This window comes from Prevotella sp. P5-126 (assembly GCF_002251185.1).
Classification (GTDB): domain Bacteria; phylum Bacteroidota; class Bacteroidia; order Bacteroidales; family Bacteroidaceae; genus Prevotella.
In genome coordinates this window covers 1-41,185 of sequence record NZ_NPIZ01000087.1, presented here as the reverse complement: position 1 = coordinate 41,185, position 41,185 = coordinate 1, and the positions used below count along the sequence as shown (strand labels likewise).

Below are 41,185 nucleotides of genomic sequence, written 5' to 3'. Positions count from 1 at the left end.
ACTTTGTCCTCGGTGATCATAGCGATTATTGTTTGTAAACTTTTGATTTTTTAGCACCTTAAAGTTACAACAATTTTCGCTAATCACCAAATTTTTAGACACTTATATTTCGTCGAACTCACGTTAAATATAGATTTCTGGCCATAGGCCATAGATTTTTTCAAAGATTTCCTCCAAGATTTACCTATGGTTTGTTTTGGCGTGACTCAACAGAGTGAACCGAGCTTCCCTCTGTCTTCGCTACTCCAAAACATCTTGCCGTAGGCAACTAACCCCCAATAAAATCTTTAATAGCGACATTATTCCGCCAACTAAGGAAACAAAATACAGCCAACTGAGGAAATAAAATACGGCCAACTGAGGAAACAAAATACGGCCAACCGAGGAAATATCAATAAAAAGTTGTATCTTTGCACACAAAATATCAAATATATGAAACTATGGAATACAAACATAGAATCGCAGATCAAATGCTAACCAAGAAACTGGCAAGCAAGGGAGCTATCTTGATAGAAGGCCCAAAATGGTGTGGAAAGACAACCACTGCAGAACAACAAGCAAACAGTATCTTGTATATGGATAATCCTGCCTCATTGGAAACTAATCTACAAATGGCAGAGATTGACGCTTCTGTTTTGCTGGATGGTGATACACCAAGACTTATTGACGAATGGCAACTGGCACCAAAACTATGGGATGCCATCAGATTTGAGGTTGACCATCGCCATGACGTGGGACAGTTTGTATTGACTGGGTCCGCAGTTCCTGCAGATGAAAAAGACATGCAACATTCTGGAACAGGGCGATTCTGTTGGCTGACTATGCGCCCAATGAGTCTCTATGAGTCTGGCGAATCAAATGGAAAAGTAAGTTTGGCACATTTATTTGAAACACCAGAAAAAATTGTTGCAGTTAACAAACTGAAGATAGACGATCTGGCATATCTGATTTGTCGTGGTGGCTGGCCATTTGCTTGTGGATTACAAGCAGAAGCTGCGTTGGAACAAGCCTTCGACTATGTGGATGCAGTCATCAAAAAAGATATTTCGCGAGTGGATGGAGTAAATCGCAACGCTACAACAACCAGATTGCTATTACGTTCATACGCCAGAAACCAAGGATCACAAGCTACCATCGGAACGATTGTGGCTGATATGATGACAAATGACGAAAATGAAATTAGTGTAAAAACAGCAGGTAACTATCTGGAAACGTTACGTAAGATTTTTGTAATAGAGGACTCTGAAGCCTGGAATCCTAACCTACGCTCCAAGACAGCTATCCGTACAGCGAATACCCGTTACTTCATAGACCCATCTATTGGAACGGCTGTTTTGGGACTTGGCCCTAAAGATCTTATTAATGACCTCAACACGATGGGACTCTTTTTTGAGACTCTATGTGTTCGTGATTTACGAGTTTTTGCTGATGCGCTGGATGGAGAGGTGTATCATTATCGCGACAAAAACGGATTAGAATGTGATGCCGTAGTACATCTGCGCAATGGAAAATATGGACTTATAGAAATTAAGTTAGGGGGTGATAAACTCATCAACGAGGGTGCTGAAAATCTATTAACTCTTGCGGGTAAAATAAATACAGAAAAAATGAATGAACCATCTTTCATGATGGTACTTACAGGAACAGGCGATTTCGCTTATCGAAGAAAAGATGGGGTTTATGTGGTTCCTATCGGATGCCTGAAAGATTAAAACCAAATGAATAAGCAGGAGTAAGATGTTAATTTTTTGGGGGTAGCCTACGGCAAGATGTTTTGGAGTAGCGAAGACATAGTAAGAGCGCGCTTTTACTATGCTGAGTCACGACAAAACAAGCCAACTGAGGAAACAAAATACGGCCAACTGAGGAAACAAAATACGGCCAATCGAGGAAATATCAATAAAAAGTTGTATCTTATTTTTGACTTTTCTGTATATATAGATACAGATCATTCATAAAGACTGCATGCAAAATGATACTTTCTTACCAAGAGAGCCTAATACCGAAAAGTCAGTCAATATAAATGGACGTTCTGTCCAAGTATTCTTGACTTCGCTTCCATTCGGAATGTACCTATTCAGCGTTGGCTCAACAAACAATGTCAACTTTGGTGCAAATTGATATTGTATTCCGATGTTAGTGTTTACAGCCCACTGCATAGGTGTATTATCTTACACTTAGCTTGAATGTCTTGCTCTGTCCATCCTTAGTTTCAGCCTTTACAATATACAAGCCACAACCAATATTCTTGGTCCAAGATGCTTGATTAATGCCTAAAGCCGATGTTACGAGCAAGCCTTCGAAATTGTATATACGCACATTAGCAATAGCTATATTAGGTGAACTCACCGTTATAGTACCGCTATTAGGCGAGAAACACTTGATATTAGCCTCATCATTATGTTGCTTCAAGTTGTAAGTCGATGTGGTGATGTAGTATCTACCATGCTCATTCGCCATAATAGATATTGGAGCATCGGCAGGAGTGAAAGTTCCCATCTTGGCATCAAACACAAACAGCTTATCAGTAACATAGCGGTTTGCTGATATTTCAACATTAACAGTTGCGCCATTACTCATCACATTTCCATCCACCTTAGCAATGATGCCCAACGGCAGGAAGTTGATGTTTGAGAGTTTGTTAAGAGCAACAGCCTGATTGCCCGCGACAGTATACACTTGCGGAACATCTTCAATATCAGAGTTGTTAAGCAACTCAACATCCTCATCATCAACAAATTCGTCGTCGGCATCATTGCAAACCACAACCTTAGCTGTAGAACACAGATTATCATCATTAACTACATTGATATATACTGCAGCAGGTTCCTGTACAGCAGTACCACCAGATATCCAGCGGTCTGTAGTCATCATCAAAGTAAAGTTAGCTTGACTAACCGTCTCGCCCTCCTTAACCTTAACAAAGAAGCCTTGCATTGGCTCAATGATATAATCTTGACTGCGGTTGTATGTACCCTCTGGCACGCTATGCGCATTCAGCACTCCATTATCCAGCGTCCACACCTTGCGCTCAAAACTTGGATTTCCGTTCAAGAATCGATACATACTAAGCGAAGCAGTATAAGGGTTGCCCACTATGTAGTAGCGATTATTGCTATGAGTGTTGTCTGTGAGCGGCTGAGAGATTTCGCCCAGCAAACTTGGCTCATTAGAGTATGGCACATTTAGCATATACTTTTCAGGCTTTTGCACAGGAACATTCAAGTCAGAATACCCTCCATCTGGTTTGAAGTATTTATATTCCTCATCCTCCTTAGGCAGACGGAATAGCCATTTTGCCGACAACTGTTTATATTGGTCGCCAGCCTTTAGAGCAAAGCCCTTGCCTTCAGAATAATTCTGGTCCAGCTTATTGTATACATGGCTCCAATATAGCGACTCAACATTCATCGAAGCATCTGAAATAGTATCAATGCTGATATTTGTGCCATTATAGTCATGAGCTTTATAATTAGTAACTCTATCTACTACCTGGGTGGCATTACTATCCCAATTGCGCTGATACACTGGGGCTGCCACACGATTATCAGAAGTCCCATCGAAGTTCATTGCCGAGAAAGCAGTCTTCGATTCTTCCCTGCCTGTTGTTTTTGGCACAAAGAAGTCGCCAGCATAAATATTCTTCATTGGGGTCGATACGAGATTCCATTTGTTGCTCTCCACTTCCTTCTCCACGAAAGCCTTATTATATATAAGGTATGGCTGATTGAGCAGCTCAGCTTGTGCCTTGAAGAATATCTGGTCGCAGAGGTTACCATGGAAAGTCTCACACTTAAACGTTCCGTTGCCGTCTGTAGAATGGTCGTCAGGGTCGGCAGTATTGTCGTTCCATGTCACCACAAAGTCGTATGCAATACCCGATGTAGCCTCCTCGCCCTTAAAGTTTGTCAACTTCGTAGCGATATCGTTACTCACACGATAAACGATATTGCCAAGTCCTGGATATACCAACTTGTTTTCAGGTATAACAACCTTCGAGAATTTCATTGGCGTATAAGCCTGTTGTCTTGTCAATTTTGCATTAACCGGATTGCCATAAGTAGCCTCACCATAGTCTTCATATTTTTTATCGTATAGCTCTGCTGCCGTAGATCTCTTCCAGTTCAGGTCGTTGTTCCAGTTGGCATTAAGCTTGTTTGCAACTGAAGGAAACCATGTAAGATACTCTGGCACCACCTTTAACGTTATGAACAAATCGCCAGGACATGCAGCTATCGAACTACTATTATGCAGTTCATACGAGAAGTTCAGCTCATACCAATATCCTTCATGCAGAATATCCAAGACATTATCACCAAACACCAGTCCCAATGTCTTTGTTCCTGTTGCCAAAGTTTTTTCTTTCAACATACCAACAATCTGTTTTGTCGTAGATGCAGTATTGAAAGTAGGGTCGTTGGTGTCGGAGATAAATACATTTTGATCACGGAACTCAATCTCAACATTCTTGTCATTTCCATTATTAAGATCAGCCACCGGCAATATCAGCATGCCATTATCCGGCTTCTTCAGCATCTCCTTTATTTGTGGCAAACCGATGCGCATGGCACGGTCGTCGGTAGGATAAGCTACATTGTCGAAACCAAGAATAAGTTTCGGACCATTCTCCACAATACGAATAGTGAAGTACATAGGCTGTGGACATATTTCGTAAGTCACGGTTCCCTGCTTTATTGAAGTTTTAATAGGAACAGCCGCAATCTTATAGGTTCCCACCTGCTTAAACTTATACCCCGTAAGACTGTTGCTTACCGCAAGCACCAATGTTCCTTCGCCATCTACGCCCTTGATATATTTATCAAGTATGTCGTAGTCGGCAGGATTAGATGTTTGGAATGCTGCATTAAGAGAAGTCGCATCAGGAAACTTCAGGCGATATTTTCCTAATGCCTCCTGCAACCCCGAGATAGAAGAAAACTTATTGTCTGCGCCATCTGGAGTTCCCACAAACCAGTCAAACTTCACGTTATTAAGCAAGATAGAGCCACCGCCCACTTTGTCGGCAGTCTCAAGCTTTGCATTAATATCCACATCAGGTGTACTATTGCCGTCGCACGACACTCTCACCGTAGTAACCAAACTTCCGTTGGCATCAGATATAACCACCTTCTGCTGCACAATGCTGAACGCATCGCTATATGATGAGCATTCATCAGTAAACTTTCCCCATTCATCGGGATTGCCATCAGCATCAGGATAAGCCACCGAAACATAGAACTTCTTTCCCAAAGGCAAATCGAAGTGCCTGTTGTCAATCACCAATATTACATGTCCCTCAGGGTCTATCTCAAACGCCGAAGAAGAAGCATCATAGTTGGCAGGAATAGTTACCTCGCCATATTCGTCGGCAGTACCGTCGCCATTATAGTCGATGCCCGCAAACGGCTTGCCATCCATATCGGATATACGATAAAACAACTTCGACTCCTTGCCCACACCTGTTATAGCCTGCACATTTTCGTAGTGCGAAGTTATTTTAAGTGTAATCTCGTGGTTTGCTATGCTTCCGCTCTTAGCATCAGGACAAGCAGGCTGATTCTGCAGCACGTCCACCTTTGCATGCTGAATATATAGTCGAATATCGTCAATGGCATAGTCGGCACCTTGAGTACTCGCACACATATTGTCGAGCACAATGCGGAAGTCGGAATAGTTTTCCACTCCCATATTCTTTCTCATCACTATTCGGCTATACACCTGAAACCAAGTACCTAACTGTCGTCCACCCTTTGTGTTAGAGGCAAAGTCGCCTGATGTGAATGATGTCAGCAGTCGCTGATGAGTCACCTTGTCGTTCTCATCCTTTATGATGCCATAGATTTTGAACAGCACCTGAGGTCGTACTGGAGCATTAGGACCTGTAAAGTCAGTAACCGCAGCCGAGAATATAAGACGTGCTCCCGAGCATAAGTCAGCCTTAAAGTCGATAGAAGCTATCTGTCGGCTTTCGTCTGATGCATCCACATAGAGGAAATATCCATACTGCTTACCGTTAGTAATTGCATGTGTACGGTCATGGAGAACTGCAGAATTCCACCACTGGTACAACTTCTTTCCTGTAGTTGAAGTTACTGAATTGTCAGAAATACCAGCCAAGTTAGCACTCTTAAACAGTCCATATTCGCCATGTATTAAAGCCTTCCCATTAGGACAAGCATAGTCGCGCAGCTCTGGATATACAAAGCTATATGCACGTCTGTCCCATCTTGAGGCATAATGTGCCATATTGTTCTCTACTGTAGGAGCCACCATGGTAAGCTTGTCGTTATCGTCGTCAAACGATATAGGCTTTGTGACTTGCTTATAATGCGATTCAAAATAGGCAAGTGTACGCTCATTATCGCCATCATCTGTCAGCTGCTTCATCGTCTTGGGATAAGTATTCTGATATAGAATCTCAAAACTGGCTATTGGAGCTTTGATAGAGTTATTATTATAGTAGGCGTAAGCCACAAGATACACTATACTACCGAATGTAATATTTGGTTTCGTAGTAGGAGTACCATCTAAGTTTTTCCAACCATTTCCGTTATTCATTAATACGTTCATGGAAGTGAAATTGTGCAATTGTACAGTACCACTTGATATCAACACAGTATACTTTGTCTTTGTCTCGTCATAGGCAAGCCATACAAATCCATTGGCATTATATAGGGTGCTCTTGTCGTAGTCGGCTTGTTTTATGCTATGCGCTTCGTCCGAAGAGAGAAGATGCCTTTGTTTACCATCTTGTGGTTTTAGAGGATAAAAGAAATAATTGCTCGGCTTATAGTTTACACGTACCGACATTTTTGCATTAGCATCCTTTGCACCAAACACAATACGGCGGTTGTCCTCTATCGTCAAGTCAGAGTCTGCGGTGCGAAGGTCGGTAGCTGTTGTTTTTATAATATTCTCTGCCATAGCCTTTGCAGGGCGAATATGGAAGATATAGCGTATCTGCAATGTAGGCTCGTGGGTGAAGTATTGGTCTTTGCCACTTACCATAGGTTCAAAGTCGGTATATTTGCTCACATCACATGCAACATCCTCACCTTTCCATGTAGCGTCATCGGCATCGGTAGGCGCTTTATACTTCACACCAACTCTATTACGGCTTGGACCGAAAGGTTCACTATTTGTCTTATTTTTCCATGCAAACAATCCACGTGCTTTGTCGTTATTGTCATTGACCTCTTTCAAGTTTGTAGTGTTATATACAGAGAGTCGTGGATTAGCCATGTCTGTATTATAGTCGTACCATCTGATGTAGCCTTTAGGCTCGATGTCTGTATTTTGTTCTTTAGTATAATTTTCAAACGGCAATGGTAAGTCTATCTCACTACCTCCCGTTACGTAGTAAGTATACTCATACTCATGCACCTGCTGCATCTCTATACCATATGGATTTCTGATATACGGCATGTCATTCACGCCTTTATAATGCGCAAACACACTCTGGGCACTAACACTTGTGCTGACACAACATGCCAACACCGCTATCAAGCATACATATATATATCTAAACTTCTTTATCATATTATATCAAGCAGATTTATTCTTTTATTATTTCCACTCTGTACGGAATGGCATACTCCAAATCCTTTATGCCTATCAGTATCTGGTGAATGGCATAGCCATTGCGATTGCCCACCACGCCCTCTATGGTCTTTCGTGATGGCACAGCCACAGGCATGCGGTCGTAAATACATACTCCCTCATCACCATCTGGCACCATCTTCTGCGTTTGCCATCTATCAAACCTCCATCCGTTTTCGCTATCGGTACCCGGAGTTAGCTCTACGCCATCGCTTAAGCGCACAACATAAGGGATAAGATGAAATTCGCCATAGCTCTTAAATCTTATGGTCAGCTTCTCGTCGTTTTGCTCCACTTTGGGCAATACGCCAATAGCTGTAAATTGCTCCACCTTAAATCTCACTCTATAGTTGTTTAGCTTTATAGGTATCTCCAAATAGTCATTGCGTGATATGGTATTCCATTTTGATAGTGCTGCACGTAGGTTCATCGTGGCATGGTCGGTCTTTACGCCCACTACAAAATAGTTTGGATTCTCTGCTACCGACTCGTTCACATAGAATGATATTATCTTCGGAGTCGTAGTCTTTGCCTCCACCACCACCTCAGGGTTGAAATTTATCACGTAGTCCTCCTTCGATGCCGATGGATTTAGATTTGGCTCCACGGCTGTGCCATTATCCCTGCCAGGCAGCAGATACAGATTGTTTGCCTCGTTCTTGGTAATATCTGTTAGCGACACACTCCTCAACTTTATTTCGTTTGGCGTGTCGTTTGTTATCTTCAGCTTCACCTTAGCCACCATTCTTATCACTTCGAGATTCAGGTCGGCAGTAGTCTTCTTTATCTCTATGGTCTGCTTATTGCTCATAGGTATTCCCTTCGGAAAGTCGGCTGCCGTAAGCACATTGCCTTTCACGCTATATAGCTTGCTGTCAAAACCTGTAGGTAGAGGAGTGTTGGTGGTGGAATAGTCTATTTTCGAGTCTATTCCCACATCCTCCGGCTTTATATTGGCAAACGAATAAAAAGTAGTCTCGCCTGGATTTATTTTTGCCGTAAGCGTTCCAACCCAGCTTTTCTCCTCAGTATAGTCTTCGCTAACAAGCAGATTCTTGATAATGCCGTCCTGCACGATAATGACGAAGCAATTTTTCATCATCTCTCCCTTGTCGCTATTGTCGTCGGTCCATTCCAGCTCTCCGCTGCCTCGTGACAAAGCTCCGCCTGCAGATGCAAAAATATTTATGCGCACGCTCACAGGCTTGCTCTCCTCTGCCCACTCTTCATTAGTGTCAGCCGAGCAGCCACAAAACATCAAAGTTGCTATGAGTGTCAATATCGAAAGCAAAATATTCTTCATATTCTTTACATTATTATATCTTCGTCGTATACGCGCTTATTCCATTTCCTTACATGCAGGCTAACAATGATTTTTCCGTCCTCTTTGTATATCAAGAATGTATAGTAGTGGTTGCGCTGAATATCGTATGGTGTGCCTGTAGGCTTGCCGTCGGTATCATAATTGCGAAACTCCAGGGTGTAAGTGCCTTCGTGCTTACCATTTCTGTTCAGGTCAACGGTTATTGTCGATGGCGTAGCCCCTGTGCTGGTATTGTCGTATTCTGGTATGTATGTTGCTTTTCCATCCGTCAATCCTATGTTTGTCGCTCGGCTGTCAAGTACGTTTAGCGAATTGTCGAAGCGTATCTCCTGAGTCTTATTTGCCGAGTTATAGTTCTTTGGCAAACAATATCCTTGAGTGTTATAGTTGTTGATGTGCATGCTACCTATGGAATATCCATACGATGCCATATCCGAGCGCATCTCCACTTTCACCTTCGCCATCGCTCTGAGCAAATATATCTGCTCTGTCATGTCTGTTTGTGTGCCTAATGTAAGTGCTGGCAGCGATGCCACACCCCACATAGGTATATATTTCCTTGTCTCAGTATCTATGTTGTATTTCAAGTCGGGTAGGTCGATTGTGCTTAGTTTCGTAGCATTGCAGTTAGCCACAATCATTATCTTCTTAGCCCTTGCAATATCGTCTTTAGCGTTCTTCCATACTCCTGTTATTGCATATTTAGTACCCGAAGGGTCGCTCATTGGCGTCACCGTTATAGTCTCCACATCTCCAATGATGTTGCCCATACCGTCGCAAATGGCTATACGTAAGTCGTCGGTGTTAATCATATTCTCATCTTCTATGCCTGGTTGCTTAGGGTCGTAGTTGTCCCACCCCTCGTTTGCGGCACGTGTAGATGTAGCGTCGGCAACCATCATTGTGAAGGCGACGCGCACATCGTTCTTGGCGATAGCGCCTACGCCATCGTCGTCCGAACATGCCGTCAGTGCCACACACAGCAATGGCACAATAACTGTTCTAATTATAATATTTTTAATATGATAAAACATCAAGTGTCGATATCTTTTTCTATGATAATAAGTATCGTGTTTCTTACATTCCTACATGTCTACATTCTGCAACACCACTCTCCATGAGTTAACGAATATCGAGGCGCTAAGCCAGTTCATGCCGTCGTCTACAAAGAATACGAAGCTATATTCGTCTTGGCGGTCCAAATAGTCTTGGTCGGTCATATCCTTGTTGTAGTTGCCCTTAACGAGCAGCGCATAGTCTACGAGCGGAATGTTGAACACCAGTTTTCCATTTTCGTTGTTATAAACCTTTAGTCGTGGGTTTTTGTTTGCAAACAGTCTGTTCACAGTCATCTCAGCCACCACTGCCGACACCTGTGTTTCGCTCTCTTCTGCGCCCACAATGCCGTCGTATTGCGACCATGGGCGATAAGTTATCGAGTCTTCTTTTATATTGTCGTTATAGCAATCAAGCCATGAGTTGTCGTCGTCAATCTCGAAGCTGAAGTCGCTTGCTTTCAACTTTTTGCCCGAGGCATTCTGTATCACCACTTTTATGTTGTTGGTATTCTTAGTCAGCGGCATGGTGAACGTCTTCACCCCGTAGTCGTCCATTCTCAGGTCTACGTTTCCCATCATACCGTGATACAGAGCGTTAAGGTCGTGGTCCACCTTTCTTCCGTCTCTGTTTATCTTGCAGTCCAGGTTTTCAATGCCCTCTTCTGCCTTTCCTTTAGTTGAATATTTGTATGAACCGTCATACACGTTTTCGCCCTCTGCCCATACTTGTAGCGAGTATACGCATGGCCTTATGTCGAGAGTAATGTATCCTCCTGCAGCCTCAATGTCGCTTACAGCTTCCGTTTTGTCGAAAACCATTTCTCCGTTTTTGTTGTAAGCATGCAGCGATAGTGTCTTCACCTGTGAGCTGAAGGCATCGGCAAATTTCATATTCTTGTCGTATTTGAACTTCAGCTTTAGTTCTTGCTTACATTCGCCCATGTCTTCGTGCATCATCGAGCACGAGCATGCGATGATGGGCAATAGCATAGCCATAGATGCTACTTTCATTTTGTTCAATATATACGTCAAGTTTATCATAATTCGTTGTTTTGTGGGAGAATTATATAGGAGGTACGGCTCTCCTCCATGTGTGAGAGCCATACCGCCTAAAAAAAGTGTTGTTAGTATTTACTATTCGCCAAGGCTTACATTCTGGTTTACTACGCGCCATTGCAGTACCTGAACGCGGGCAGCAAGGTAGGTGTTATCGTATGTAGGTACAGTTGGGTCAATAACAAGTTCTGGGTTGTATACTGGTGTACCAAAGCCTTTGATACCTGTCAATGTAATCTTGTAGAAGTGGTTGCGCACAACACCATATTCGCCAAGTTCGCCTGCTTTTCCAAGGTGCTTGATTGGAACAAAGTAGTAAGCTTTACCATCCTTTCTTACTTCAGCCTTAGATGCTTCAATAGCAGCCAATACTGTAGATTTATTAACTTCTGTGAAATCAGATGTGGTACCTGGATTCTTTGTGTAATACTTCTTAGTAACACCTTCTGGGTCGGCTGCCAATGTTGGAGTTACACGATATTGAACCATAGTGGCATCAGGATCTTTAAAGTCGATATCACTTCCTGAAAGCTGAGTATAATGTGTATTATCAGTACTTGTGTAATACTGCGAGAATGTCGATGCCACATGCTTCTTCAAGTTATCAATACCAAGAAAATTCATACCATTATATCTGCAAATTTCAGCATTATGCCAGTTGTTCTCAGCGTCCTTGTATCTTAGTGTGGCTGCAACTAGCAACTTTGTCAGATTATTGGTATTCAAATTAGTAACTTTATCTATAGGAGTGTTAGGCAATGTGTACAATTCGTCTTTCATCTTTGCCTTAAATTCCTCGTACTTATGATTAACAGGTCGGTTTCCATCAACACCAGTATTAAATGCTACAGATCTTTCCCAGAAACTGCGGTGATAGTCGTATGTATTCCAAGTGCCAATACCTAAAGTTCCGTCTGTCCAACTTTTGTCTACCTGCTTTTCCACCTCAGCCTTGCCGTTCTCTTCAGCCAAGCCCCAGCCTTCGATAACAGCATAAACATCATAATCACCATATTTTCCAACAGGAGTTGTTGTACCATATTTGGTAGTTTCCCAGTTAGAACCATCGCCAACCTTAAAGGCATCTTTATCCACATCGGCAGTAACCTTAGCCACAACACGCTCTACATATAGGTCAACTGGATTTTCCATAGCTGTTTTTTCCGAAGTTGTTAAATGACCTGCAACAAGCGATGAACAAACATCTTCACCTGCATTAATATATACAGAGTTGCTCATTACAAAATCGGATACTTTACCTGTAGACACATCCTTATTGTAAAATTTGCTACCTACTGCAGTGCTACGAAGTTCGCTCAATCTCATAGTTGCGCCATCCTTGAGAGTTGCAGGCTCAACAGTCTCTGGATTAACAACAGCCATAATAGCAGCAGGAGCAGCATTCTGCACACCATTGATTATGAGTACGGTTTGCGTAATCTTCTCTACACTTGTTGAGGTGCCAGGAGTAGTGGTATCGTCACCAGGGGTAGCCTCAAGATAGTTTACGTTTCCACCACCTGTTACTCCTGTAACATTAGGATTCTTGATAAGATAAGGCGAACCATCACCATTGAAGAAGTAGAAACGCACCTTTTTGATTTTGCTTTCCTCCTCAGTTCCATTCTCATACTCTCCGGCACGGGTAGGAGTTGTTCCCACATTCACAATGTTCACAGCGAGATACTGCGGATCACTACCAGGTTTTGTTGCTCCACCTTCGATGTCGTTGTCCGAACTACATGCACTCATCATCAATGCAGCGCATGCAAAAGGGAAAAATTTAAATATCTTCATAATACTTTGAGTTTAATTATCAATGTTAATTATGTTATTTAATCTCTTCGTATACTTTTCTTGCAGCCTTAGCCTCCTCGCTGTCTCCAGCCTTGTCAAGATAAGGCTTTGCACCCTCGGCATCGCCTGCGTTAAGACGTGTGCAAGCTGCATTAAGGTTGGCTGTTGGATCGTCAGGATACATACGTACCGCTATCTCCATTATCTCGCCAAACTCCTTTGAGCCAGGCTCGTAGGTTTGTGCCACCATATACATCTCGTTTTGCGAGAGCAATTGTGGTCGGGTCTTTACCAAAGCCTTGGCCTCCTCAACATTGAATGGGCGCACCTTATATTTAATATGGTAGTCGGAGTGGCGCAGGGCTGGATAGCATACAGCCAGAAGGAATTTGTACTCGTCTGCAAATGCAGCCATAATCTTAGCCTCGCGCTCGTCTTCCTTTAGCGATGTGTCGTTGGCAAGGTCAAGTATCTGCTGCTTGTGCTCGATGTTGCTCTCGGCTACAAACTTGCGCAGACCGTCCCAGTCTTCTGCCGTGTGCGACACCGTGAAGATGCCTTCGTCGAGCTGCACCATACGCTGCACATACTGTGTAAGGGTGTGCGCACGCTCCTTGGCAAGGCGGTCGTTGTTGTCGAAGCGTCCCTCTGGCGATGCAAATCCGTGGATATTCACTGCCAACACCGTTAGGTTGTTGTCTTCCTTTAGCGTGTTGATAGTTCGTATTATACTGTCGAGCTGTTCGGGATTGCGACGGTACAGAGGGTTAAGCTCGGCGCGGTTTACTGGGAAGTCGATGTAGGCACGCTTGTCCAGCTCGCGTATCTTCTCTGCCACCACCTCTGGTCTTACAAACTTGGCAGTTGGTCGGCGATATTCCATCAGTTCGTATTGTTTGTTGGCAAGGTTGTCGCCACATCCGCAAAGGTCCTCGTTAATACGCACCTTATAGTCAACAAACTTCTTGTCGTAGGCAACAGAGCGCAGATAGGCTATCTGCTGCGGTTTGCCGTTGGTGCGTTTCACGATGTAGGCATCAGCACCATAATTGTTGTGGCGGTTGCGCTGCTGCATAATGTGCTGTCGGTTGCCGGTAACCACAATCTTAGGCATAGCCACATCGCCATCGGCAGTTGTTATGGATGGAGAAAGAACAAACTGGTTGTTGGTGGGCATCTGCAGCTGGTCGAGGTTGAGGGTCATCGACAACGTAAGCTGCTTGTCGATATGGCTCACCCTTACATTCTCCACCTTTATGCTGCTGTTGGCTATGGATACACCCTTGCACTCTTGCCCTCGGCATGGACTGACGGCAAGTGTTAGAAACGTCAATATGTAAAGATAGTTCTGTTTCATATCGTTTTTCAGCTTTGTTCTATAATACATATATCAACGATAGTGCTGCCTTGGTAGGTCCAAAGTAGTTGGTGTGGCTGCTCTTAAGTTTTCTGCCACATGTGCCACATTTATATTTGTCGTACTTTATAAAGTCGTAGCCTATACCAAGTGATGTCTCAAGATTCCAATGTCTTGACAATGGCCATTGGTATCCGCCGCTTACGCCTCCGCCAATGAACCATCCCTCATAGCGGTGATTCTTCTGTGTGGACAGCAATCCAAAGGGAAAGTCTACCCCACTAACGTTAAACTCACCTCCCATGAGATGAGCTCCAACAAACCAACCGTTGAAACTCTGGCAGAACCAGTATCTATACTCGGGCGTAAACGACCAATGACGCAATGTAGAATGGTCGCCTCCCGACTGTTTCCAAGGGTTTAGTCCGAAAAACATTTGTGCTGTATGATTCTTGTCTATCGAAACCTCGGCTCCGATATTAGGTGTGGTAGTAGCCCAGTAAAGGAAGTTTGTCTTTACGGCTAAATTCTGAGCGGACAGTTGCGAGCTTGTCATTGACAATATGACAACAATGAATAATGCCAACTTTTTCATAAATATACATATTCAGGATATGAGTGTCTATGCCTCTATTTTTGTGTTTGTTGGGGTATACTTCAATCCTTAGTTGTTTTGTTTTATCTGTTGTTGTGTTTGGGGTGGTTATTTGTATTTTGTTATTTTATGTCTGAAGCGTGTTGTTCATTTATGTTTTGTTGTTAAATAAGTTATTATTATAACTTGTGGCAAAGTTACAAATAATTGTGCAAACAGAAAAGAGTTAGGTCTGTAATTTTATGTTATTTTTCATCTGCCATCTGCCGCCTTTGGGCAAATATCGCTGTAACACGATGAATGTCTGTGGGTTATAGGGTGGAAGATAGGGTGGCAGATAAAACGAAAAACTTTGTTGTCGTGTAATGAGCTACGAGGAGCGTCGCCGCCTCGGCGACGAATTAGAAAAGGTTCATCCAGAATATGGAGTGACAGAAGTGTAAATTGCAGTTTATCGGGGAGGTTGGCATGCTAATGTTCGTGTAATGAACGTATAATATATGGTTCGTATAATGGACGTATAATTTTACTTGTAGATATTTGCTTGGAGTTCCCTTGCTTATAGTTCCGTGGATAAAAAAATTTCGTGTGCGACATAAAAATCACGACATTCATATATCTCAACACCACAAACGGTATATAAGGTAAGATATACATACATTTGACCGCAAATTTCATCCAACACCCAGCCATTTTTCGTTCGCTTCTCGATCACTTCTCGTTCGTCCCTCGTTCGTCTCTCGTTGTGCTTTCGTTCGTTATTCGTTAGCCGATCGAGGACATAACGAATAACGAACGAGAAAACAGCGAAAAAACAACGAAATGACGACGAGAAGACGACGAGAGCCAATCGAAACGGCGACGAGAGGCAAACAAAGCAATCTGCCAACTACAACCTCCAACCATTATGCCTGTTTTCAGCCATTTACAAGGCGCGTGCTGCAAATCAACCCACTGGATGGTACACCGACAAACAAAGACAAAGCAAATGGCTGTAATGACCTCTTTTTACCAATACAAAGTCTGAAACTGCTCGCGCGCGAACCTATTAATATCCGACAAAACCTTTCAAACCCCATCACATGTTGTCACCCCCTGAACAGGAACACGAGCTGACCATTTTCCCATGCCACAACATCCACTGAAAGCCATCTGACGCACATTATAACCAATTACTGTTCAAGCATATACAATAACTAACCATATTTAACCAACAAAAAGGCGGCACAAGACCACTGTATTAAAATTGATTTACAGATAAAACAAAACAATATAACACAAACATTTACAGATATTTTCATTCAATCAACCTATCGTAAAAGCACACAACCTTTTTTTCTGCGAGTTTGAAACAGATATAATCAATAATCAAAAGGCTGAACTCATTTGTGAGAGTCCAGCCCTTTGATACGATTGGGAATCATGAAGTCTTGTGGTCAGAAACCTATCAACGCTTCACCTTGAGTTGTTTCTTAATGCCTTTGTCGCCCACGACAAACAATTTATCGTCGGTCATCAACACAGCACGACCACGCCGGTGCTCGTAGTTTTCCTGATTATCTACATTGACCGCAATGACACGTCCATTGTAGAAACGCTTGATGTCCTTGAAAATGGTATGCCCCACGAAAATGCGGTCAACATCATAGCGACGGAGCACCATATCGAGCGAATCGCTGGGCAGATGTGACCACTTTTTATCGTTCAACACCAAACCACGATACCAGATGGGACCACGGTTTCCATAGAGGAACTTACAGAATTCGGAGTGCGCCTTGCGCTCCTTACTCTTCATGAAGAGCACACTACTAATAGTATCGTTGACCATCGGGATGGAGAGATTGCGGTCGTAGAACTCCTTGCTGATGCCAGCATGAACAAAGAGGTTGCGACCTATCACCTGTATGGCATTGCATACTCCCAGCCATCTGCCCAGTTCGGTATCGGGACCGAAGAGGTGGCGATACTCCATGCCGAGTCTGTCGGCAAGCATCTTATACTTAGGTTTGGCATAACGCATGTCGCCTGCCAATTCCATAGGTTCATGATTGCCCAACATCATGGTGACACGACCGCCACAGGCAGCAGCCTCAGCTTCGAGTTTATAGAAGAGCCAGAAGATTTGCGGCACATCATATCCTCGGTCGAAGACATCGCCGATAATCACCAATTGATTGTTGCCATACGCCCAACGCAGTTGACTGTCGATAACACCATTGGCTTGCAACAGGCTAACCACCAGATTGAGGCGTCCGTGGGGATCAGACATGATAAAGGTCTTTGGTGCCTGTGGCTGCTTCCATGGTTGACGCACAACGGGATGGAGCTTCACATCGAAGGCATAGTTGCCCTTATGGTCTGCCACATGGAGCGTGAAGTCATCGGGGAGAGCGGCATAGACGGTATCTTTCACCACACCAGTTTCCGTAACATTGATCACCCGCACACCACCGTTGGGCTGATAGATGACATAAGGTCCATCACACGACAAGTGATGGTTGTCATGATCATGGTCCTTAGCCGTAATGGTGATGCTGCACATGGACAGCAACACCATTATAGCCGGTAGTACCATGACAAAAATAGAATGTCTATTGGTTTTCTTCATTTTGTCTGTGTTTCATAGGTTTCCCTATTACTCACCATAGCCGGGATTGTTGGGGAGATGACTCACATTGCGCTCTGCCAACGGAATGGGGAGCACAATCTTATAATTGTCGAGTCCGATGGTCATAAACTCATCAGAGCAGGTGTGTTTGGTCTTGCTCAGCGCTTTGTTGGAAGCTTTGACACGCTCCACAGCCTTGCCATTTCTCAACAAGTCGAACATGCGATGACCCTCGCCCACAAGTTCCTTGCGGCGCTCGTCCAACACCTTATCCACCGATACGGTAGTAGCAGCATCAACAGATTTTGCAGGATTGGCACGATTGACGATGGCATGGAGATACTCGGCAGCTTCGGCATTATGGTCATTGCCTGCCGCAGTTAACTTAGCAGCAGCCTCAGCAGCATTGAGGTAAGCCTCAGAAAGACGAATGAGCGGAATATTGGCATCCATAACATTCTCACCCTGTTGTGGCTGATACTTATTGACAAAGGCTCTGCCATAAACAGAAGAAGAGGAATACTTATCCTTGGTAGCCACATTGATAATCTTCAGGCGCACATCGTCCTTGTCCTTGCTGAGATAGTTGTAGAAGGAAACGGTGACGCAACCGTCGGCATATCCACCCGGATTGTAGAGATAGCCCAGACTCTCCTTACCTGGAGAATCGGTAGTGAGGTTGATAATCTCGAAGAGCACCTCGCCAGGTTTCTGCTTGCTGGCGTCGTTAGCCCAAGCGGTAGGATATTCCTCATTGGTCCAAAGAGCATAGCCGTTGTCCTCAGCACCTTCGATGGCTTGCTTGGCAGCATCGAGCGCTTTGTCGTTATCACCATGATAGAGGTAGGCACGACTCAGCAGGGTGAGTGCAGCCCAACGGTTGAGTTTACCCTTATTGAACTTCTTGCCGAGCAAGGTCGTACTCTCTTTCAAGTCTTTCAGAATCTGATCGTAACATTGTGCTACGGTGCTACGCTGTGGCATAGCATCCTTTTCCAATACGTCGGTCACGATACATGCACCCATAGAAGCTCCATTGTCTTTGGTATAGGGATAACCATAGAGTTTGGTGAGATCGAAGAGTGTCATGCCACGGAGGGCGAGTGCCTGTCCCTTATAGTCGTTGAGTTTGTCTTTCTCATCGTCGCCAACAGGGATATTGTCGATATTTTTGAGAATGACATTACAGTTTTGTATAATCTCATAAGGTATGCGCCAGTAAGAGGCAGGTGCATTACTCTTGGTAAATCCATAGAGATAGGCATTGGCTGTGCGCTTGGTAGAACTTACCGCCTGCATATCGTCACCCGTCACATCACCATAATAGACAAGGCGACCAGAATAGGCATCCGAACTCTGCATGGTGCTGTAGATACCATTGAGCGTAAACTCTACGTCGGAGAGTGTTTTCACATTAGTGATCACTGAGTCAGAGGGCTCTAAGTCAAGCCAATCATTGTCGCAGGAAGATAAACCTACGGCAACGGCTCCAATCATGATATATTGATAAATCTTGTTCATAGTGTTATCTTTTTAGAAGTTAATATTAAGACCAAAAGTCACAGTCTTGAGCGGAGGAGTGGTCTGTGTGGCGTTGCCATTGACCACTGATTCGGGATCGTAGTAGTCCCAAGCAGCCCAAGTCCAGAGATTGTTAGCCGACATATAGATGCGCGCATTGCTCAATCCTGCAGGGAGAATCCACTGCTTAGGCAAGGTGAAGCCCAAGGTGATGGTCTTCAAACGGATATAGTCGGTGCTGTGGAGGCGACGGCTATTGGTAATCTTGTGCATAGCCACTATGGAACTCTTCTCATAGAACTGCTCATACTTGGTGATGTCACCGGGTTTCTTCCAGCTGTCAGCATAGTAAGTTGGGATATTTGCCTCCATATCGTAACCGCCATGTTCGGTCTTCTGTGCCCATGTGTCGTAGGCGTATGCACCAAACTGATAGTTGAACAGGAAGCTAAGGTCGAACCACTTATAGCGGATGCTATTGTAGAGACCGCCGGTAACATTGGGTTCTGCATGTTTCTTGAGCATGATGGCACGTGCCTTGGTAGCATCTTCGGTGATTTCCTTGCTATAGGTACCATCGTCAAGGAGTTCGTTGGTATAGAACTGCGGATTACCGTTTTCAGGATTGATGCCCGCAAACTCTATCATATAGAAGGTGCGATAGGAGTGACCGATCTTGCGAATCTGCGTTCCGCTGACGATTTGGGTCTGGTCGCCATCGAGTTTGATCACCTTATTCTTATTATGTGAAAGGTTGAAAGTGGTTTTCCACTCCAAGTCTTTGGTCTTGATATTGGTAGAGTTGATTTCGAGTTCGATACCCTGATTTCTCAACTGTCCAACATTCATGAGATAAGAACTGAATCCGGTAGTCATAGACACAGGACTATCCATCAAGAGGTTCTTGGTGTTGCGCAGATAATACTCCAGGGTGACGTTCACACGATTGAAGAGTGAGAAGTCGAGACCTAAGTTGAGGTTATAGTTGGTTTCCCACTTCAACCGGTCGTTGGCAAGCTGAGAAATAATAATGGCAGGCTGCTCATTATAGCCAGCACCCAGACTACTCAAGGCGAGATAACCATAATAATCTGAAGGCAAAGTTCCGTTAACGCCATAGGATGCACGAATCTTCATGTCGGTAAGCCATCCGGCGGTGGGCTTCATGAAGTCTTCCTCGATGATGCGCCAAGCACCCGATACCGACCAGAAGTTACCCCAGCGGTGTGAGCGTTGCAGGCGTGAACTGCCATCGACACGATAGCTGGCACCAAGGAAGTATTTATTGTCGAAGTCGTAGTTGACACGTCCTATATATGACACCATGCGTGTGCGTGTGTCGCTTCCACCTACCGACTCCGTCTTCTTACCATTAGAGATGTCGTTTTTGTCGGGTGTTGCAAAATTGGTGGCGTAGCCAGAGAGATAGTCACGATACTGGTCATCAATCTCGTAACCCAACAATCCATCGAGGTGGTGAACCTCAGCGAACGTCTTGTTATAAGTCAGTTGGTTGCCCCATACCATCTTTCTGCGCTCATAGAACTTCTTGCTCATGCCGCCATTGATATCATCACCATTGGAAGTGCGTGGGTCTGCCCAGTCCTTACCCTTGGTAGTGATATAGTCATAACTGAACGTAGTCTTGAATTTCAGGTCTTTAATAAATTCAAACTGTCCATAAACGGTATTGAATGTACGGGTGACATACTCACGCTGGCTGTCATACTCATTAGCGAGTGCAGGGTTGCGGTCACCGATACGGATGAATGCGCGATTCCATGTGCCATCCTCATTATAGACAGGGTCGGATGGTGTCACAGCACTTCTCGACGAATAGAAGGGAGCAGTATAGGTAAAACCTTCACTATACACATCCTGATTAACACTGGAGAAGAAGATATTGGCACCGAGCGTCAACCTGTTGGTCGCCTTATAATCCACATTGAGACGACCAGTCAGACGTTCCAAACCAGAACGGTGGGTGATACCGTCTTGCTTCAGATAGGCGATAGAAGAGTAATACTTAAACTTGTCGGCACCACCAGAAATAGACGCTTCATACTGCTGATGACTGCCTTTTTTGAAAAGTACATCGTCCCAATCGATAAAGCCACACCAAGGAATAGGCGCATAGTCATCGATATTGTCATCAGCATAGGCAGTGGCTTCCTGCTCGGTCTTTCCCTTGCGAATCTGACCGGCATAGAGACCATTATAAATATAGTCGCGACGCTGCTGACCGTTCATCACGGGACGATAGTCCATGGCAAAGTCTGAATATCCCCAGTCTGCTTGCAACGAAACCTTAGGTTTTCCCTGCTGTCCCTGTTTGGTGGTGATGATGATCACACCATTGGCAGCACGCGAACCATAGAGCGATGCAGCGGCGGCATCCTTAATAACGGTGATGCTCGCAATATCGTTGGTATTGATGGTGGACATGATATCGAGACCGGAATCAGAGCTCATCGAGTTGATAGATCCGCTGATGACAGGTACACCGTCTATAACATAAAGTGGGGTATTGCCGGCATTGATAGAACCCATACCACGGATGTTGATATTGGAAGAAGCACCCGGCTGACCAGAAGATGCCGAGAACTGTACACCGGTGGCATTACCCTGCAACATATCTTGGAAAGATACGGTAGGCACATCAGCCATCTTGTCAGACTTGACATTAGAAGCCGAACCAGCATACGCCGACTTCTTAAAGGTACCGTAACCCGTCACGATGACCTCGTCCATGAGTTGGGTATCTTCTGCGAGTGTGATATGGATGGCACCTTTAGAAGTGATTTTCACCTCTTTCTTCTGATAACCGATATAAGAAACGACCACTGTCACAGGAAGGGCATCGACCGACAAGGTGAACTTACCATCGATATCGGTAATAGCCCCTTGGGTGCTTCCTTTCACCATGACACTGGCGCCAACGATTGTTTCCTGAGTGTTGGCATCGGTAATAACTCCAGAGATTGTTTCTTTTTGTTGAACAGGGGCGATAGCGCTATTCTACAAGACCACATGAGTATGGTCATCAATAGCAAAGGGCTGGACTCATTTGTGAGAGTCCAGCCCTTTTGCTATGGCTTGGAATGTTGTCCTAGGCGGATTCGAACCACCACAAACAGAACCAAAACCTGTTGTGCTACCATTACACCATAGGACATACATACCCGTTAGCGGCTGCAAAGGTACGCAAAATTTGGCGTTCCACCAAATTTTTCCTTCAAAAAATATTATTTTACTACCAACAGATAGTAGTTCTTCTTACCTTTCTGTGCCAGAAGATACTTTCCATCGATGAGATCTTCGGCTGTAATAGGACGATTCTGGTCGGTCAGCTTCTCCTTGTTGAGACTTACACCGCCTCCCTGAACCATTTTGCGCATCTCGCCCTTTGAAGGGAATACAGGTGCTGCAACGGTAAAGAGTTCGATGGCAGACTGCCCCAACTGGTCTTTGCCAATCTCAAACTGAGGAACTCCGTCGAATACATCGAGGAAGGTTTGTTCGTCGAGACGCTCCAGGCTCTCCTTGGTAGATTTACCGAAAAGGATAGACGAAGCCTCGATAGCGGTGTCAAGCGCCTCCTGCGAGTGAACCATGACAGTAACTTCCTCTGCCAAACGCTTCTGAAGAATACGGCGACCGGGGTCCTGTTTGTGTTCTTCGACCAGTGCATCGATCACCTCCTTCTCCAGTGAAGTGAAGATTTTGATATAGCGTTCCGCATCATCATCGCTCACATTGAGCCAGAACTGATAGAACTTATAAGGTGTGGTGCGCTTAGGATCGAGCCAGATGTTACCACTCTCGGTCTTACCAAACTTCTTACCGTCGCTCTTGGTGATGAGTGGGCAAGTGAGTGCAAAGGTCTCCACATCGTTGCCAAGGGTACGGCGGATGAGTTCTGTACCTGTGGTCATGTTGCCCCATTGGTCGTTACCACCCAACTGAAGTTTCACACCTTTGTGCTGATAGAGGTAGAGGAAGTCGTAGCCCTGAAGCAACTGATAGGTGAATTCGGTGAATGACAGTCCGTCGCGTGCAGTTCCATTGAGACGTTGCTGCACACTTTCCTTAGCCATCATATAGTTAACGGTAATGTGCTTTCCCACCTCTCTTGCGAAATCGAGGAAGGTGAAGTCCTTCATCCAATCGTAGTTGTTGACCATCTCGGCGGCATTTGCTTCTTTAGAATCGAAGTCGAGAAACTTAGCCACCTGTGCTTTGATGCACTCCTGATTGTGATAGAGTGTCTCATTGTTCAGCAGATTGCGCTCCTGACTCTTACCTGAAGGGTCGCCAATCATACCGGTAGCTCCACCCACCAGGATGAATGGTTTGTGGCCGCAACGCTGCAAATGGCGCAACATCATGATACCACAGAGGTGACCGATGTGTAACGAATCGGCAGTAGGGTCAGTACCCAAGTATGCCGAAACCATTTCTTTCTGGAGCAGTTCTTCTGTGCCAGGCATCATCTGTGCCAGCATTCCGCGCCAGCGAAGTTCTTCTACAAAGTTCTTCATATACTATATTGTTTTTAGATTTCCTGTATGTTGTTTCAAGTTGTGGGCATGGTTCACGGCACGGGGTCATAACCCGAACCGCCCCATGGATTGCATCTGAGGATGCGCCAAATGGCAAGTGCAAGTCCTTTGACAGGGCCATGCTTGATGAGTGCCTGACGTGCATATTCGCTGCAAGTGGGTGTGAATCGGCATGACGGCGGTGTATATGGTGTGATAGCCACCTGATAGAAACGGATGGGTAGCAGCAACAACCACACCAAGATGCGCGATATAATCTTTATCAGACGACGTACCCACTGCATCATCATAATTTCTCTGCTATGCGGTTCAACAGTTTGTTTATCTTCTCTGCCACCACCTCAGAAGGGAAGAGTTCGTCGGCAAGCCATACAAATCCCACCATCAGTGCACGCCCCGACTGCTGTTCTACAGCCTCAACAATAATTTGCTTATTGAGTCGGTATGCTTCGCGCAACTGTCGTTTGACGCGATTACGCTTGACGGCCCGTTTGAAATGGCGTTTAGATACGCTCATCAGTACCTTGACAGGCGGTTCGCCCTCGTGGCGTTCAGTCTCTCTCCAGACTGCCCTGATAGGGAATGAAGCCACAGAGCGGCTGCCTGCCCTGTCGAAGAGTTGTTCTGTGAGTCGCAATCCACACAACCGCTCTTGCTTGTTGAGCGTATGGGTAGCCATGGTGATATCTGTCTATACCTTATTTATATATAGAGGCTCGGTCATCCACTAACGGATAAGACCTCGCCATTGGGATAGCGCAATGTTGCGCAGTTAGCCTTTGTGCTCTTCCAGATAGTGTTGAAGTGCACCAGTCATTGAGGGATATTGCTTTGAAGGAGCTTCCAAGTCGACGCGCAATCCAGCATCCTGAGCAGCCTTGGCTGTAGCAGGACCGAAGGTTGCGATAGTCACTTTTCCCTGATCGAAGCTGGGAAAATTCTTGGTGAGTGACTCAATTCCCGAAGGACTGAAGAACACCAACATATCGTAATCGAAGTCTTTTGCTTCCTGTTCGGTAAAGTCGTTGCTCACGGTGCGATACATCACGCACTCGCGATGCTGCAGTTTTTTCGACTCCAGCAACTTAGCTACCGATCCACTGTTTACATCACTCATTGGTACAAGATATTTCTCTGTCTTGTGCTTAACCATTGTAGGCAGCAAATCGTCAATCTTTCCAGTATTTCCGAAGAACACTTTGCGCTTGCGATACTGCACGTATTTCTGTATATACAGCGATATTGTCTCTGTCACACAGAAATATTTCATATCTTCAGGAATGGTGATACGCATCTGCTTTGCCAGCGTGAAGAAATTGTCGATGGCGTGACGTGAAGTGAAAACAATTGCCGTAAAATCGAGAATGTTTATTTTCTGCGCACGAAACTCTTTAGGTTCCAGTCCTTCAACCTTGATGAAAGGACGGAATACAAACTCTACGTTATATTTTTCCGCAATATCAAAATATGGCGATTTTTCACTTATTGGTTTCGGTTGCGAAATGAGAATCTTCTTGATCATCGGTGTCCTAAAAATTTATTTGCAGATAATTTCCTATGAATACCGCTATGCTCCAAAAAACAAGCAACGGTACTATTTCAAGGGTGCAAAAGTACAAAAAAAATTGCAAATTAACGAGTTTTCTATTGAAAAAGATGGTCAGACACTTACTGAGCGACATGATTTTAACCAAAATGGCCACGACAGCAACGCACGTAATGCTGGTTTCCGGACTTAGACCGAAATAGGCATGCAGCAACACGACAGGGAACAAAAGCACTCCTTCTACCGATAAAAGAAACAAGGAGGACTTTATCCATTGTTCATTTTTTTTCTTTCCAAAGAACACCAGATTGACCCACGTACTAAGGAGGAGCTTACCTGTGAAATATGCCACTGTCAATCCAAAGAAGATGGCTATGAGTTGGTAGTTGGACTGAAGTGTGAAGGTGGTGCCGATAAAGTTTAGCGTATAGAAATAGCACACCAGTGCCACTAACAGGCTGGTGACTAATCCTAAGAAAAACTGGAAGCGCATCTCACTACTTGTCTCCTTCACCTCGGTGATTCCTTCGGCAGGTCGATAGAAGAACGCTTTGAATTGGCGAGCCACGAAACGACGGGCATGGGAGAATGCCACAACGGCAGCCAGGAAACATACCACCAGCATAGAGGTGATGAGGTCATCGTTATGGATGCTGTAGGGCACGGGTGAACCGGCAATGCCGATACGTCCACCGGAGAGTTCGGGGTGGAACATGGCATTGTGGGAGAAGAATCCTTCGCGATAATACTGCGGGAGTTCTGCCTTCAACAGATCGTGACCCGCATCATGTCCCGGCAGATGCAGGGTGTCGGGGCGCGTACTCCATCGGATGGGTGCCGGCTTGAAATGGGCTTGAATGGCAGAGTCCTGCTGAGCAGGCGTAGCATTGCGAGGCAACCATCTGAGCACCTGAGCCGGTGTCAGTTGGCGCACGGGTGCAGCACCAGTTGCCGACGCAGTGTCGGCATGTGCCGTATGTTGACTATGCGCAATGCTGTCTGCCTGTTGCACGGAATAGAATTAAAGTGCGAATTCGCGTTTGATATCCTCTATCCGATCGAGCTTTTCCCAAGTGAAGAGCTCTACATCGATGGTTTTTGTCTCATGATAACGACTGGTAAAGGTTTTCTTCACCACTTCGGGATGACGTCCCATGTGACCATAGGCTGCGGTCTCCAGATACATGGGCTGGCGCAACTTCAACTGGCGCTCGATGGCTTTTGGACGCAGGTCAAACAGTTTCTCGATGCGCTGTGCTATCTCGCTGTCGGTCATATTCACACGTGAACGACCGTAAGTATTGACGTAGATATTCATCGGACGTGCCACACCGATGGCATAGCTCACCTGTACCAACATCTCGTCGGCTACTCCGGCAGCCACCATGTTCTTAGCGATATGGCGTGCGGCATAGGCAGCAGAACGATCGACCTTAGAAGAGTCTTTACCAGAGAAAGCACCGCCACCGTGTGCACCCTTACCTCCGTAAGTATCTACAATGATCTTACGACCGGTAAGTCCGGTATCTCCATGAGGACCACCGATAACAAACTTACCCGTTGGGTTGACGTAGTACTTGATCTGATCGTCGAAGAGCTTGAGCACCTTCTCGCTCTTGATCTGTGCTTTAACGCGTGGTATGAGGATGTTGAGCACATCAGCCTTGATTGTGGCAAGCATGCGCTCGTCGTCATCGTCAAACTCATCGTGCTGGGTTGAAACGACGATGGTATCGATGCGTTCGGGTGTTCCGTCGTCGCTATACTGTACGGTCACCTGACTCTTAGAGTCGGGGCGGAGATAAGTCATCTCCTTTCCTTCGCGACGAATATCAGCCAAAGTGCTTACGATAAGATGTGAGAGGTCGAGCGAAACAGGCATGTAGTTCTCTGTTTCGTTGGTTGCGTAGCCAAACATCATGCCTTGGTCGCCGGCGCCTTGGTCTTCGTCATCCTCACGGTCAACACCACGGTTGATGTCGTCGCTCTGTTCGTGGATGGCGGTAAGCACGCCGCAGGAGTCTCCGTCAAACTGATATTCGGCCTTGGTATAGCCGATTTTCTTGATGGTATTGCGGGCAATGGCCTGCAAGTCAATATATTCACTGCTTCTAACCTCACCCATGATAACCACCTGTCCGGTAGTTACAAAGGTTTCGCAAGCCACACGAGCATGCTCGTCGTAAGCCAGAAACTGGTCGAGTATGGCGTCACTGATTTGGTCAGCCACCTTATCGGGATGGCCTTCAGATACTGATTCTGATGAGAAAAGGTATGACATGTTTATCTTCTTATATTTTTGTTTTCGGCTGCAAAGTTACGCAGATTTCGGGATATGACAAAATAAAACGGCGGTGTTCTGCAAGCATTTATACCTATTTAACCTCGTTTTTGACGTTACGCGGATGATGTTCCAATATCTGCTGGCGTAGCGTACTCATATCCACATGGGTATAAATCTCGGTGGTGGCTATGGATTCGTGGCCCATCATCATTTGTATGGCACGCAAATCGGCACCTCCTTCCAGCAATGCCGTAGCAAACGAATGTCGAAGGGTATGGGGAGAGATGGTTTTCTGAATACCGGCAGCCACAGCCTGGCGCTTGATCATGATGAGTATCATGGTTCGGGTGAGATGCGCCCCACGTCGGTTGAGGAACACATAATCTTCCTCGCCGGGCTTGATATTCATCTGCCGACGGTCGGCAAACCAAAATTCAATTTCGTCGAGGGCTTTCTGCGAGATGGGTACGAGACGCTCTTTAGATCCTTTGCCCACCACTCTGATGTAGCGCTCTTGTATGAAGAGGTTGCTGAGCTTGAGTGTGACGAGTTCGCTGACACGCAGTCCGCAGGAAAAGAGCGTTTCGATAATCGCCCTATTGCGCTGCCCTTCCCATTTGGTGAGGTCTATGCTTGCCTTGAGCATATCCACCTCACGGGTGGAGAGTACCTCTGGCAGATGAGTGCCGAGCACCGGACTCTCCAACAGTTCCGACGGATCGTCGTCACGCCAACCGTCGGTCTGCATGAACCGAAAGAAGGATCGCACCCCACAAAGTATGCGACACTGGGAGCGTGGCCCGATGCCGATATCATGGAGTGTCGCAGCGAAATGTTGCAGGTCGGGCAACTGCACGTCAAACACATCTTTGTTTTCATCGCGCAGATAGCCCAACAACTTCTGCAAATCGCGCTCATAGGCATCGAGCGTATTGTCGGAAAGTCCGCGTTGCAACCTCAGGAAACGCAAGTATGGACGTACGTAGTCTTTGCTATTTTTCTTCATATTCATTCACAAAATTACTGCAAAACGCGCAAAAAACAAAATATATATGCTTTTCTTTTTGTTATTCCGCTTTTAATCGTACCTTTGCAAACACATTTAGCAATTTAGATTTTTATTTTTATGGCTGAAGAATTAGAAATCAAGGAGCTCGACCAGGTAGTCGTACGCTTCTCGGGTGATTCCGGTGACGGTATGCAGTTGGCCGGAAACATCTTTTCTACGGTGAGCGCCACCGTAGGTAATGGTATTTCCACTTTCCCAGATTATCCGGCAGATATCCGTGCCCCACAAGGCTCGCTGACCGGTGTCAGCGGATTCCAGGTTCACATCGGTGCTGGCAAGGTCTATACCCCTGGTGATCAGTGTGACGTGCTTGTAGCCATGAACGCTGCAGCGCTGAAGACACAGCTGAAGTATGCCAAGCCCCAAGCCACCATCATCATCGACACCGATTCATTCGGTCCAAAGGACTTGGAGAAAGCACAGTTTGCCACTCCCGACTATCTCGGCGAACTCCATGTAGATCCCGATCGTGTCATCCAGTGCCCGCTCACCACTATGGTGAAAGCGTGTCTGGCAGAAAGTGGCATGGACAACAAAGCCATTCTGAAGTGTCGCAACATGTTTGCGCTGGGTTTGGTTTGCTGGCTCTTCAACCGCGACTTGAACCTCGTTGCCAATTTCTTGCGTGAGAAATTCGCCAAGAAACCTGCCATTGCCGAGAACAATATCAAGGTGGTGCAGGCTGGTTACGACTACGGTCACAATACCCATTCATCCGTACCGGCTACCTATCGCATCGAATCAAAGACCAAGGTGCCCGGACGCTATATGGATATCACGGGTAACAAGGCTACTGCCTACGGTCTTATTGCTGCTGCCGAAAAGGCAGGTCTGCATCTCTTCTTAGGCAGTTACCCTATCACTCCAGCCACAGATATTCTTCACGAACTGTCGAAACACAAGTCATGCGGTGTCATCACCGTACAGTGTGAAGACGAAATCAGCGGATGCGCTTCAGCCATCGGTGCTTCGTTTGCCGGAGCATTGGCTGCTACCAGCACCTCCGGACCTGGTGTATGTCTGAAGAGCGAAGCGATGAACTTGGCAGTGATCGACGAGTTGCCACTGGTTATCATCGATGTACAGCGTGGCGGTCCTTCTACAGGTCTGCCCACCAAGAGTGAGCAAACCGACTTGCTGCAAGCTCTCTTCGGCAGAAACGGTGAGAGTCCAATGCCCGTTATTGCCGCACTGAGCCCCACAGACTGCTTTGACGCCGCCTACGAGGCAGCAAAGATAGCGCTCGAACATCTGACTCCCGTCATCCTGCTCACCGATGCTTTCATCGCCAACGGATCTGCTGCTTGGAAGTTGCCAACCATGGAGGGGCTCCAAGCCATTAAGCCTCACTACGTAACTCCTGAGATGAAGGGCCACTATACCCCATACTTCCGCGACGAAGAAACAAAGGTTCGCTACTGGGCAATCCCCGGACAGGAGGGCTACACCCATATCCTTGGCGGACTGGAGAAGGACGGTAATACCGGTGCCATCTCTACAGATCCTGAAAACCATGACCACATGTGTCGTCTGCGTGCCGAGAAGGTGGCTAAAATCCCCGTTCCCGACTTGCAGGTACTGGGCGACAAAGACGATGCCGACCTGCTCATCGTAGGTTTCGGATCTACTTACGGTCACCTTGTAAGTGCGATGCAGGAACTGCAAGCCAAAGGCTACAAAGTGGCACAAGCCCAGTTCAAATATGTCAACCCACTGCCTAAGAACACGGCAGAGGTACTCTCGAAATATAAGAAAGTGGTCATTGCCGAGCAGAACCTCGGCCAGTTGGCTACTTGGCTGCGTGCCAATGTAGATGGCTTAGTGCCCTACCAGTTCAATCAGGTAAAGGGACAGCCATTTGTAGTGGCAGAATTGGTAAAGGCATTTGAGGACATTTTAAAGAAGTAAAGCGTTATGAGTGAATATACATTCCAAGACTATAAGAAGGGACAGCCACGTTGGTGTCCGGGTTGCGGCGACCATTTCTTCCTGGCGTCGCTCCATAAAGCCATGGCAGAAGTGGGTGTTGCACCCCACAACATGGCAGTCATATCGGGTATCGGTTGCTCCAGCCGTCTGCCCTATTACGTAAACACCTATGCCATGCAGACCATCCACGGTCGTGCTGCAGCTATTGCTACTGGTGCGAAAGTGGCTAACCCAGACCTCTGCATCTGGCAGGTCAGTGGCGACGGTGACGGTCTTGCCATCGGCGGTAACCACTTCATTCATGCCATGCGTCGTAACATCGACCTCAACATGATTCTGCTCAACAACCGCATCTACGGTTTGACAAAAGGTCAGTACTCGCCCACCTCACCCCGTGGCTTCGTTTCTAAGTCGAGCCCCTATGGCACGGTAGAGGATCCATTCCGCCCCGCTGAACTCTGTTTCGGTGCTCGCGGTCACTTCTTTGCCCGTAGCGTTGCCACTGATGCTGCCGAGACTCAGGACATCCTGAAGGCTGCTTACCAGCACAAGGGTGCTGCCGTTTGCGAGATTCTGCAAAACTGCGTTATCTTCAACGACGGTTGCCACGAGTCGGTATATACCAAGGAAGGCCGCAAGAAGAACGCTATTTATGTGCGCCACGGCGAGAAACTCGTGTTCGGTGAGAACAACGAATTTGGTCTGGTGCAGGAAGGTTTCGGCCTGAAGGTCGTGAAAATCGGCGAAAACGGCTATACTCTCGATGATGTATTGGTACACGATGCCCATTGTGAGGACAACACCCTGCAGTTGAAGTTGGCTATGATGTCCAACGAAAACGGCTTCCCCATCGCCCTCGGTGTTATCCGCGACGTTGACGCACCTACTTACGACGAGTCGGTACACGTACAGCTCGATGAGGTGTCAAAGCAGAAGAAGTATCACAACTTTGCCGAACTGCTCGAAACCAACGACATCTGGGAAGTGAAATAAAACGCACTGACACCCTATAACCATCAACGATATGGGGCTGCAACAGCATTCGTGCCTGTTGCAGCCCTTGTTGTTGGACTGCATCCTCCCACTAACTACCGTAAGCACGGCATTTCCCGTGCTCTCCTATGGTGCATCGGTTTTCATCGTCTCTCCACAATCTTCTGCCCCCACATGACACAACAAGGCATAAAACAACCGTTTCCAAGTCATCTTCCAAAAGCCACATAATCTGCTAACCACCACCACTTTGCAACACTACAAAAGGCACATTCCTCAGCAAATCAATTTGAATTGGTCAGCAAATCAATTTGAATTGCTCAGCAAATCAATTTGAATTGCTCAGCAAATCAATTTGAATTGGTCAGCAAATCAATTTGAATTGCTCAGCAAATCAATTTGAATTGGTCAGCAAATCAATTTGAATTGGTCAGCAAATCAATTTGAATTGCCATCAAACATAAGTGACATGGGCAGGTAATGATGCCACCACACAGCAGCAATGTATAGGACAAAAACACGTCATGCCCTATTCCTTGCTTGACAGCACAACCTCTTCATGCAGAAAAAGTATTACCAAAACGCTTTATCTTGACATTTTTTAACCAGCATTTTCCAATAATTCCCCTGTTAACTTGAATTCACGCCGACATATGACCACCATAATTGCGCCATCTGTTATACTATTTGTGCAAAATTGATAATTATTCCGTTTTTTGTTTGGCAATTAGCCGATTTATTGATAAATTTGCACTAAAATAGAAATAAACGAAGAACTATGTCTTTAAAATGTGGTATAGTGGGACTTCCAAATGTGGGTAAGTCCACTCTTTTCAACTGCCTGTCAAGTGCAAAAGCTCAGGCTGCCAATTTTCCATTCTGCACGATAGAACCCAACGTCGGAGTAATCACAGTACCCGACGAGCGACTCACCAAACTTGCTGAGATAGTACACCCAGGACGCATCGTACCCGCTACTTGTGAAATAGTGGATATTGCAGGACTGGTAAAAGGAGCATCCAAGGGAGAAGGACTCGGTAATAAATTTCTGGGCAACATCCGCGAGACTGATGCCATCATCCACGTGCTCCGCTGCTTTGAAGATGATAACATCACCCACGTAGATGGCACCATCGACCCCATCCGCGACAAAGAAATCATCGACACCGAACTGCAGTTGAAAGACCTGGAGACCATCGAGAGCCGTTTGGCAAAAACCGAAAAGGCTGCCGCTGCAGGCAATAAAGATGCAAAAATAGAGGTGACTGTGCTCAAAGCCTATAAGGAAGTGCTCGACCAAGGAAAGAACGCACGCATCGTAGAGTTTGAGAGCAAAGACGAACAAGACTGCGCGCACAACCTCTTCCTGCTGACTGCAAAGCCCGTGCTCTATGTGTGCAACGTCAGCGAATCGGATGCCAAAGAGGGCAACGACTACACCCGACGTGTTGAAGCACTGGCACAGGAGGAAGGTGCCGAAGCCATGGTGATAGCCGCCAAGACCGAGGAAGACATTGCCGAACTGGAATCATACGAGGACAAACAGATGTTCTTGGAAGAACTCGGACTGGAAGAGAGCGGTGTGAACCGACTCATCAAGAAAGCCTACTCCCTGTTGAACCTCGAAACATTCATCACCGCCGGAGAAATGGAAGTCAAGGCATGGACCTACCACAAAGGATGGAAAGCACCACAATGTGCCGGAGTTATCCATACTGACTTTGAGAAAGGATTCATCCGTGCAGAGGTCATCAAATACGACGACTATATCCAGTATGGATCGGAAGCCGCTGTACGCGAAGCCGGAAAAATGGGCATTGAAGGCAAGGAATACATCGTGCAGGATGGTGACATCATGCACTTCCGCTTCAATGTATAAGTCATGGCGCCCCTTTCCATGAAAGGTGGCGCAACGGACACTCACTCATTGATTACTTAAATTCATCTACGAGACATGCTTAACCTTATCAACTTCATTGTCTGGAACCCCAGCATCTCATTCGGACCATTCCGCTGGTATTCCCTATGCTGGCTTCTCGGACTGGCGCTGGCCTATTTCACCGTGCGCCGCCTCTATCGCGAACAGCACATCAAAGACGAGTATTTTGATCCGCTATTCTTTTACTGCTTCGTGGGAATACTTGTCGGAGCACGTCTCGGCCACTGCATCTTCTATCAACCCGACTATTTCCTCACCAGCGGAAAGGGATTCGTAGAGATGTTGCTGCCCATCCATTTCATGGCAGATGGCGGATGGAAGTTCACGGGCTACGAAGGTCTCGCCTCCCACGGAGGTACCCTCGGACTGATGATAGCCCTCTGGCTCTATGTGAAGCGCACCAAACTCAGCATCTGGACCGTACTCGACAATATCGCAATAGCTACGGGTGTGACCGCCTGCTTTATCCGACTCGGCAACTTGATGAACTCCGAAATCATCGGAAAGGTTACCGATGTGCCCTGGGCATTCATCTTTGAGCGCGTCGATTCAGCACCACGCCACCCTGGACAACTCTATGAAGCGATTGCCTACGCCATTCTCTTTGCCATCATGTGGCCACTCCATAAGCGCATGACAAACCGCATCGGAACCGGTTGGTTCTTTGGATTCTGTCTGACATACATATTCACTTTCCGTTTCTTCATAGAATACACGAAAGAAGTGCAAGAGGCCTTCGAGGCTTCGCTACCGCTCGACATGGGACAAATCCTGTCCATCCCCTTCATTATCATCGGCATCTGCTGCATGTTCAGAAAACCTAAAAAGGAATAGCCACTATGCGAAACCTGCTCCTTCTCATCATCCTGTCACTGTGTGGAAGTATCACTACACAAGCGTCACACCATTCGCAAGATACTGCCTATGTAAAAATGACACTCCACTACTTTGACCTCTACCAAAAAGGCAAAGACGAGCAGGAGTATTACAAAGCGGCAAAGCAGATGAAAGACTATCTGCTGGACCACAATGATAAGGAGCTATATTATACCATTCGCAGTCAGGAAGTGATTTTCGATGCCAATCTGGGCAAGACCTACAGAGCCTTGCAGAAGGTGAACACCATTCTGAAAGACATCGAACAGGAGAAAAACAAAGACTCCTATTTACAACTCATCGACTACACGCTCGGCAGCATTTACCACCTGAGAGGCAACTACCGACTGGCAGAATACTACTATAAGAAAGCCAATGAGAAATGCGCACCAACGGATTCACCGTCGCGCATGGACATCTATTCGCAGATGGCAGAACTAAAACTCGTTGGTTCGCCTAAAGAAGCAGACCAGTGGATAGAGAAACTGGGCGATCTCACCCGTGCCAGCCATAATCCAGAATACCACAAAGCCTATCTCATACTAAAAGGAAAACTATACTTCTATCATAAAGACAGATGGAGCTTTGATAAAATCTATCGGGATTTCTTCAGTATTCAAAGAAAACATCCCGAATTTGACAACAACGGTGTGGCACTCATGAAAGCCATGAATCTGGCTTTCTCAGGCGACTATCAATCAGCACTGCAGTTGATCAATGCCGACAACAACGAGATTGAAGCAATCGACAAACCGGGAGTGCGCATCCAAATCTACAAGATGATGGATCGCTATGACCTTGCCCTTGATGAATTTCGCAAGATTAAAATGCGTCGCGACTCGCTGGATACCGACATGCTCTTCGACAGTATGAGCGAAATAGATACGCAGATGTCGATCTATAACCGTACCAAATACATGGCAGACAAGAACCGCAAGATGTTGACAGCATCGCTCTTTACCATCTGCGTCATGCTCACTCTGGCACTCATATCCATCATCTACCACCATCTGATGCGCCGCCGCTATCAGAAAACCATCGAGCAAAAGAACAGTGAACTCAGTGTGGCACTGGAGCAAGCCACGGAGTCGGACCGTATGAAGACAGCATTTATCGAACATGTCAGCCATGAGATACGCACACCACTCAATATCATTACAGGATATGTGCAACTCATCGGCAATCCAGAATACGAAATATCGCCCGAAGAACATACGGAGATGGTGAACAGCATCAATGAGAATAGCAACATGATCACCACCATATTCAACGAATTGCTCGATATTGCACAATACAGCAGCAATAAAAAGTTTGTTTGTGAGGATATGGTAAACGTTGGAAGTTTCTTAAAAACCATCATCGGAGATGCTGAAGAAAAGAACAAGGGACGACTGCAACTGATTGCCGAGAACACCGAGCCAGACGACTTCACCATCAAGACCAATAAGATTGCACTGTGTCGTGTGCTCTCACAACTGATGGACAATGCCATCAAATTTACGAAGAGTGGATCGGTAACACTCGGTTTCCATGCCGACAAAGCGTCGAAGACCTTACAGTTTACCGTTACCGATACAGGTATCGGCATACCGTTGGCTCATCAAGAAAAGGTGTTCGACAGATTCTACAAAGTAGATCTGTTCAAACAGGGATTCGGTCTCGGACTCCCCATTTGCCGCAAAGTCAGCGAACTGCTTGGTGGTTCAATTGTGGTTGACAAAGACTACGTTGGCGGTGCACGCTTCATCCTTACACTGCCCATGCTGTAAGGATGAAACGCCACGGCTATGTTTTCAAACAAAGACTTTTCTGATTTTCAGATACGGAATCGTTTATTTCCCAGAAACGATTCTACGGATTTCGTTCAGTTTGTTGAGTGCCTCAACGGGGGTAAGGTTGTTGATGTCCAACCCTAATATCTCATCGCGAATCTGACAAAGCACAGGGTCGTCGAGTTGGAAAAACGACAACTGCATGCCTTCCCTGCTATCGGCAATAGCCGCAGTAGGCTTACCTGCCGTGCCCACTTGCGCATTGTCTGCCTCCAGTTGTTGAAGAATCACGTTGGCACGCTTCACAATGGACTTCGGCATACCGGCTATTTCTGCCACATGGATACCGAATGAATGTTCCGAACCGCCCTTCATCAGTTTGCGCAGGAATATCACTTTGCCATCCTTCTCCTTCACACTCACATTATAGTTGCAGATGCGTTTGAAGTTTTTCTCCATCTCGTTCAACTCATGATAATGGGTGGCAAAGAGCGTGCGAGCCTGTGCGCGCTGGTTTTCATGCAGATATTCCACAATAGCCCATGCTATTGAGATACCGTCGTAAGTACTCGTTCCACGTCCCAGCTCGTCAAAGAGCACCAGTGACCGTGGTGTAACATTATTCAATATATTAGACGCCTCGGTCATTTCCACCATAAAGGTAGATTCGCCGAGCGACAGATTATCGCTGGCACCGACACGGGTGAATATCTTATCCACCAATCCTATATGTGCACTGTCTGCCGGTACAAAGCTTCCCATCTGTGCCATGAGCACGATAAGGGCGGTCTGGCGGAGCAAAGCCGACTTACCTGCCATATTTGGACCGGTGATAATCATAATCTGTTGACGTTCGCGATCCAAGTGAATATCGTTGGGCACGAAATGTTCGCCTATCGGGAGTTGCTGTTCTATCACGGGGTGACGACCCTGACGGATGTCGATCACATCGGTTTCGTCGATGACCGGTCGCACATAATGGTTTTCCTCAGCCACCTTGGCTGCCGACAACAGGCAGTCGAGATAGGCCACCACCTGTGCATTGGTCTGCAGTTGTGGGATGATATCCTGCAAGGCTGTGACCAGTTCGGCAAAGAGCCGTTGTTCAAGTGAAAGGATTTTATCCTCCGCACCGAGTATCTTCTCTTCGTATTCCTTCAGTTCCTGGGTGATGTAACGTTCGGCTTGCGCCAGCGTTTGCTTGCGAATCCAGTCGGCAGGCACCTTGTCTTTATAGGTGTTGCGCACCTCCAGATAATAGCCAAACACATTGTTATAGCCGATTTTCAACGAAGCAATTCCCGTCAATTCTGTTTCGCGCTCCTGTATCTTCATCAGGTAGTCCTTACCCGAATAAGCAATATTGCGCAAGTCATCGAGTTCAGTATTGACGCCAGAGCTTATCACCCCACCGCGTTGCACCAGTTGTGGCGGATCGTTGTTCACTTCGCGTTCTATTCTATCGCGCAGTTCTTCACACAACTGCAGTTGGCGCCCTACCCGCACAATAGCGTCATTGTCGGCAGACAGACAGGCCTGTTTGATGGGAGATATGGCTTGCAAAGCAGTTTTCAACTGCACCACTTCGCGAGGTGAAACCTTTCCTGTAGCCACTTTGGAGGCAATGCGCTCCAAGTCGCCGATGCGCTGCAACTGATCATCCACACACTGTCTGAACTCCGGTTGACGGAAGAAATAATCCACCACATCAAGTCGTTCGTTGATGCGCTTAGGATCTTTCAACGGAAAGACGACCCATCTACGCAACTGGCGACCGCCCATCGGCGATACGGTGCGGTCTATCACCGACAGCAATGACTTACCGTCTTCCTGCATCGTGCCCAACAGTTCGAGCGACCGTACGGTAAACTTATCCAAGCGCACATAGCGGTCTTCCTCAATACGGTTCAGCGATGTGACATGTGAGATATGGTTATGGAGGGTCTGTTCCAGATACTGAAGGATGGCACCGGCAGCCACCATGCCGCTTTTCAAATGGTCAACACCGAAGCCTTTCATCGACTTCACATGGAAATGGCGCAGCAGTTTCTGTTGTGCAGCCTGTTCGGTAAACACCCAGTCTTCCATTTCAAAGGTACAAAGCCGCACACCGAAGTTGCGTTCAAATTCAGCTTTGCGGTTGTGGTTATAGAGCACCTCCTTCGGTTGGAAGTTGGACATGAGTTTCTCCACATAGTCGGCAGTGCCTTCACCGGTAAGGAATTCGCCCGTTGAGATATCGAGGAAAGCCACACCGCATAGTCCTTTACCGAAATGTACAGCAGCCAGGAAGTTGTTTTCCTTATAGTTCAGCACATTATCCTGCATGGCAACACCCGGTGTCACCAGTTCGGTAATGCCACGCTTCACCAGTTTTTTGGTCAACTTCGGGTCTTCCAACTGGTCGCAGATAGCCACACGCATACCTGCACGAATGAGTTTCGGCAGATAAGTATCGAGTGCATGATGCGGGAAGCCCGCCATGGCATCGCCTTTGGCGCCTGCACCGTTGTTTCGGTGAGTCAAAGTGATGCCCAACACCTGCGAGGCAGTGATGGCATCGTCGCAATAGGTCTCATAAAAGTCACCGCAACGAAACAGCAAGAGTGCCTCAGGGTGCTTTGCCTTGAGGTCGAAAAACTGTTTCATCATCGGTGTGAGTTCCTTTTCTTTCTTTGCCATCGTCGTCAGTCTTTTATTGTGTTTATCCTTGTTCTTTAGTGCGGAATGCCAATGCATACATACGCATCTGTTTCACCATAGCCAGCAAACCGTTGCTGCGAGTGGGTGACAGATGCTCTTTCAGTCCTATCTGCTCTATGAAATACAGGTCTGCATCGAGTATTTCCTGCGGTGTATGTCCGCTGAGCACACGGATGAGCAATGCCACAATACCTTTCACGATAAGTGCATCGCTCTCTGCCGTAAAGGTAATGATGCCGTCGGCATAGTCAGCCTGTAGCCACACACGGCTTTGACAACCGTCTATCAGGTTGCTTTCCACCTTATAGCGCTCATCGAGGGGTGCTTGTTCGTTGCCCAAGTCGATCAGCAGTTGATATTTGTCCATCCAGTCGTCGAAACCGGAAAACTCATCGATAATCTCGTCTTGAATTTCGTTGATGGTCATAAATATATATTATAGGTGTGTTTAATCTTCGTTGTTTTTGATAATCTTAAAGAGTTTATCGCTGGGGCGCACCTTCTCTGGAACTTTGAACGATACGCGAGTGCCTTTCTGTGCGGTTGTCACGGCATGGGTATCGTCATGGATTTCCTCTACCGTCACATAGAGTGCGCCAGTGGTAGGACCGGTGATGAGCATCTTGTCGCCTACTGAGAACTCGCAAGCCTCGCATGAGAACTCGGCAACACCAAGTTTCGAGAAGTATTTCATGCCCTTGCCCACATACACTTTGCGCTCTGTGGCACACGATCCGTAATGGCTGTTCCACTCTCCAAGGCGCTGTCCTTGATAGTATCCGTCCCAGAAACCGCGGTTGAAAACGGTAGCAAGGCGTTCGTCCCAGTCATCCTTCTTCTCCTCGGTAAATGTTCCGTCGAGGACACTCTGAATGGCTTCCTTATAACATTCCACTACAGTTTTGACATATTCGGGACCGCGGGCACGACCTTCAATCTTAAACACACGGACGCCACTCTTCATCATTCTGTCGATGAAGCGCACGGTCTTCAGGTCTTTCGGACTCATGATATACTTATTATCTATCTCCAGTTCGATGCCTGTCTCCCGATCGGTCACCAGGTAAGAGCGGCGGCAGATCTGCATACACTCACCGCGATTGGCAGAGCGTCCGGTATTGTCAAGACTCATATAGCACTTGCCGCTGATTGCCATGCACAAGGCGCCATGACAGAACATCTCGATACGGATCTGTTGTCCGCTCGGTCCGCAGATGTGCTGTTCTTCTATCTGCTGATAGATTTCAGCCACCTGGTCGAGGTTCAACTCGCGTGCCAATACCACTACATCGGCAAACTGGGCATAGAATTTCAATGCCTCGATATTCGAAATGTTCAGTTGGGTAGAGAGATGTACCTCTTGCCCGATACGGTTGCAATAGGTCATCACCGCCACATCCGATGCGATCACTGCAGAAATGCCAGCCTCTTTGGCAGCATCCACAATCTCGTGCATGAGCGGAATATCCTCACCATAGATGATGGTATTGACCGTGAGATAGGTCTTTACCCCTTGTGCATTGCATGTTGCAGCGATTTCCCGCAGGTCGTCGATAGTAAATGCCGATGCGCTGTGAGCACGCATATTGAGTTTCTCGATGCCGAAATACACCGAGTCTGCTCCGGCTTTTAGTGCCGCAGCCAGCGAGTCATGACCACCCACAGGAGCCATGATTTCATAGTCAGCTATCTGGTTCATGGGTGCAAAATTACAATAAAATAGGTGGATAACAAAATGAAAAGTCATTTTTATCCTCAATCGGTCATCAGATTTCAATTCTGACGGAACACACTTACGAAAGAAACGGAAATATCATACCGTCCTGCTATTTCAGCAGAAGAGTAGTTGGATAGGACTGACAAGGTACTTACCTACCACTTCTTGCTGTGTAACAATATTATGTGGGAAGAATATTGTGGATTTGCATAATTTTGCTTAACTTTGTGACCACAATCAGACTGTGCCGGATGATGACCGGCATGGCAACGTACTTTTCAGTACATCAATAACGCTACAAAGAACTATAAATATGTTAGTCAATACCTTTTGTGCCGCCGTCAACGGACTTGAAGTGACCACGGTAAAAGTAGAAGTGAGCATGACTCGCGGAGTGCAATTCCACCTGACGGGACTTGCCGATACTGCTGTGCGTGAGAGCTATGACAGAATCAGGGCGGCACTACAGAACAACGGACTGAAGATGCCGATGATGGACATCACCGCCAATCTATCGCCTGCCGATATCAAAAAGGAGGGTAGCGGCTATGACTTGCCATTGGCTATCGGTATTCTGGCGGCAAGCGGAAAGGTTGACGGGAGTCGGCTGAATGATTACATGATGGTGGGTGAGTTGGGACTTGACGGCAGGTTGCAACCCATACGCGGTGCACTTCCCATAGCCATTCGGGCACGCGCCGAACATTTCAAAGGTCTTATCGTGCCGAAACAGAACATCCGCGAAGCGGCTGTGGTCAACCAAATAGAGGTGTATGGCATGGAAACCCTCATCGATGTCGCCAATTTCTTCAATGGTTCATCGGAGATAGCCCCTACGGTTATCGATACGCGCAAAGAGTTTTATGAACAGCAATCACAG

At 46.4% G+C, this 41,185-nt stretch carries 28 protein-coding genes and 1 tRNA gene; 8 read left to right on the top strand and 21 right to left on the bottom strand.

Annotated elements, in window-relative coordinates; genetic code table 11:
- Window positions 1-440 precede the first annotated feature (440 nt).
- Window positions 441-1,712, top strand: coding sequence for an ATP-binding protein (locus CIK90_RS09995; RefSeq protein ID WP_094435018.1), 1,272 nt, complete (start codon window positions 441-443; stop codon window positions 1,710-1,712).
- 454 nt (window positions 1,713-2,166) lie between these two features.
- On the opposite strand, the gene CIK90_RS09990 is transcribed toward CIK90_RS09995, so the two are convergent.
- The 18 genes from CIK90_RS09990 to CIK90_RS09905 form a co-directional block, all read right to left on the bottom strand.
- On the bottom strand, window positions 2,167-7,425 hold the full coding sequence (locus CIK90_RS09990) for a T9SS type A sorting domain-containing protein (protein ID WP_094465175.1): 5,259 nt from the start codon (window positions 7,423-7,425) through the stop codon (window positions 2,167-2,169).
- A 130-nt stretch (window positions 7,426-7,555) separates the two neighbouring features.
- Entirely contained in the window at window positions 7,556-8,902 is a 1,347-nt protein-coding gene (locus tag CIK90_RS09985) for a DUF4906 domain-containing protein (protein ID WP_144007259.1), read from the bottom strand.
- 5 nt (window positions 8,903-8,907) lie between these two features.
- Complete coding sequence (locus CIK90_RS09980) at window positions 8,908-9,915, bottom strand: hypothetical protein (protein ID WP_158216058.1); 1,008 nt, start codon at window positions 9,913-9,915, stop codon at window positions 8,908-8,910.
- A gap of 93 nt (window positions 9,916-10,008) precedes the next feature.
- The gene (locus CIK90_RS09975) at window positions 10,009-10,992 is read right to left on the bottom strand and encodes a FimB/Mfa2 family fimbrial subunit (RefSeq protein WP_158216057.1); all 984 of its coding nucleotides are present in this window, start codon (window positions 10,990-10,992) and stop codon (window positions 10,009-10,011) included.
- 123 nt (window positions 10,993-11,115) lie between these two features.
- Entirely contained in the window at window positions 11,116-12,834 is a 1,719-nt protein-coding gene (locus tag CIK90_RS09970; RefSeq protein ID WP_094465169.1) for an Mfa1 family fimbria major subunit, read from the bottom strand.
- Between the two features lie 34 nt (window positions 12,835-12,868).
- Entirely contained in the window at window positions 12,869-14,191 is a 1,323-nt protein-coding gene (locus CIK90_RS09965; protein ID WP_158216056.1) for a DUF3868 domain-containing protein, read from the bottom strand.
- Between the two features lie 19 nt (window positions 14,192-14,210).
- Window positions 14,211-14,786, bottom strand: a complete 576-nt coding sequence (locus CIK90_RS09960) for a DUF3575 domain-containing protein (RefSeq protein WP_094390240.1) — start codon at window positions 14,784-14,786, stop codon at window positions 14,211-14,213.
- Window positions 14,787-16,233: 1,447 nt separating this feature from the next.
- The gene (locus tag CIK90_RS09955; protein ID WP_094465165.1) at window positions 16,234-17,394 is read right to left on the bottom strand and encodes a metallophosphoesterase; all 1,161 of its coding nucleotides are present in this window, start codon (window positions 17,392-17,394) and stop codon (window positions 16,234-16,236) included.
- A gap of 27 nt (window positions 17,395-17,421) precedes the next feature.
- Window positions 17,422-18,915, bottom strand: a complete 1,494-nt coding sequence (locus CIK90_RS09950; protein ID WP_094390242.1) for a RagB/SusD family nutrient uptake outer membrane protein — start codon at window positions 18,913-18,915, stop codon at window positions 17,422-17,424.
- 12 nt (window positions 18,916-18,927) lie between these two features.
- The gene (locus CIK90_RS09945) at window positions 18,928-21,924 is read right to left on the bottom strand and encodes a TonB-dependent receptor (RefSeq protein WP_094465163.1); all 2,997 of its coding nucleotides are present in this window, start codon (window positions 21,922-21,924) and stop codon (window positions 18,928-18,930) included.
- Between the two features lie 95 nt (window positions 21,925-22,019).
- Window positions 22,020-22,090, bottom strand: a tRNA-Gln gene (locus CIK90_RS09940).
- Between the two features lie 70 nt (window positions 22,091-22,160).
- The gene (gene tyrS / locus CIK90_RS09935; protein ID WP_094390946.1) at window positions 22,161-23,456 is read right to left on the bottom strand and encodes a tyrosine--tRNA ligase; all 1,296 of its coding nucleotides are present in this window, start codon (window positions 23,454-23,456) and stop codon (window positions 22,161-22,163) included.
- Window positions 23,457-23,509: 53 nt separating this feature from the next.
- A complete protein-coding gene (gene yidD, locus CIK90_RS09930) occupies window positions 23,510-23,761 on the bottom strand; it encodes a membrane protein insertion efficiency factor YidD (RefSeq protein ID WP_094391030.1) in 252 nt (83 codons plus the stop codon).
- Window positions 23,762-23,763: 2 nt separating this feature from the next.
- Window positions 23,764-24,156, bottom strand: a complete 393-nt coding sequence (locus tag CIK90_RS09925; RefSeq protein WP_094390947.1) for a ribonuclease P protein component — start codon at window positions 24,154-24,156, stop codon at window positions 23,764-23,766.
- 93 nt (window positions 24,157-24,249) lie between these two features.
- A complete protein-coding gene (locus CIK90_RS09920) occupies window positions 24,250-24,999 on the bottom strand; it encodes a uroporphyrinogen-III synthase (protein WP_094465161.1) in 750 nt (249 codons plus the stop codon).
- A 7-nt stretch (window positions 25,000-25,006) separates the two neighbouring features.
- Entirely contained in the window at window positions 25,007-26,035 is a 1,029-nt protein-coding gene (locus tag CIK90_RS09915; protein WP_094435001.1) for a DUF4271 domain-containing protein, read from the bottom strand.
- Between the two features lie 9 nt (window positions 26,036-26,044).
- Window positions 26,045-27,304, bottom strand: a complete 1,260-nt coding sequence (gene metK / locus CIK90_RS09910; protein ID WP_094465159.1) for a methionine adenosyltransferase — start codon at window positions 27,302-27,304, stop codon at window positions 26,045-26,047.
- Between the two features lie 94 nt (window positions 27,305-27,398).
- Window positions 27,399-28,319 (bottom strand): site-specific tyrosine recombinase, encoded by a 921-nt coding sequence (locus tag CIK90_RS09905; protein ID WP_094434997.1) that lies wholly within the window; start codon window positions 28,317-28,319, stop codon window positions 27,399-27,401.
- Window positions 28,320-28,433: 114 nt separating this feature from the next.
- Between CIK90_RS09905 and CIK90_RS09900 the strand changes: the two genes are divergently transcribed.
- The 6 genes from CIK90_RS09900 (at window position 28,434) to CIK90_RS09880 (ending at window position 35,882) form a co-directional block, all read left to right on the top strand.
- Window positions 28,434-30,284: a 2-oxoacid:acceptor oxidoreductase subunit alpha gene (locus tag CIK90_RS09900; protein WP_094447582.1), complete on the top strand. Its 1,851-nt coding sequence runs from the start codon at window positions 28,434-28,436 to the stop codon at window positions 30,282-30,284.
- A gap of 6 nt (window positions 30,285-30,290) precedes the next feature.
- A complete protein-coding gene (locus CIK90_RS09895; RefSeq protein WP_094390953.1) occupies window positions 30,291-31,298 on the top strand; it encodes a 2-oxoacid:ferredoxin oxidoreductase subunit beta in 1,008 nt (335 codons plus the stop codon).
- 31 nt (window positions 31,299-31,329) lie between these two features.
- Entirely contained in the window at window positions 31,330-31,476 is a 147-nt protein-coding gene (locus CIK90_RS14240; protein WP_158216055.1) for a hypothetical protein, read from the top strand.
- A 600-nt stretch (window positions 31,477-32,076) separates the two neighbouring features.
- Window positions 32,077-33,177 (top strand): redox-regulated ATPase YchF, encoded by a 1,101-nt coding sequence (gene ychF / locus CIK90_RS09890; RefSeq protein WP_094465157.1) that lies wholly within the window; start codon window positions 32,077-32,079, stop codon window positions 33,175-33,177.
- Between the two features lie 75 nt (window positions 33,178-33,252).
- Window positions 33,253-34,071, top strand: a complete 819-nt coding sequence (gene lgt / locus CIK90_RS09885; RefSeq protein ID WP_094434993.1) for a prolipoprotein diacylglyceryl transferase — start codon at window positions 33,253-33,255, stop codon at window positions 34,069-34,071.
- 5 nt (window positions 34,072-34,076) lie between these two features.
- Window positions 34,077-35,882, top strand: coding sequence for a HAMP domain-containing sensor histidine kinase (locus CIK90_RS09880; RefSeq protein WP_094465155.1), 1,806 nt, complete (start codon window positions 34,077-34,079; stop codon window positions 35,880-35,882).
- A 63-nt stretch (window positions 35,883-35,945) separates the two neighbouring features.
- Here the strand turns inward: CIK90_RS09880 and mutS are convergent, their stop codons facing one another.
- From mutS to CIK90_RS09865, 3 genes are read right to left on the bottom strand one after another with little or no spacing between them, the layout of a single operon-like run.
- On the bottom strand, window positions 35,946-38,567 hold the full coding sequence (gene mutS, locus CIK90_RS09875; protein ID WP_094465177.1) for a DNA mismatch repair protein MutS: 2,622 nt from the start codon (window positions 38,565-38,567) through the stop codon (window positions 35,946-35,948).
- Window positions 38,568-38,589: 22 nt separating this feature from the next.
- Window positions 38,590-39,015, bottom strand: coding sequence for a SufE family protein (locus CIK90_RS09870; protein WP_094434989.1), 426 nt, complete (start codon window positions 39,013-39,015; stop codon window positions 38,590-38,592).
- 21 nt (window positions 39,016-39,036) lie between these two features.
- On the bottom strand, window positions 39,037-40,287 hold the full coding sequence (locus CIK90_RS09865; protein ID WP_094465153.1) for a peptidase U32 family protein: 1,251 nt from the start codon (window positions 40,285-40,287) through the stop codon (window positions 39,037-39,039).
- 331 nt (window positions 40,288-40,618) lie between these two features.
- Between CIK90_RS09865 and CIK90_RS09860 the strand changes: the two genes are divergently transcribed.
- Window positions 40,619-41,185: magnesium chelatase domain-containing protein (locus CIK90_RS09860; protein ID WP_305775592.1), on the top strand; the 567-nt coding region annotated here is incomplete at its 3' end.

What these genes read in the sequence shown, in the direction of transcription:
- mutS (WP_094465177.1), bottom strand. Translation starts at nt 38,567, where the DNA reads ATGGCAAAGAAAGAAAAGGAACTCACACCGATGATGAAACAGTTTTTC.
- CIK90_RS09920 (WP_094465161.1), bottom strand. Translation starts at nt 24,999, where the DNA reads ATGATCAAGAAGATTCTCATTTCGCAACCGAAACCAATAAGTGAAAAA.
- CIK90_RS09970 (WP_094465169.1), bottom strand. Translation starts at nt 12,834, where the DNA reads ATGAAGATATTTAAATTTTTCCCTTTTGCATGCGCTGCATTGATGATG.
- CIK90_RS09960 (WP_094390240.1), bottom strand. Translation starts at nt 14,786, where the DNA reads ATGAAAAAGTTGGCATTATTCATTGTTGTCATATTGTCAATGACAAGC.
- CIK90_RS09865 (WP_094465153.1), bottom strand. Translation starts at nt 40,287, where the DNA reads ATGAACCAGATAGCTGACTATGAAATCATGGCTCCTGTGGGTGGTCAT.
- CIK90_RS09975 (WP_158216057.1), bottom strand. Translation starts at nt 10,992, where the DNA reads ATGAAAGTAGCATCTATGGCTATGCTATTGCCCATCATCGCATGCTCG.
- CIK90_RS09950 (WP_094390242.1), bottom strand. Translation starts at nt 18,915, where the DNA reads ATGAACAAGATTTATCAATATATCATGATTGGAGCCGTTGCCGTAGGT.
- tyrS (WP_094390946.1), bottom strand. Translation starts at nt 23,456, where the DNA reads ATGAAGAACTTTGTAGAAGAACTTCGCTGGCGCGGAATGCTGGCACAG.
- metK (WP_094465159.1), bottom strand. Translation starts at nt 27,304, where the DNA reads ATGTCATACCTTTTCTCATCAGAATCAGTATCTGAAGGCCATCCCGAT.
- ychF (WP_094465157.1), top strand. Translation starts at nt 32,077, where the DNA reads ATGTCTTTAAAATGTGGTATAGTGGGACTTCCAAATGTGGGTAAGTCC.
- CIK90_RS09990 (WP_094465175.1), bottom strand. Translation starts at nt 7,425, where the DNA reads ATGCCGTATATCAGAAATCCATATGGTATAGAGATGCAGCAGGTGCAT.
- CIK90_RS09995 (WP_094435018.1), top strand. Translation starts at nt 441, where the DNA reads ATGGAATACAAACATAGAATCGCAGATCAAATGCTAACCAAGAAACTG.
- CIK90_RS09905 (WP_094434997.1), bottom strand. Translation starts at nt 28,319, where the DNA reads ATGAATATGAAGAAAAATAGCAAAGACTACGTACGTCCATACTTGCGT.
- CIK90_RS09925 (WP_094390947.1), bottom strand. Translation starts at nt 24,156, where the DNA reads ATGGCTACCCATACGCTCAACAAGCAAGAGCGGTTGTGTGGATTGCGA.
- CIK90_RS09900 (WP_094447582.1), top strand. Translation starts at nt 28,434, where the DNA reads ATGGCTGAAGAATTAGAAATCAAGGAGCTCGACCAGGTAGTCGTACGC.
- lgt (WP_094434993.1), top strand. Translation starts at nt 33,253, where the DNA reads ATGCTTAACCTTATCAACTTCATTGTCTGGAACCCCAGCATCTCATTC.
- CIK90_RS09965 (WP_158216056.1), bottom strand. Translation starts at nt 14,191, where the DNA reads ATGAAACAGAACTATCTTTACATATTGACGTTTCTAACACTTGCCGTC.
- yidD (WP_094391030.1), bottom strand. Translation starts at nt 23,761, where the DNA reads ATGCAGTGGGTACGTCGTCTGATAAAGATTATATCGCGCATCTTGGTG.
- CIK90_RS14240 (WP_158216055.1), top strand. Translation starts at nt 31,330, where the DNA reads ATGGGGCTGCAACAGCATTCGTGCCTGTTGCAGCCCTTGTTGTTGGAC.
- CIK90_RS09880 (WP_094465155.1), top strand. Translation starts at nt 34,077, where the DNA reads ATGCGAAACCTGCTCCTTCTCATCATCCTGTCACTGTGTGGAAGTATC.
- CIK90_RS09895 (WP_094390953.1), top strand. Translation starts at nt 30,291, where the DNA reads ATGAGTGAATATACATTCCAAGACTATAAGAAGGGACAGCCACGTTGG.
- CIK90_RS09870 (WP_094434989.1), bottom strand. Translation starts at nt 39,015, where the DNA reads ATGACCATCAACGAAATTCAAGACGAGATTATCGATGAGTTTTCCGGT.
- CIK90_RS09955 (WP_094465165.1), bottom strand. Translation starts at nt 17,394, where the DNA reads ATGAAGAAAACCAATAGACATTCTATTTTTGTCATGGTACTACCGGCT.
- CIK90_RS09985 (WP_144007259.1), bottom strand. Translation starts at nt 8,902, where the DNA reads ATGAAGAATATTTTGCTTTCGATATTGACACTCATAGCAACTTTGATG.